Source organism: Salibaculum griseiflavum, from assembly GCF_003129565.1.
GTDB lineage: Bacteria > Pseudomonadota > Alphaproteobacteria > Rhodobacterales > Rhodobacteraceae > Salibaculum > Salibaculum griseiflavum.
In genome coordinates, this window is sequence record NZ_QETF01000010.1 from 1 (window position 1) to 56567 (window position 56567).

Genomic DNA, 56567 nt, shown 5'->3' on the forward strand with positions numbered 1-56567 from the left:
CCCCCCGGCCCCCGTCGGCCCGCCGGGCCGACTCCCCCGCGGTATTTTTGACCCAAAGAAGCCGGGGCCAGGGAAGCTGGGATCAGGCGGATTCGAACCTGGCTTGCAGGGCGTCGGCGTCGTAGTCATTGGTCAGCCAGGTTTCGAAATCCGTCTCGCCAGAGGCGGCGAAATCATCCAGCAACATGTCGAGAACGCCGGTCTTGGTCCATTTGAAGTGGATGTAGCGGGCCGAGAGCATTCGTCGCGCCTGCTCCAGAGGTTCGCCCTCGATGACCATCAGGTAGATTGCGCTGGCAAGCCCGGCCCTGTCGGCGCCGGATTTGCAGTGCAGCAGGAACGGGCGCTCGACGCTTCGAAACAGGGCGATCAGCTCGATCAGGGCGGATTTGCGAGGCGCGGCCCGTGACCGCAGCGATACCCCGTGCAAGGAGATGTCATGCCGTGCGCAGGCCTCCTGTTCGAGCAGGAACCACGGGGTCGGGGCGGTGCCGCGCAAGGTGATGATGCTGCGGATGCCCTTGGCGGCCAGTTGGGCGATACGGGCCTCGTCAGGGTAGTTCGATCGCCAGGCCCCCGGCGCGAATTGCGACTGGTTGTGCCAGAGGTTGCGCAGGAGCCCGTGGTCGATCCAGTGAACGAAGCGGCGGGCGGAGCGGCGGTCGGACTCGGTGTCGAGGGTTTCGGGGCGCAGGCCCTTGCGCCACTGCCGCAATCTTGTTCTGAGCGATGTCATCGGGGCCCTGTCCGTCGTCGCGATCGGGGGTCCATAGCCCGCCGGGGCGGTCACGACAACCGTTTGCGTATGCGGCAGGAGGTTCCGCCGGTGCGGGCTTGGTGCTATTGCGGAGCGCGTAGAGCAGGAGGGCGGCATGACCGACGAGGCGGTCAGCATGGGAGAAAGGCTGGAATACGCGGTGGTGATGGCCGTGCTGGGGGTGTTGCGCCTGCTGCCCTATCGCCTGCGCGTGCGCCTCGCGGGGCGGGTCATGGTGTGGCTTTCGGGTCCGCTCGGGCTGCGCCGGCGGGTGCGGGCCAACCTGGCCCTGGTGCAGCCAGATCTGGCCAGCGACACGGTCGCCGCTCTGGAACGGGCGGTGCCCGACACGATCGGCCGGGTCTTCGCGGAGGTCTTTTCGCCCGAGGGGCTGGCTGCGCAGGCGCGCGGCGCGCCGATCACCGGCGACGGGGCCGAGGCACTGGAGAGAGCGCGGCGGGCCGGGCGACCCGTCATCGTGGTGTCCGGCCATATCGGCAATTACGACGCCTTCCGCACCGCGCTGATCCTTGAGGGGCATCGGGTGGGGGCGCTCTATCGTCCGTTCAACAACCGGCTTTTCGACCGGCGTTACCGTGCCGCGATGGAGGCCAATGGCGGCGTGCTGTTCGCGCGAGGGCAACAGGGCATGGCGGACATGGTCCGGCACCTGCGCGGCGGCGGGGTGTTGGCCATCCTGATCGACCAACACATGGACCAGGGCGCGCCGCTGCGTTTCTTTGGCAAGACCGCCATGACGGCGACTTCGGTGGCCGATCTCGCCCTGAAATACGATGCGGAGCTTCTGCCGGTCTATGGCATCCGACGCCCCGATGGGATCGGCTTCGATCTGATCGCCGAAGCGCCGGTCGCCCATTCCGACCCGCTGACAATGACCCAGGCGCTCAATGACAGCCTCGAACGCCAGGTACGGGCGCATATGGGGCAGTGGATCTGGACGCATCGCCGCTGGAAGGCGCCGCGTAACCGGCTGGGTCGTGGTGCCGCGCGTGGCAACCGTCCGGGTGCGGGCTAGGGAGGCGGCGATGTCATTCTCCATTCTTCACAGGCTCTACATGATTGCCAGCCGGTTCACCGGGCCGGGCTTCGCTCTTTGGCAACGCCGGGCGCTGGCCAACGGCAAGGAGGATCCCGACCGCGCCGACGAACGCTGGGGGCATCCGGGCCGGGAGCGGCCCGAGGGGCGCCTTGTCTGGTTCCATGCCGCCAGTGTCGGCGAGACCCAGTCGATCCTGCCGCTGATCGAGCGGCTTCTGGCCACGGTGCCGGATGTGCAGGTGATGGTGACCTCGACGACGCGCAGTTCTGCCCGGATGCTGGCGCATGACCTGCCGCCGCGGGCCTTTCACCAGGTCGCCCCCTATGACACCAAGCGGGTCTGCCGCCGGTTCCTTCAGCATTGGCAGCCCAATGTGGCGGTCTGGGTGGAAAGCGAGCTTTGGCCGCGGATGCTCTACGAGGTGGCGCGGCGCGACGTGCCGATGCTTTTGCTGAATGCGCGGGTTTCAGCCCGGACCGCAGATCGGTGGCGTCGCTTTGCGGCCACCGCGCGGGTGCTTCTGGCGCCGTTCCGGCAGATCCACGTGCAGGAAGAGACCACCTTGAATGCCATGCGATCCATCGGGGTCGATGGGGACCGGGTGCGCCTGACCGGGGCCCTCAAACAGGATCGGCCTCCGTTGTCCTGCGATCCAGAGGCTCTGGCGCACTTGCGTGCTGTGATCGGGACACGGCCGGTCTGGTGCGCGGCGTCCACCCATGCTGGCGAGGAAGAGGTGGTGTTGGAGGCCCATGCCCGGATCGGCGGGCTTCTTGTCCTGGTGCCGCGTCATGCCGAGCGGGCCGAGGAGGTCGCCGCGATGGTCCAGGGGCGCGGGTTGAACCTGGCGCAGCGCAGCAAGGGCGAAGAGCCGGACGCCAACACGGATGTTTACCTGGCCGACACGATGGGCGAAATGGGGCTCTGGTTCCGGCTGGCACCTGTCTCGTTCATCGGCGGGTCGCTGGAGCGGGTCGGCGGGCACAACCCCTATGAACCGGCGCAGTTGGATTCTGCGATGCTCTTCGGTCCGCATGTCTACAATTTCCAGGAGATCTATGCCGCGCTGGAGGCCGAGGGTGGAGCTATCCCGGTGAGCGGAGCCGAGGATCTGGCCGAGGGCGTGCAACGCTTGCTTGCCGGCGATCATCGGGCCGTGGCGCGGTCCGCGTCGACGGTTGTGCGCCGTTCGCAAGGGGCAACCGAGGCGGCTTTGGCAGCGATCCTGGAGCAGCTGGCCTATTGATCTGTGCGCCCATGCACAGGGACGGTTGGGCGGTGTGGCTTGTGACAGCGGGTGCGCGCGACCTAGATCATGGGCGTCAAGCTACAGGAGGCTTTCATGTCCATCCGTCCCACGATCGAGACCCGCAAGGCCGTCCCCACCATGGAAGGGGCCGGCGTGCACCTGCATCGGGCTTTCGGGTTCCAGGACCCGTCCGAGCTGGACCCGTTCCTGCTCTTCGATGATTTCCGCAACGAGGTGCCCGAGCACTACATGCGCGGTTTTCCCTGGCATCCGCACCGGGGCATCGAAACCATCACCTATGTGCTTAACGGCACGGTCGAGCATGGCGATTCCCTTGGCAATACCGGCACTTTGGGCGCAGGCGATGTGCAATGGATGACCGCCGGATCGGGCATCCTGCATCAGGAAATGCCGAAGGGAAACGCCAAGGGTCAGATGCACGGGTTCCAGCTCTGGGGCAATCTGCCCTCGGCGCAGAAGATGACCGCGCCGCGCTACCAGGACGTGCAGGCCAAGGATATCCCCGAGGTGATCGACGATGACGGCACTGTCGTGCGGGTGATCGTCGGTGAATTCTGGGGCAAGACCGGCCCGGTCGACGGCATCGCCGCCGATCCGCAATACCTCGACATCTCGATCCCACCGGGCGTGAAGAAGACTTTCCGGATCGACACCTACCGCCGTGCCTTTGCCTATGTCTTTGCCGGGCAGGGGGCCTTTGTCGATGCCAGCGCGCCGTCTGGCGTGCTGCTGGAAAAGGAGGTCATGGGCCAGGAGGTGAATATCCGTGACATGTCGGGCGACCGCACGCTGGTCCGCTTCGGCACCGGTGACGAGGTCACGGTGCAGGCTGGCGAAGAGGGCGTGCGTTTTCTTTTGATCTCGGGTGCGCCGATCGAGGAACCCGTGGCCTGGCATGGCCCCATCGTGATGAACACGCAGGCAGAGTTGCAACAGGCGATGCGCGACCTGCGCAACGGCACCTTCATCAAGCCGGCCCACTAGGCAGGATTTTCGCCTTTCATTCGCGCCCCTTTGGCATAGCTTCTTTGCCAGAAGGGGGCGCGCATGTTGCTGTCGGTCGAGAACCTGTCGAAATCCTATCCCGGCCCGGAAGGCCCAGTGCCGGTGTTGCGCGGGGTGGACCTGCAAGTGCAGGCGGGCGCAACCTTGGCGCTGCGCGGCGAATCCGGGTCGGGGAAAAGCACGCTCTTGCATCTTGTCGGTGGGCTGGACCGGGCCGATGGCGGGCGGATCGTCATTGACGGACAAGAGGTGACGGCGCTGGATGACGCGGGCCGCGCGGCGCTGCGGCGCGAAACGATCGGCATCATATTCCAGCAGTTCAACCTGATCCCGTCGCTGACGGTCGCCGCGAATATCGCCTTTCAGGCGCGGCTTGCCGGGCGGCACGATGCGACCCGTGCCGCAGAGCTGGCCGAGGCGCTTGGACTGACGGAGCAGCTGGACAAATACCCGGAACAGCTTTCGGGCGGGCAGCAGCAGCGGGTCGCCATCGCCCGGGCGTTGGCAGCACGGCCCGCGCTGGTTCTGGCCGATGAACCCACCGGCAACCTGGACGAAGACACCGCCGCAGTGGTCATGGACCAGATGTTGTCGCTTGTCACCGAGACCGGCGCGGCGCTGATGATGGTGACGCATTCGCCGGACCTCGCCGGGCGGCTGGGGCGGCAATTGCACCTCAGGCAGGGGCGGCTGGCATGACTGCGGCGGGCCTTGCGGCGCTGTGGTCGCATTGGCGGCGCAATCCGCTGCAATTGTTCACGCTGGTGGCGGGGCTGGCGCTGGCCACGGCGCTGTGGTCGGGGGTGCAGGCGCTGAACGCGCAGGCCCGGTCCAGCTATGACGCGGCGGCGGCGGTTCTGGGAGAAGGACGGTTCGATCAACTGGTGCCCCGCGTGGGCGATACGATACCGCGCGACACCTACCTTGCCCTGCGCGAGTCCGGCTGGCTGGTCTCGCCCGTTCTGGAGGGACCGCTGCGGGCCGATGACGCCCGGATTCGGATTGTGGGGGTCGATATCCCCTCGGTGCCACGCTGGGCGGGGTCGGATGCGCAGGATCAAAGGGCCGACAGCCCGCGGCAAGACCGGGACGCGATTTTCGCGCATCCCGGTATCGTGGACGCCTTGGCCGGGATCACCGAGTATCCGGTGATCGCCAATCCGGACATGGCGCCCGATACCGCCATGACGGACATTTCCGTCGCCGAGACGCTTCTGGACCGCCCGGATGCGCTGACCCGCCTTGTCGTTGCCAGGGTGCAGCCCCTTGGACTTCCCGATATCGCGACCGTCGCCCCCGATCTTGTCAGGCGTGCGGCGCGGCAGAGTTCCGACATTGACCAGTTGACCGACAGTTTCCACCTGAACCTGACTGCCTTCGGACTGCTCAGCTTCGCGGTGGGCATCTTCATCGTGCATGGTGCGATCGGGCTCGCCTTCGAGCAGCGCCGCGCCATGATCCGCACATTGCGCACGCTGGGCCTGTCGTTGCGGCGGATCATGCTGCTGATTGCGCTGGAGCTTCTGGCGCTGGCGGTGATTGCCGGTGCGCTTGGCGTTGCGATGGGCTACGCACTGGCGGCCACGCTGCTGCCGGACGTGGCGGCGACCCTCGAAGGGCTCTACGGCGCACAGGTCGCGGGCGTCTTGCAGCTTGACCCGGCGTGGTGGCTGTCGGGTCTGGGCATCGCGCTTGCGGGGGCGGTTCTGGCCGGCGCGGGCGCGTTCTGGACCATCGCCCGCATGCCGATCCTGGCGACCGGGGCGCGGGCCTGGGCCGTTGCCAGCGGACAGCGACGAGGCTGGCAGGGGATTCTGGCGGTCGTTCTCGTGGGTCTCGCCGGGTTTGGCCCGGTTCTGGGGGGCGGATTGCTGGCGGGTTTCGCGAGCCTGGCGTGCCTGCTTCTGGGTGCTGCGCTGGCGCTGCCGCTGGTGCTGGACGGTCTGCTGGCGCTGGGCGAGCGGCGGGCACAGGGTGTGCGCACGCAGTGGTTCCTGGCCGATACGCGCCAGCAATTGCCGGGATTGCGCCTGGCCCTGATGGCGCTTTTGTTGGCGATGGCAGCCAATATCGGGGTCTCGACCATGGTATCCAGCTTTCGCCTGACCTTTACGGGTTTCCTCGATCAGCGTCTTTTCGCGGACCTCTACGTCGAGACAGATGACACGGCACAGGGCGCCGCGCTGCAACGGATCGTGGCCGACCGGACCCGCGCGGTCTTGCCGATCCAATGGGTCGACACGCAGGTGGCGGGCCAACAGGCAGAAATCTACGGCGCCCGCGTCGCGCCCGCCTATGCCGAGAACTGGCAATTCATAGCTCGGGACGGGTCCGTCTGGGACCGCGTTGCAGCGGGCGAGGCGGCGATCATCAACGAACAATTGGCCCGGCGGGCAGACCTGTGGCCGGGGGATGGCGTGACCCTGTCCCCGGGCCGGACCTTGCCCATTGCCGGGGTGGTCGGCGATTACGGAAACCCGATCGGGCAGGTCGTGATCGGCGAGCCGCTATTCCAGCGCCTGTTTCCTGACGTGGCCCCCGAACGGTTCGGGCTGGTCACCGACGATCCCGACGGCCTGCGCGCGGTTCTGGAAACCGAGCTGGGCCTGTCTCAGGGCCAGATCACCGATCAGGCGGCGCTCAAGGCGTTTTCGCTGGACGTGTTCGAACGCACCTTCACCGTGACGGCCGCGCTCAACGTGCTGACGCTGTCGGTGGCAGGGTTCGCCATCCTCATGAGCTTGCTGACCCTTGCGGCCATGCGGGTCCCGCAACTGGCCCCGGCCTGGGCGCTGGGCATGACCCGGCGCAGCCTGGGGCGGCTGGAAGTTCTGCGCGCCGTTGTCCTGGCCGCATTGACGCTGCTCGTGGCGCTGCCGCTGGGGCTGGCACTGGCCTGGATGCTGCTGACCGTCATCAATGTCGAGGCCTTTGGCTGGCGCCTGCCGATGTACCTGTTTCCCGGCGACTACGCGGTGCTGGGCGGCTTGTCGGTGTTGGCGGCCCTGCTGGCCGCGCTGTGGCCGGCGCGCCGGTTGGCCCGAACCCCGCCGTCGGACCTTCTGAAGGTGTTTGCCAATGAAGGCTAGGGCAACGGACCTCATGCGGCGGGCGCCGACAGCTGCCCCCTAGGGACGGTGCAGCGTCTTCACCTCCTGGTAATCTTCGAGGCCGAACCGGCCGCCTTCGCGGCCATTGCCCGATTGCTTGTAGCCCCCGAAAGGTGAGCCGTAATTGAAGGCGCCGCCGTTGATATGCACGGCGCCTGCCCGCAACCGCGTCGCCACCCGTTCGGCGCGGTCCATGTCGCCACACTGGATATAGGCGGCCAGTCCGTAGGGCGTGTCATTGGCGATCCGGATGGCGTCCTCTTCGTCCTCGAAGGGGATGATCACCAGCACCGGGCCAAAGATTTCTTCCTGCGCGATGGTCATGTCGTTGCGGACATCGGCGAAGATCGTGGGCCGCGCATACCATCCGGTTTCCATCCCCTCGGGCTTGCCCGGCCCGCCGGTGACCAGCCGCGCGCCTTCGGAAATGCCGGTCTCGATCAGCGCCTGCACCCGGTCATATTGCAGCTTGTCGAAGAGCGGGCCGATATGGTCGCCCTCCTCAGCCGGGTCGCCAACGGCGGTGGCGTCGGCGGCCTTGCGAGCGATCTCGACCGCCTCGTCATAGATTGTGCGCTCGACCAGAAGGCGGGTGGGTGCATCGCAGGACTGGCCTGAATTATACATGCATTCCGCGACCGACCCGGTCACGCGCTCTTGCAGGTCACAATCGGCAAAGACGAGATTGGGGGATTTGCCGCCCAGTTCCAGCGTGACACGCTTGATCGTCTCGGCGGCGTTGCGGGTGATGGCCCGACCCGCGCGCGTGGACCCGGTGAACGAGATCATCTGTATATCCGGGTGTCCGGACATGGCATTGCCTGCGCCGGGCCCATCGCCCTGGATCAGGTTGAACACACCGGGCGGCACGCCGGCCGCATCCAGGATCTCGGCATAGATCATGGCCGAGATCGGCGTGTGCTCGGACGGCTTGAGGATGCAGGTGCAGCCGGTGGCCAGCGCCGGAATGACCTTTAGCGCGATCTGGTTGATCGGCCAGTTCCACGGGGTAATCAGCCCGCAGACCCCGATCGGTTCGCGCAGCAGGGTGTCGCCGTTGGCCAGCTCTTCGCGTTCGGGGTGGTCGCGCAGGGCGGCGATGAAGGCCTCAAGATGGCCGATGCCGGATTCGGCCTGTTCGGCGCGGGCCATGGTGATCGGCGCGCCCATCTCCATGCGCATGGCCTGGGCAAGGTCCTCGTGGCGCTTTCGGCTTTCGTCGAGGACCAGCCCGAGCAGGTCCAGCCGGTCCTGCTTGCTGCTGCGCGAAAAGGCCTCGAAGGCCTGCACGGCAGCGGTCACGGCGCGGTCCACGTCCGTTTCATTGGCAAGGATCGTATCGCCGATGCGATCCTCCGTCGCGGGGTTCATCACCGGCATGGCTTGGTCGCTGTCCGGTGTCACCCAGCCGCCGCCGATGTAGAACCGTGCGAGGTTGTCCATATTCAAGTCGGCCATATCGCCCCCTTACTCTGCCGCCGTGGCGGGCTTGCCGGTGGGAATGACTTCGTAGCCCTCTTCCTCGGGCTCGTCATCGACCATTTCCGCTGGGAAACCCGGGGCCAGAACCTGGAGCCCCGTCGCGTCCTCCAGCCGCCGGATGATGTTGGGCGACAGTTCCCGCTCACCATAGCGGGCGATGCCGTCGTCGAGGATCTGCATCATCAGCGGGTTGATTTCCAGCGGCACCCCGGCGCGGTCGGCGACCTCCTGGAACAGGCCGATATCCTTTTTCACCAGATCCATCGTGAAGGAAATGTCGCGGCTGCCGTTCAGGATCACCTGGCTTTCGGTTTCGTGCACGAATGATGTGCCCGAGCTGATCTTGATCGCCTCGTAGGCGGTGTTCATGTCCATGCCAGCGGCCTTGCAGGTCACCAGTGCCTCGGCGCAGGACAGCAGGTTTGCGGTGGCCAGGTAGTTGGTCACGACCTTGAGAACCGAGGCACTGCCGATCTCGCCCGTATGCAGGATGCGACGACCCATCCGGGTCAGCAAGGGAAGAATGCGTTCAAAGGTCGCCCGGTCGCAGCCCGCAAAGATGGCGATATTGCCGGTATCCGCGCGGTGGCAGCCGCCCGAAACCGGACAATCCACCGCCGCACCGCCACGTTCGGTCACAAGCGCGCCGAGGCGTTTGACCTCGGCGGCGTCTGTGGTCGACATCTCCATCCAGATCTTGCCGGCGGTGACCTCGGGCAGCATCTGTTGCATCACCGCGTCGCTGGCGGCGGGACTGGGCAGGCAGGTGATGACCGCTTCGCAGTCGCGCATCAGTTGGGCGGGGCTCTCGCCGCGCGTGGCGCCCCGCGCCACGAACCCGTCGACGAAATCGCCGTTCAGGTCATGCACGGAAACGTCATGGCCGTTGCGCAGCAGGCTGCCGGCAAGTTTGGACCCGACATTTCCGAGCCCGATGAAGCCGATTTTCATGGTCTGTCCTCTCCCTGTTCGTGCCCCGCGTCGGGTGCCCTTTGCGGAACTATTCCCCAATCGGCGAACAGAGGAAAACGAAAAATCCGATACTCGGTATGACATGGGGAAAAGGGCCCTGCAAAACCGGCGCAGGGCCCCCACCATTCCCCAGTTGATCGTCAAAGCACTCGCTACCCGGCCGCGTGTATGCCCGAAACCTGTTAACGGAATGCTAAGGATCAGGCAGGTCGCCGCAGGGCAAGTGCTCGTGCCCGGTTCGGCAGTTGTGCGGCCGCGTCGGAAGACAGCCGGGCGGTGGCCAGTGCCGCTTGCACATCTTCGGGCATAGGCGCGGCATGCGGGCTGGGGTGCCTGGCCACGTGCAATTCGACGAACTCGCCAACCGCGACCAGTTCTTCACCTTCGAACATCTGCCCATGCAGTAGAAACCGCTTGGCATCGTGGTCCAGCACACGCATCTCGACCCGCAACGCGGCACCTTCCTTGACCTCGTGCAGGTAGCTCTTGTGGTCTTCAAGCAGGTAGATCGTGCAGCCGGTGCGGTCTCGATAGGAGGCGTCGACGCCTATCGCGTCCTGTACTGCATCCACCGCATAGCTGAAGATCAGCCCGTAATAGGCGTCCTGCATGTGGCCGTTATAGTCGATCCAATCCGGCCGGACGGTGGTTTGGTATCGGAAGACGCGGCTCATGGCAGGGCGTAGAAACGGGCGGCCGTGTCGTGGAAGATGACCTTGTGATCCGCGGCCGGAATGAGGCCGTCATAAGCCGCGATCAGCCGGGCATAATCGGAATAGAGGCTGTCGACCGGGAAGTTCGAGCCGAACATCGTCCGCGCCGCGCCGAACTGCTCCAGCACGGTTTCAACGATTGGCCGGATGCTGTCCCTCGTCCAGTCATGGTCGAACATGCCCAGCCCAGAGAGTTTGCAGGTCATGCCGGGGCGCTCGGACAGCAGGCGCAACCGATCCGACCAGTCCCGCAGGCCGGCGGCGCTGCGGTCATGGGGGCTGCCGGCATGGCACAGTGCCACGGGGGTATCGGGCGCCAAGTCCAGAACCCGGGCCATGCCCTCGTAAAGCTCGGGGATCAATTGCAGGTCGAAGGACAGGCCGCGGGCGCCGACCGCACGCAGCCCCTCGGCGAAACGCGGATCATCCAGCAGGTCATTGGTGCCGGTAACGGCATCTTCGCCCGGCGCACGGCCGACGATCTGGCGCACCCCGCGCACTGAGGGCAGTGTCTGCAGACGGTCCAGCTGCGCATCCCGGTCCGGGGCGGTCAGGTCGCAGAAGGCCACCTGTGCCAGCGGCCAGTCCGGGGTTGCATCGGCGACCGCCTGTATCCATTGCGCCTCGGCCCAGCCGTCCTCGGCCCCGACCTGGATATGGACCGAGGCGGCAAAGCCATCGGCATCGCGGCGGAATTCGTCGACCAGGTAGTCGCGCTGGATCGGGGCGGGGTCGCCAAAGAATCGTTCGACCCCTTGCGCCATCAGCCATGGGTAATGAACCTTGGACAGATCCCAAAGGTGATGATGCGCGTCGATCCTCATCCACCGATTCCCGTCGTCCGTTCCAGGATATCCACGCCCTGCGTCTTCCAGAAATGCAGCAGGTCGATGAAGATCCAGTTCTCGGCAAGTTTATCGCCTTCGCGGCGATAGATGTCGATGACCCGGAAATCGCCGGCCTGTCCGGTGGCGGGCATGCCCATGAAACCACCTGTGGGGCGCGCGGTGAAATTCGGCCAGCCGAAGAAACCGCCGTAATGCCCCTCGGCCATGCGGCAGACATGGCTGGTCTTGGAGCGGTCGGTGAAAGCCCCGCGGAAGACGCCGGAATGCTGCTTGGCATAGCGCTCGATCGTGTAGGTCGCACCGATCCCGGTCGGCCCCCACCAGATCATGTCATCGTGCCAGTTCCGGGCCAGTTCCTCTTCCAGCGGCAGGCCGGATTGCCATTGCCCGAGATCCGAGATCATGGCGTCGATGGCGGCCAGCGTCTTTTCCCCTTCCTCGGGGGGCTGGGCGTCGAACAAAAGTGCATCATGGGGCAGGGGGCCGGGCTGGATCATCTCTGCCCCGGTCTGCGGCGGGAAAGGATTCTGCCCGGCCTGCACCATCAGGTGCGGAATGTCGAAATACATCGCCGCCTCGGTGATCTTGCCATCCTCGACCCGGTTGAACTCGCAATAGCGCAGCATGGCGATCTTCCCGGTGGGGCGGATGCCCAGCCACGGTGCATCGAACAGCCCCATCAGGTGACCCATGGAGACCACCCAAGTGCTTTCGTGGTTGTCGACCTCGTTGGTTCCGGCCATGAAAACGTCCTGGCGCCGCTGCAACCGGGTCAGCGCTGATTTGAGCGGTGCCCAGAACTGCTCTGCAACGTCTGCTGCACCGTGCAGTTCGCCGAAGGGATAATAGCCACGCCACCGATAGTCGGGGCTGACGAATCCCGCCATGGCCTGCTCGACAGAGTCACCCGCGGCCCCGTCCAACGCTGCATAATACGTCTGAACGACCTCTTTTTGTGCTTGAAAATTCGTCATTTTCCCGTGCCTTACCCTCAATTTTGCATGCGTTTGCAAAAAATAGCTTGCCCAATCGCGCCGGTGGAGTCTAGCCTAATTGCAAACGTATGCAAAATACGTGAACTCAACAGGGGAGGTGGCCAGATGGCCGAAATCCAGTTGCGCGGCGTCTCAAAGCGCTGGGGCTCTTTCGTTGGTGTCGACAATTTCGACCTGACTATCGCGGATCGCGAATTCCTGGTGCTGCTTGGTCCCTCGGGCTGCGGTAAAACCACGACCATGCGGATGATCGCCGGACTGGAGGATCCCACCGATGGTGAGATCACCATCGACGGCAGGGTGATCAACGATCTTGAACCCAAGGACCGCGATGTGGCGATGGTGTTCCAGAGCTACGCGCTTTATCCGAACCTGAACGTATACGAGAACATCCGCTTCCCGCTGCGGGTTCGAGGCACGGATCCTTCTACCCACGATGAAAAGGTGCGCCGGGCCAGTGCGATGGTGGAACTGGACGAATTCCTGCACCGCAAGCCGGCGGAATTGTCTGGCGGCCAGCGCCAGCGCGTGGCGCTCGCGCGCGCCATCGTGCGCGAACCCAACGTGTTCCTGATGGACGAGCCGCTCTCGAACCTCGACGCGAAACTGAGGGTCAGCACCCGTGCGCAGATCAAGAACCTCAGCCATGAGCTGTCCGTCACAACGATTTACGTCACCCATGATCAGATCGAGGCGATGACCTTGGCCGACCGCGTCGTCGTGATGGAAAAGGGCATCGTTCAGCAGGTCGGCAGCCCGACCGAGATTTACGACCGGCCGGCCAATACATTCGTCGCAAGCTTCATCGGTTCGCCTGCCATGAACCTGATCGAGGGCAGCTGCGCGGGTGGAACCTTCAGCACCCAGAACACCGAGATCGCCGGGCTGGATGTGGCCGATGGACCGGTGACGCTGGGCTTCCGCGCCGAAGATGCCGAAGTGCGCGGCGAGGGCGGCCAGATCACCGCGCCGATCTACACGCTGGAATTGCTGGGTGATGCCACCATGGTCAGCGTGCGCATCGGCGGGGCGCTGGTTTCGGCCAAGGCCGACAAGTCGTTCCGTGCTGAAATCGGCGATATGGTCTCGATCCATGTCCCGAAAGAGCATTGCCACCTGTTCGACGCTGAATCGGGTGAGCGTATCGGGGGCTGATGCCCTCTTACCAACCGGGCTGCGACTGCAGGGCAGCCCGCAACCAAGCACAGGGAGAGATATCTCATGAAACTCAAGACCATCCTGATGGCAGGGGCGATGAGCGTCGCGGGCAGCGTGGCCACGGCAGAATGCGCCTTTGAAAACACCACCGAGCTACGCTCGCTGACCGCCGGGTTCGAAGCCTGGAAGGCCGTCACCGACGCCATGGCCGAATGCGGCAATTTCGAAGCCAACCTGGACCAGGAATTCCGCGAGAAGCAGCCCGAGGCCTTTGCCGCTGATCCGTCGCTCTACCATATCGGCGGCGTTGCCAACTCAACCATGATCCCGCTGCTCAATGCGGGCACGATCCGTCCGCTCAACGACCTTGTTGAGCAGTATGGCCAGAACCTGAAGCCGAACCAGCTGATCACCGTCGGCGGTGATATCATGGCCATCGCCATGATGGTGAACAACCAGCACCTGATGTACCGCGAAGATATCCTCGACGATCTGGGGCTCGATGTGCCGACCACCTATGACGAGGTGCTCGCCGCCGCTGCCGTCATCGAAGAGGCCGGCGTGGTGGACTACCCGCTGGGCGGCACCTTCATGACCGGCTGGAACCTGGGCGAGGAATTCGTGAACATGTATCTGGGCGAAGGTGGCCAGTTCGTTGACGACAACAACATGCCCACCATCAACAACGAGAGGGGCATTGCCAGCCTCGAAATGATGAAGGCCCTCACCGAATACATGGACCCGGAATACCTCGTGTCCGATTCCACCTACGTGCAGCAGCAGTTCCAGCAGGGCAAGATCGCGATGGCGAACCTGTGGGCGTCGCGCGCCGGTGCCATGAATGACGAAGCCGAAAGCCAGGTCGTGGGCCTGGTCAAGATGGCTTCGGCGCCCATGGGCTCCGAGGCGCCCGCCTCCTCGATCTGGTGGGATGGTATCGTGATCGCCTCAAACATCACCGACGAAGAGGCCGAGGCCGCCTTCCGCGTGGCCATGGAAGGCATCGACAGCGAAATGGTTCAGGCCAACCAGGAAGCCGCCGTGTGGCTTATCGACGGCTATGAGCCCGGTGATCTGGCTGCCGGTGCGGCCGCCACCGCCGCCAATGGCGCGCGTCCCTACCCGGCCTCGGGGGCCATGGGCATCATGCACACTGCCCTGGGCAATGGCATTGCCGACTACCTGAACGGCAACAAGGACGCCGAGACCACGCTGGCCGATATCGAAGCCGCCTACATGACGGCTGCCGAAGAAGCCGGCCTGATCGAATAATCCTCCCTCTCGGGGGCTGCGCGCGCCGTGGCCCCCGATCCAACCCTTCCGGAGCAACCATGACACAAGAATTCGATCATATCATCGTTGGGGCCGGTTCCGCCGGATGCGCCGTTGCCGCGCGTCTTGCCGAGCTGACCACGGATCGGATCTGCGTGATCGAAGCCGGTCCATCGGATGCGGACCTCCGCGTGAAGATGCCCTTTGGCCTTGTGAACCTTCTGGGCGGGCCACGAGACTGGGCGCGCAAGACCGTGCCGCAGGAAAACCTGGGGGGACGGCAGGTCTCGGTGCCGCGTGGCAAGATGCTGGGCGGGTCCGGGTCGATCAATTCCATGGCCTGGTTCCGGGGCCGGTCGGACGATTTCGACGGCTGGGAAACCCCCGGCTGGGGCTGGTCCGATGTCGCGCCGGCTTTTGAGGCGGTCGAGGGCGCCTTGCAGCCCCGGCGGCTAGCCAATCCTCATCCCCTGGCCGAGGGATTTGGGCGCGCCTTTGGTGGCAATGATCCACAGTCCGCGCCGACCCCTGAACGCCAGAGCGCCGGCGTCTGCCACGCCAACCTGCACGATGGCCGCCGCTGGTCGGCCGCCGATGCCTTTTTGCGCCCGGCGCAGAAAACGGGCCGTGTCGAGGTCATAACCGGAGCCGAGGTCGACAAGGTGGTGATGGACGGCGACCGTGCGGCAGGTGTTCTGTTGCGCGACGGGCGCAAGATCGCGGCCAACGCGGGTGTGATCCTGTCCGCGGGTTCGATCGAAACGCCGATGATCCTGATGCGCTCGGGTCTGGGCCCGGCAGCGCATCTGTCCGAGCGCGGCATCGACCCGGTGCGCGATATCCCCGGCATCGGGGCCAACCTGCACGATCATCCCGGCGTCGGCCTGCATTTTGCGGGGTCCGGTTCGGGCTATGGCCTCACGCTGTCGCAAATGCCGCGCTGGGCGCTGGCGCCTTTTGCCTGGGCCTTTGCCCGGCGTGGCGTCTTCGCATCGCCCACGGTCGAAGCCTGCGCGTTTTTCCGGGCCATGCCCGGCGAGGGACGCCCGGATGCGCAATGCCACTTCATTCCCTTCATGCTGGGCTGGAAGGGCAAGGCGATTACCTGGGGCGCGGGCTATTTCGCCGACGTGGTGGTCAGCCGACCTCGGTCCCGTGGCAGCCTGACACTGGGCGCGGACCGGTTCACACCGGCCATCGACCTCAACCTGCTGAGCGATCCCTACGATCTACAGGTGTTGATGAACGGCATCCCGCGCCTGCGCCAGATCCTGAAAGACGCGCCGCTTGACCCGCATCGCGCCCCCGAGGGCCACCCGGGTGAGTTGGTGACCGGCGATGCGCTGGAAACCTTCATTCGCAAGGGCTGCGGCACCGCCTACCACCCGGTCGGAACCGTGGCGATGGGCGAGAACGGGCCGCTTGCGGCCGACCTGTCGCTCAAGGGTGTCACCGGTCTGACCGTCGCCGACGCCTCGGTCATGCCAAAGGTCACGTCCGCCAACACCAACGCCCCGTCCATGATGATCGGCTGGCGCGCCGGAGGCTTCGTCGCCGACCGCGCCCGTGCCGCAAAGGAGGCCGCATGAAATTCAAGACCTTCGCCGCATTCGTCGGCCCGTCCATCTTCCTGATGCTGCTGTTCATCGCCTTTCCGTTGATCTCGGTCTTCTGGCAAAGCTTCAACGTCACCCAGCCGCTCTACGAACAGATCGAGGTCGAGAACTGCACGCCCGGCTTCCTGACCCAGACCTGCGAGACGGAAATACAGACCCGACCGATGCTGGATGAAAACGGCGACATCATCACCCGGACGGATTTCGTCGGCCTGCAAAGCTACCGCAACGTCCTGGAAATGGAGCGGTTCTGGACCGCCGTGAAGGACTGGTCCTGGTCCGGTATCCAGTCCATCGACTTCTGGAAGGCATTGCGCTTCACGCTGATGTTCACGCTTGTGACCTTGCCGCTTGTGGTGGGGTTCGGGCTGGCCATCGCACTTGTCATCAACAACGCGGCCAAGATGATCCGGGGGCCGGTGATCTTCCTGTCGCTGCTGCCCTTCATCATCACCCCGGTGATCGGCGCGCTGTCGATCAACTGGCTGTTCCGCGGCGACGGCATCCTGACCGCGCTGTTGGAATGGTGGCTGGCGCGCGATCTTGCGCTGTTCGCCCAGGCCTGGACGATCGAACTGATGATGATGTTCTACCGGGTCTGGCACGTGGCGCCCTTTGCCGCGATCATCTTCTATGCCGGGCTTCAGACCGTGAACCAGGATAGCCTGGAAAGCGCCGTGATCGACGGGGCCAACCGGTGGCAACGGCTGCGCCTGATCATCGTGCCGCACCTGATGCCGCTGATCATCTTCGTGGCGATGATCCACCTGATGGATACCTATCGCGTCTTCGAGGAGGTCGTCGGCTTCCGCAGCCAGGGCTATGTCATTTCTCTGCAATGGCTGACCTATGACTTCCTGACACCGAACGAGGCGGGGATCCGTTCGATCAGTCGTGCCTCTGCCTCGGCCATGCTGACCATGATCGGCATCGCCATCCTGCTCGTGCCGTTGCTCAAGCGCACGTGGCGTGACCACAAGGGGACACACTGATGACCGCGAAAGCCCTGCGCCAACCCGCCCCGCTGCGGATCCTGTCGAACACGTTCCTGGCCTTCTGGTGCCTGATTGCCGCCTTCCCGATCTTCTGGATCACGGTGATGAGCTTCAAGTCGCCGGTCGATGCCTTCGACAGCAACCCGCTGAACGTGATCTTCGGCCCCGCGACCCGCGCGGACGGGTCGGGCTGGTCCGTCGTGGATATCGTGCTGGGACTGGCGGTGGTCTATTTCACCGCCCGGCTGAGCGCCCGGCACCTGCCGCGCCTGGTCGAGCGATACAGCCCCAAGGGCTGGACCGTGCTGGGCTGGATCGTCGCAGCCCTGCTGGTCGGGGTGGGTTTCGTGGTGGTGTTCTTCGGGGCGCTGCCGGTGGTGACGGGGGTCCTGAACCCGTTGCTCGGACCGCTGGGGCGTGACGTGATCGGCGCCACGACCGAGCACTACCAGACCGTCTGGGTCGATCGCGGGTTTTCCAACAACTTCAAGAATTCGCTGATCGTGACCGCTGGGGTCGTGACCGTGTCGCTGACGGTCGGAACGCTGGCGGGCTACGGTCTGGCACGCTCGGGATCGACGCTGGCCTTCTGGATCCTGATCATCGCGCTGATCTTCCGGTCGCTGCCGCATTCGGTGCTAGTGGCGGGCTATCTGCCGGTCTTCATCAACTCGGCCGAATGGCTGTCCCCGATCCTGGGCGAGAACGCGCCAACGCTTTATGGCAAGCCCGCGGCGGTGATCGCGGTGCTGGTGGCGATCAACCAGCCCTTCACCATCTGGATGCTGCGCAGCTTCTTTTCCAATATCCCGGCTGATCTGGACGAGGCCGCGCGTGTCGATGGCTGTTCGCATTTCAAGGCTTTCCGGCTGGTCATCATGCCTGTCATGTGGCCGGGCGTGATCACCACGGGCCTGTTCAGCTTCCTTCTGGCCTATAACGACTTCCTGGTGACCTCGCTGCTGCTGGATGCTTCGAACCAGACAATGGTTCCGGCCATTGCCGGCATGTTCAACCGCGAGACAACGACGACCGACCAGGTGGTCGCCGTTGCCGCCGCCGTGTCGATCACCGCGCCGCTGTTCCTGCTTGTCATGGTGTTCCAGCGCCAGATCGTCAGCGGGCTGACCGCGGGGGCCGTCAAGGGATGAGCAGCGCTTTTCGCCATAGCGCGTCCGGCCGCCACCCCGCCCTGAACCGGATGCCGCGGGACTTCCTGTTGAAGAGGGGTGCTGCCTGCCGCGCCCCCTTCAATCCGACATGACAGGAGTGACCCGATGAGAGGTTCCCGACCCGAACAGGCCGTGCTGACGCGCGACACGGACATGAGCAAAACAGACGAGACCCGCGCCGTGATCGAGGCCATGGTCAACGGTCTGAACGACCATCGCATCGACGATATCGGCCAGTTCTTTGCGGACGGATTTCGCTGGATGGGCAATCAGGGCTGTGGCACGAAGACCGGCTTGGCCGAGTTCCAGGACAATTGGCAGCGCCCCTTTCAGGCGGCCTTTTCCGACAAGGTCTGCGTGGACGAGTCGAGGCTGTACATGGGCGAGTGGGCCGCCGCCTTCGGGCGTCAGGAAGCGTCCCATTCGGGCGACTTCATGGGCGTGGCGCCAACCGGCAAACGCGTGGAGATCCGCTACATGGATTTCTGGAAGGTCGAGGACGGCAAGATCACCGACAACTGGGTGATGGTCGATTTCCCGCATGTATTGGCCCAGCTGGGCGTGGACGTGTTCAACGGCCACGGCTGGGAGAGCTTTGACCGGGGAGAGCGCACGCCGCCCCGGCCCGAAAATGAAGGATGAAAGATATGGGCATTGAGTATCTCAAGAAGAGCAAACCCGAGGCTGAAAAGGCGGAAGAAGACGCCAAGGTGCGTGCCGTTGTCGAAGGCACGTTGAAGGATATCGAAACGCGGGGCGATGCCGCCGTGCGCGACCTGAGCCAGAAATTCGACGGCTATGCGCCAGAGAACTTCCGCCTGACGGAGTCCGAGATCGAGGCCGCGATGCAGAAGGTCTCTGCCCGCGACATGGAGGACATCAAGTTCGCCCAGGCGCAGATCCGCCGTTTTGCCGAGGCGCAGCGGGCATCCATGACCGATATCGAGGTCGAGACCCTCCCCGGCGTGATCCTGGGCCACAAGAACATCCCGGTGCAATCGGTGGGCTGCTACGTGCCCGGCGGCAAGTTCCCCATGGTGGCGTCGGCCCATATGTCCGTGCTGACGGCGAACGTGGCGGGCGTGCCGCGCATCGTCGCCTCGGCCCCACCTGTCAATGGGGAGCCGCATCCGGCTATCGTGGCTGCCATGCATATGGGCGGCGCGCATGAGATCTATGTGCTGGGCGGCATTCAGGCCGTGGGCGCCATGGCGATCGGCACTGAAAGCATCGACCCGGTGCATATGCTGGTCGGCCCGGGCAATGCCTTCGTGGCCGAGGCCAAGCGACAGCTTTTCGGTCGCGTCGGCATCGACCTCTTCGCCGGTCCGACCGAGACAATGGTCATCGCCGACGAAACCGTCGATGCAGAGATTTGCGCCACCGACCTGATCGGGCAGGCCGAACATGGCTTCAACTCTCCCGCTTGCCTGATCACCAACAGCCGCAAGCTGGCCGAAGAGACCATGGTCGAGTGTGACCGCCTTCTGGGCATTATCCCCACCGCCGAGACCGCCAGCGCGTCCTGGCGTGATTATGGCGACGTGATCGTTTGCGACAGCTATGACGAGATGCTGCAGGTCGCCAATGACATGGCCTATGAACACGTGCAGGTCATGACTGACCGCGACGATTGGTTCCTTGAGAACATGCACAGCTACGGCGCGCTGTTTCTTGGGCCGCGCACCAATGTCGCCAACGGGGACAAGGTCATCGGCACCAACCATACACTGCCGACGAAAAAAGCCGGGCGCTATACCGGCGGGCTCTGGGTCGGCAAGTTCCTCAAGACCCATTCCTACCAGAAGGTCACGACCGACGAGGCCGCCGCGCTGGTGGGCGAATACGGCTCGCGGCTGTGCATGCTGGAAGGCTTTGTCGGCCATGCCGAGCAATGCAATGTCCGCGTCCGCCGCTACGGTGGCAAGAACGTACCCTACGGCGAGGCCGCGGAATGAGTCATGCAGCGAACAAGGCAGCGCTGGAGCGTCTTCGATCCGCGCAGTACGATTGGGATTCCGGCGAAATCCGCGCTGCGCTGGACGCGATCTGCGCGCCCGATGCGGTGTTCAAGCTGGCCCATCCCTTCGGCAAGATGACGGGCGGGCAGGCCTTTCACGATCAAGCCCTGGCGGTGCTCCGCGCCGCCTGGCCGGATGTGGAACGCCGAGACTGGATCGTCATGGCCGGTACCGATGACCACGGCAATGATTGGGTCGGCTGCGGAGGGCACTTCATGGGCACTTTCGTTGCGCCCTTCCTGGACATCCCGCCCAGCGGCCATCTGGCGCATATGCGATTTCACGAATTCTACCGCCTCAAGGATGGCAAGGTCGTGGAATACCAGGCACTCTGGGACATTCCTGAAGTGATGATGCAGGCCAATGCGTGGCCCATGGCGCCCTCGTTGGGGCGTGAGTTCTGCGTGCCGGGCCCAGCGTCGGGCGATGGGCTGATCCGGGCTGAGCGCGACGACGAGCGCAGCCGTCAGAGCCAGCACATCATCGTGGACATGCTGGAGCATCTGAAGCGTCATCCCAGCGAAGGCGGCCCCGAGGTGATGGAGATGCCGCGCTTCTGGCACGATACGATGAACTGGTATGGCCCCGCCGGTATCGGCACCGGGCGTGGCATCGCCGGTTTTCGCAACTGGCACCAGATCCCGTTTCTTGCCGGCATGCCCGACCGTGGCAAATACGTGGACGATATCGTCTATCACTTCTTTGGCGACAATGATTACGTCGGTGTTACAGGCTGGCCGAACATGATCCAGACCGTCACCCATGATGGTTGGATGGGGATCGCGCCGTCGGGTAAGAAGATCACCATGAAGAGTCTCGATTTCTGGCGGCTGGAAAATGGCCGTATCCGTGAGAACTGGGTGATGGTGGACATCCTCGACGCCTACCTGCAACTGGGCGTCGATGTGTTTGCCCGCCTGCGCGAATTCAACAAGGCCCGTGTGCCTGGATCGGTGCCCTTCCCTGTGGGGGACGCCTGATGGATCTGCCCCGAACTCCCTCTTTCCGGCTGGATGGCAAACGCGCGCTGGTCACCGGCGCATCGTCCGGTATTGGCCTGGGTGCCGCCGTGGCGCTGGCCGAGGTGGGCGCGCATGTGGTCTGTGCCGCCCGTGGCATGGATCGCCTGACAGAGGCAGTTGCCGCCATGACGAAGGCCAGCATGAGTGCCGAGGCGCTGCCGCTTGACGTCGCCAGTTTCGAGGAATGCCGTGCCGCCTGCGCCGGGGCGCCCTTTGATGTGGTGGTCAATGCGGCCGGTCTGGCCCGCCATTCAGCGGCGCTGGAGACCCGGCCCGAGGATTATGATGCCGTCATGGGGGTGAACCTGCGCGGCGCCTATTTCCTGTCGACCGAAGCCGCGCGCGCGATGCTCGCGGCGGGGCAGGGCGGTTCGATCATCCATATCTCATCGCAGATGGCCCATGTGGGCGGCATCGACCGCGCGGTCTACTGTGCCTCCAAGCACGGTTTGGAAGGCATGATCAAATCAATGGCCATCGAGTGGGGCAGCGCCGGAATCCGCATCAACTCGATCTGCCCAACGTTCATCCGGACACCGCTCACGGAACAGACCTTTGACGATCCAGATAAGGTCAAGTGGATCGAGGACAAGATCAAGCTGGGCCGCGTCGGAGAGGTCGAGGACATCATGGGCGCGGTGGTCTATCTGGCCGGTGATGCCTCGGCGATGGTCACGGGCACCTCCCTTCTGGTCGACGGCGGGTGGACGGCAGAGTAATGGAACGTGCCAAGGTCACATCAGCAGACGTCGCCGCCCGCGCTGGGGTCAGCCAGTCGGCCGTCAGCCGCGTTTTTACGCCGGGCGCGTCGGCCTCGCCCAAGACGGTCGAGAAGGTGCGCCGCGCAGCCGATGAGTTGGGCTATCGCCCCAATGTGCTGGCGCGCGCCATGGTGTCCGGCAAAAGCCGCATCATCGGCTTGGTCGTGGCCTATCTTGAAAACCAGTTCTACCCGGTGGCCTTGGAGCGACTGTCCAACGCGCTTCAGGCGCAGGGCTATCACATCCTGATATTCACCGCGACGAACTCGATCGACGGGGCGGATGCGGTGGTGCAGGAATTGATGGACTACCAGGTCGACGGGATCATCACGGCCTCGGTCGCAATCAGCTCCACTCTGGCCGACAGTGCCAATGCGGCTGGAATCCCGGTTGTCCTGTTCAACCGCGGGCAGGATGACAGCGGCTTTTCCTCGGTCACCTCGACCAATTTCGAGGGCGGGCGCAAGGCCGCGGAATTCTTGCTGGCAGGTGGGCATGAACGGATTGCCCATATTGCCGGCTGGCAGGGCAGCTCGACCGGACGCGACCGACAGGCCGGGTTCCTGTCGGTGTTGCAGAGGGCTGGCGTCACGCCCTTTGCCATGGTCGACGGCATGTACAAACACGAGGTCGCCACGGAGTGCGCCCGGCAATTGATCGCTGGCAGCACCCGGCCCGACGCAATTTTCGTCGGCAATGACCACATGGCCTTTGCAGTCATGGATGTGCTGCGTCAGGCCGGGCTGGAACCGGGAAAGGATGTCTCGGTCGTGGGCTATGATGATGTGCCGTTGGCGGGGTGGGCCGCCTATGACCTGACCACGATCCGCCAGCCGGTGAACCGGATGGTCGATGCCGCCGTGGAGACGATCCTTGCGCAGATCGAAACCCCCGGCACCGCACCGCAACAGATCGAAATCGAGGGCAAGCTGATCCTGAGAAGCTCGGCCCGCATTCCCGAAGGATGGACACAATGAAAGGGTTCGACCCGAAATTCACCGATTTCCCCGATTACATCATCGGAATCACTAAGGAGATCTGGGAAGATCGAGGCATTGCCACGCTGCACGACTATTACGCGCCGGAGATCGTCGTGCGCTCACCGGCCTCGGTTGTGGTGGGCAATCAGGGCGTGATCGCCGCCACCATGGCCACGCTGGCCGAATTCCCGGATCGTGAGCTTCTGGGCGAGGACGTGATCTGGTCCGGCACACCGGAACAGGGGATGCTGTCCAGCCATCGGATCATCTCGACGGCGACCCATACCCGCGATGGGGTTTATGGCGCGGCTTCGGGGGCGAAACTGCAATACCGGATTCTTGCCGATTGCCATGCTAAGGACAATGCAATCGACGACGAATGGCTGATCCGCGACCAGACCGCGATCGTGAAGCAGATTGGTTGGGACCCGCAGGACTATGCCCGCGACCTTATCGCGCGCGAAGGCGGGCCAGAGGCTTGCGTCCGGCCACTGACCCCCGAAACCGACAGGCCGGGCCCCTACAAGGGCCACGGAAACGATAATGAATGGGGGCAGCGCCATGCCGAGCTTCTGACCCGGATCATGGGCGCCGATATGCGCGCGATCGAGGCCCAGTATGACCGCGCCGCGAACGTGCATTATCCGGGCGGCGAAATCGGCCATGGCTGGGCTGCGGCAGATGGATTCTGGATGGGGCTGCGGGCGGCCTTCCCCGATGCCGAATTCCGTATCGAGCACCAGATCGGTCGCACAGATCCGAACATGCCGCCCCGCTCGGCGATCCGCTGGTCTTTGCACGGCACCCATTCGGGCTGGGGCGCGTTCGGCGTGCCGACCGGGGCCAAGGTCTACCTGCTGGGCATCAGCCACGCGGAATGGGGGGAACTGATCACCGGTCAGGTCAAACTGCGCCGGGAATGGACCCTGTTCGACGAGACCGCGATCTGGAAACAGATCCTTTTGCAGACAGGTGCCCTTTAATGCACCAACCCGAGGCCATAAGACGGCTGCATATGCTGTTCCAGGCGCGGCGGGCGGAACGTCTGAACCCGCATCCGCCGGGGCGCGATTTCTGAGTTCAACCCATCAGAAATTGCAACTCCCAAGGAGAGACAGACATGACACCGCAAGACATGGAATCCCGCATCGTTCGCTATGGCGACCTTCAACCCTGCAAAACTGCCTTCATCGACGCCCATACGCCGGGATCGGACCAGAAGGAAAATTTCACCATCATCGGCGGCGGCGTTTCGGAATCGCCCGACCAGCACGTGCACATCAGCATCGAGCATGGCTTCAATATCGGCGCCGCCGGGCAGCCGCCCAAGTGCCGCAATTCCCTGCATGACCACCGCACGGCAGAGGCTTTCTTCGTTTTGTCGGGCCGGTGGCGGTTCTTCTGGGGGCGTTGGGGCACCGCCGGAGAGGTGGTGCTGGAAGAGGGCGATATCTTCAACATTCCCACCGGGGTTTTCCGCGGGTTCGAGAATATCGGCACCGATTACGGGATGATCATGGCCATCCTTGGCGGTGACGATGCCGGTGGCGGCGTCATGTGGGCCCCGCAGGTGATCGAAGAAGCCGCCGATCATGGCCTTGTTCTGGCCGAGACCGGCAAGCTCTACGACACCAAAAAGGGCGAGGCCCTGCCTGACGGCGTGAAGCCGATGCCGCTGATGACAGACGAGGAACTGGCCAAGCGCGGTGAGCCGACCACGGCCGAGGTGCTGCCCAACCACGTGGCCCGCTACTGGGACATGGTGGCAATGGCCGACAAGACCCCTTGCAAGGTCATCGGTGAGACCGGTCTCCTGAAGGACAAGCCCGGCTTCGAGGTTGATTTCATCACCCGCGCCAGCGCCACCGACACCAAGCACAGCCACAAACGCCCCAGCGTCCTGATGCCGGTCAAGGGGCATTGGCGGGTCGAGTGGGACGGCGGCAGCGTCACGCTCGCCCCCGGCGACACGATCTCGGTTCCGGAAAACCTGGCGCATTGCGCCGTTCCATCCATGACGGGCGAGGCCGCGATGTATCATATCGTTGGCACGGACGATCCCGCTGGGCTGACCTGGCAGGGCTGACGAGACCCATCGGGCAGTCCGGGTTCCACCGGACTGCCTGACCTATCTAGAAATTCGAGGTCAGAAATGAGCAAGATCAAAACAACCCATGTCGGATCCCTGCCGCGCACGCAGGAGGTCGTCGATTTCATTTTTGCCCGTGAACATGGCAAGGAGTATGATCCCGCGGCCTTCGATGCCTGCATGGCCGATGCGGTGTCGGAAACCGTGCGTCGGCAGGTCGACGCGGGCATCGACATCGTCTCCGACGGTGAGACCTCCAAGATCAGCTATGCGACTTACGTAAAGGACCGCTACACCGGTTTCGATGGTGACAGCCCCCGCAATGCGCCGGCTGATCTGAAGCAGTTTCCCAGTTTCCTCAAGCGGCTGGCGGATGACGGCGGCACGCCGCAATATGCCCGCCCGATGTGCGTGGGTGAGGTCAAGTCCAAGGGGCAGGGCGAGCTTCAAAAGGATATTGCCAACCTCAAGGCGGGGATGGCCGAGCATGGGGTCGAGCGCGGTTTCATGAACGCGGCCAGCCCGGGTGTGATCTCCCTGTTCCTGCAGAACGATTTCTACCCCACGCGTGAGGCCTATCTGGCGGCGCTCGCCGACGCGATGAAGGAAGAATACGAGACCATCGTGGCGTCCGGGCTGGACCTGCAACTGGATTGCCCCGACCTGGCGCTGTCCCGGCACATGCTGTTCAACGACCTGTCCGACGCGGAATTCCTGAAGATCGCGCAGTCCCATGTCGAGGCCCTGAACCACGCACTGGCCGATGTGCCCGCCGACAAGGTGCGCGTGCATATCTGCTGGGGCAATTACGAGGGACCGCATGTCTGCGACATCTCCATGGAAAAGATGTTCGACACGCTGATGGCGACCAAGTCGCGTTACGTCTTGTTCGAGACCTCGAACCCCCGCCATGGCCATGAATGGACCGTCTTCCGTGACCGCAGGGGGGATATCCCCGAAGACAAGGTTCTGGTGCCGGGTGTTGTGGATACGACGACGAATTTCGTCGAACATCCGGAACTGGTGGCCCAGCGGATCGGCCGTTTTGTCGATATCGTCGGGCCGGACAGGGTGATTGCCGGGTCCGATTGCGGCTTTGGCACCTTCGCAGGGTTCGGCGCCGTGGACCCCGAGATCGCCTATGCCAAGCTTGGCGCGCTGGCCGAGGGGGCGGCGCTGGTCAAGTGACGGCCCCGCTGATCCTGTTGCCGGGCATGATGTGCGATGCGCGGCTCTTCGGTCCGCAAGCGGATGCGATTGATTTGACCGTCCTGCCCATTACCGCGGCCGATACCGTTGAGGCGCTGGCCGATGCGGTTCTTTCGCAGGCCCCGGACTGGTTCGCGCTGGGTGGTTTGTCCATGGGCGGCATCGTGGCGATGGAGGTCGTGCGGCAGGCCCCCGAAAGGGTCGCCGGGCTGGCCCTGATGGATACCAACCCGCTGGCCGAGGCCGACGCGGTCAGGGCCCGCCGCCAACCGCAGATGGACAAGGCCGCTGCGGGCCAGCTTGAGGCCGTGATGCGCGACGAGATGAAGCCCAACTACCTGACCGACGGTCCGAACCGGGCCGGCATCCTGGACCTGTGCATGGAGATGGCTTTGGATCTCGGTCCTGAGGTGTTCCTGCGTCAGTCCCGTGCCCTGCGTGACCGGCCCGATCAATGCGAGACCCTGCGCCGGTTCGACCGCCCCGCGCTGGTGTTGTGCGGACGCGAAGACAGCCTGTGTCCGCTATCGCGCCACGAACTGATGCATCAGCTGTTGGCCAAATCGACCCTCAGTGTGATCGAGGGGGCAGGCCACCTGCCGACACTGGAACAACCGGACAAGACGACGGCGGCCCTGCGCCGCTGGCTGGAGGAGATATGACAATGGACCAATCCCTGCTGGACCTGCTGCGGCGGGTCGACACGCCGACCGTTTGCAACGCGCTCGAAGTGGTCGAAGGCAAGCGCGGCTTTGACCGCTTCACCCGGGGCACCGTCCAGTGCAGTGACCCCGCGGGGGGCGCAATGGTGGGCTATGCCCGCACGGCCAGGATCGCCGCCATCGCCCCGCCGGAAGAGCCGCCCGAGGTCATCAGGACCCGGCGCATGGACTATTATCGCCACATGTCCCAAGGCCCGCGCCCGGCGTTGGCCGTGATCGAGGATATGGACGGCGACAACGCCGTCGGCGCCTTCTGGGGTGAGATCAATACGAGTGTTCACAAGGGCTTTGGCCTTTCCGGGGCGCTGACCAACGGGGTGATGCGTGACCTCGGTGATTTGCCCGAGGGCTTTCCGGTGATCGCCGGATCGGTCGGCCCCAGCCATGCCTTTGTCCATGTGCGAGAGATCGGCACAAAGGTCACGGTTTTCGGGCTGGAGGTTGCCGATGGCGACCTTGTCCATGCGGACCGTCACGGGGCGCTGGTGATCCCCGACTCTCATGTGCCGGAGCTGGAGCAGGCGATCCACAAGCTGTTGGAGACCGAACGGCTGGTTCTCGATCCGGCCCGGCAGCCGGATTTCGATTTCGACAAATTCGAAGCCGCCTGGGCCGCCTTTGAACGGGCCCGCACCTAGGCGCCACTTGGCGGAAATCGGCCAGTCCGCAAGCCGCTGAATTGTGAGGGTCATAGCGCTGGCCTAGGCTGGTAGTGTCATGCGTATCAGCCGTCGCCATTTTCTGGTCGCGCTCGGGGCGTGGGGCGTCGCATCCTGCAGCAGCGCCCCGGTCCCCGCGCAAACCACAACGGGCCTTGCCCCCGACCTTTTGCCACAGCCCAATGCACGGTTTGATGCCTGGCTGGCGGCGTTCCGAGGCCGCGCGGCATCCCGGGGTATCTCGGCGGAAACACTTGAGGCGGGGTTGGCCGGGGCTGGCTACCTGCCCGGCGTGGTCCGGCGAGACGGCAGTCAGATTCAGACCCGTCGGACGTTCGAGGAGTATCTCTCGATCGCCACGTCCGACGAAAGGCTGGCCAAGGGACGCGGGGCGCTGTCCCGCCATGGCGGAACGCTCGCGGCGATCGAGGCGCGCTACGGCGTGTCGCAATACATCCTTGCCGCCATCTGGGGCGTCGAAAGCCAATTCGGTGACAAGCGCGGACAGATCCCGGTTGTCTCGGCGACGGCGACGCTGGCCTTTGCCGGGCGCCGCGGGGCCTTCTGGGAGGATCAGCTGCTGGCCGCGCTGCGTATTCTGCAAAGCGGTGACACCACACCGGATCGGTTGCTGGGCAGCTGGGCGGGGGCCATGGGCCATACGCAGTTCATTCCCACATCCTACCTGGCCTTTGCGGTGGATTTTGATGGCGATGGACGGCGAGATATCTGGGCTGAAGATCCCGGGGACGCGCTGGCCTCGGCGGCAAGCTATCTGGCGCGCAATGGATGGAAGACGGGCCTTGCATGGGGTGAAGAGGCTGGAACCGGTCAGATGTCGGGTCGCAGTATCCGGCCTCAGGCGGGCGGCCCGGCCTTCCTCGTCACGCGCAATTTCGACGTGCTGAAAACCTATAACAATTCCGATTTCTATGCCCTCTCCGTGGGCCACCTGGCTGATCGGCTAGCCGGGGCGGGGCCGCTCCGAGGTGGCTTTCCGCCCGATGCCAACGGACTGACCCGCGCCGACCGGATCGCGGTGCAACGCGCCCTTGAGACACGCGGATACGAGGTTGGGACGATCGACGGGGTGATCGGTCCGCTCAGCGAGGCTGCGATCCGCGATTTTCAGGCGTCTCGGGGTCTGGCCGTGACGGGTCGCGCCACGCCGGAGCTGCTTTCTGAATTGCGCTAGGGCGCAACCGGTTTGCCAAAGCGAAAGCCGGGCGCTAGCTTTTCGCGGACCGACCATTTGACCCAACCGGCGCGCCTGCGCCTTCACCTCTGACCACAGGGCTCGAGATGACCAAATTCGACAAATCCAAGCTTCCCAGCCGCCATGTCACCGAGGGCCCGCAACGGGCGCCGCACCGGTCGTATTACTATGCCATGGGCATGACCGAGGACGAGATCCATCGGCCGCTTGTCGGTGTGGCCACCTGCTGGAACGAGGCCGCCCCCTGCAACATCGCGCTGGCGCGGCAGGCCCAGTCGGTCAAGACCGGCGTGAACGAGGCACAGGGAAGCCCGCGCGAATTCACCACGATCACCGTGACCGACGGCATCGCCATGGGGCACGAGGGGATGCGGTCGTCGCTGGCCAGTCGCGAGGCCATCGCCGACACGGTTGAACTGACCATGCGCGGTCATTGCTATGACGCGCTTGTGGGGCTGGCGGGCTGTGACAAGTCGCTGCCGGGGATGATGATGGCCATGGTGCGGCTCAACGTGCCGTCGGTGTTCCTTTATGGCGGGTCGATCCTGCCGGGCAAGGCGCCGCAGGACGATGAAATCCCCGAGGATTTCCGCAGCCGTGACCTGACCGTGCAGGACATGTTCGAGGCCGTGGGTCGCCACCAGAACCAACAGCTGTCCGACAAGGCGCTGGCGCTTCTGGAAAAGGTGGCCTGTCCCAGCTCGGGTGCCTGTGGCGGGCAGTTCACCGCCAACACGATGGCCTGCGTGTCCGAGGCGATCGGGCTGGCGCTGATGAATTCCTCGGGCATGCCCGCCCCTTACGAGTCCCGCGACCAATATGGCGAGGCGTCCGGCAAGGCGGTCATGAACCTGCTGGAAAAGAACATCCGCGCCCGCGATGTCGTGACCCGCAAGAGCATGGAAAATGCCGCCCGCGTCGTGGCTGCCACCGGCGGGTCCACCAATGCCGGTCTGCACCTGCCCGCCATCGCCCACGAGGCCGGGATCGAGTTCTACCTTGAAGATGTGTGCGACATCTTCCGCGAGACGCCCTATTTCGTCGATCTGAAGCCCGGCGGGACCTATGTCGCCAAGGACCTTTACGAGGCCGGCGGTATCCCCGTGGTCATGAAGGAGTTGCGCAAGGCCGGGCTGATCCATACCGATTGCATCACCGCCTCGGGCCGGACCATCGGAGAGGAACTCGACCGGATCGAGCGCGAGGCTGATGGCCGTGTGATCTACCCCATCGAGAAACCGCTGACCGAGACCGGCGGCGTGGTGGGCCTCAAGGGCAATCTCGCCCCGCAGGGTGCCATCGTGAAGGTCGCGGGCATCGCGCCGGAGCACCAGGTTTTCACCGGCCCCGCGCGCGTCTTCGAATGCGAGGAAGACGCCTTTGCCGCCGTGCGCAAGCGCGAATACGAGGCAGGCGAGGTCATCGTGATCCGCAACGAAGGCCCCGCAGGCGGCCCCGGCATGCGAGAGATGCTGGCCACCACCGCCGCCATTTCGGGGCAGGGGATGGGCAAGAAGGTCGCCTTGATCACCGATGGCCGGTTCTCTGGCGCAACGCGCGGCTTTTGTGTCGGCCATGTCGGCCCCGAGGCCGCGCATGGCGGCCCCATCGCCCTGATCGAGACCGGCGACGTGATCACCATCGACGCCATCAAGGGCGAGTTGAGCGTCGACCTGTCGGACGAGGACCTGGCCAAGCGCAAGGAAAGCTGGGCCGGCCCGCGCGAGACGATCTATGCCAGCGGCGCGGTCTGGAAATTCGCCCAGATGGTGGGTGAGACCTATAAGGGCGCCGTAACTCATCCCGGCGCCAAGGCCGAGCAACACGTCTACATGGATCTCTGACCCGAGGGCCCGCGCGGTCCGGGCATCAAGCCCGGCCGCGCATCATCCCTCAGGGCCGCTGCAACCCGCCGGTGTCGATCTCGATACGTTCGGACAGGCTCAGCACGCTGTCATGTAGCAACTGCAACGCATAGCGCGGATTGTGCACCCAGGCCCCGCCATCCTTGGCGACGATCTGGTAATTGTAGGCCGCCATCAGCAGGCGCGGCGTCCAGCTGTCATACTGGTTGGGATAGATCGCCTCGTCCGCGTCGATCGTGCCGTCCCCGTTCCCGTCGATGAAGAAATAGGGATAGCTGTTCTTGTTGTAGCCGATGGGCTGCCCCGTGACCTCGGTCGCGTAGGTGCGGATCGCCGCGTCGAGCCGCGCGTGCAGCCCGTCGATTTCGTCCCGGATGCCGCCGCTGGTCACGCCGTCGCCATCGAAATCCGCGTGCTGGGTGCGAATGGAGGTGATGTCGTCCACACCCTGGTGGCAGGCGGCGCAGGACTCGGTTGCGACCTCGGTCGTATGCGGCTCGTGGCAGGCCACGCAGGAATTGGCGCTGGGCACATGGTTGAAACGCCCGGCATAGCTCTGGCCGCCGTATTCGAAGCCACCGCGCACCTCCGACCCGTGCATCACGGCGGCAGCCACGCCGTAATGGACATTGATGAAGGCCAGGTCCGCCGACACCGTATCCAGATCCATGCCGCCGGTCGCGCCGATCACGTTATCCGTCGAGGCACGGCCCGAATGGCACATGGTGCAGGTGGCATCGGCGCCCAGCCCCGATACCGTCACACCCGAGGGGAAGGGGACCGCGTCCAGCGCCTCGGCCTCGGACACATGGCAGGAGGCACAGCCGATCACGGTATTGATCGTGCCGGGATGGTTGACGACGCCGGGCTCGGTGCCGTCGGCGCCCAGCCAGTCCAGCATCCCGCTTTCCGAATGGCACGCGGCACAGGCCTCGGGCACTGCCCCGTCCTCGTTCCAATGGGTGAAAGAAGGCGAGTCGTAGTCGCCATGCGGCCCCATCAGCCAGGCCTCGGTGATATCGGAGAGGCTCATCTCCTGCGCGGTCACAGGCGCCGCCACGGCCAGCAGAACGGCCGATACGGCCAGGGATTGGAACGAAAAACGCATGATGGACCCTCCGCGATCGGGTATCGTCACCCTGTTGACGTGTAGATCATGTTAGCACGAAACCATGACGAGAGGTTGACTGAAATCAAGGATGCGGGCCGGGTTTGGCTGGACAGATTGGGTCGCAGAGGACACGGGAGGCGAGATGCCGGAGATTGGGAAGGGATCGGATCGGAAAGAGGCGGAGGCCGCCCGTTCCGAGGTAAGACAAGGTTTGCGCCTGCCGGTAGGCCTTGTGGCCATGCTCTATCTTCTCGTTTGCCTGGCGCCGCTGGCGCTGGCGCTCATGCGTTCGGCCGCACCCGCAGTGACCTGGGAAATCGCAGCCGCGGGCCTAGGCCTGATAGGCTTGGCGGCCATGGCGGTGCAGTTCGTGACGTCGGGTCGGTTCGAGGTCATTTCGGGCCGCTTGGGCATTGACCGTGTCATGGCCTTTCACAAGACGGCCGCCTGGTGGGTTCTTCTGGCGCTGCTGGTGCATCCGCTGGCCAATGTGATGCCCACTTATCAGGCCGACCCGGCGCTGGCTCAGGAACGGCTGATCGCCTACCTGACCCTGCCGCAATACCGCACCGGCGTGATCGGGCTGGCGGCCCTGGCGGTGCTTGTTCTGGGGTCGGCCCTGCGCAATCGCCTGCCGCTGCGTTACGAGGCCTGGCGCGGGGCGCATGTCATTCTGGCGATCGTGGCCGTGGGCGGCGGGCTGCACCACGCGGTAACAGTGGGCCGGTTCAGCGCGGAAGGGGTGCTGCATGACTATTGGTGGGCCATCGGCGCGGCAGTGGCTGCGGTCATGCTCACGCTATACGGCTGGCGCTGGGCGCGGCTGCGGACGCGACCCTGGCGGCTGGCCTCGGTCGAACAGCGCGCCGATCGGATGTGGGAGCTTGATATCCAGCCCGCCGAGGGCACGCCGCCTCTGGGCTACCGGGCCGGACAATTCGTCTGGATCACCGCAGGACGCCGCCGCTTTCCACTTTTCGATCACCCGTTTTCCATCGCGGACAGCCCGACGCGGCCCGGCCTGAGCCTGATCATCAAGGAGGCAGGCGATTTCACCAACCATATCGGAGACCTGGCCCCGGGCACGCCGATGGGCATCGATGGACCCTATGGCCATTTCACGCTGGAGGACCATCGCGACGACGCGGTGCTTCTTATCGCCGGCGGTGTGGGGATCGCCCCGATCATGGGGCTGCTGCGTGACCTGCGGGCGCGCGGACACGATCGGCCCGTCCGTCTGGCCCATGCGGTGGGGACGGTTCAGAACCTGGCCTGCCTGGACGAGATTGCCGCCGCCGAGGCCGATCTGGACCTGCGCCCCCTTCTGCTGAGCGAAACCGAGGCGCCCGGCTTTGCCGGAGAGGTCGGGCGACTGGACCGGGCGCGTTTGACCGAAATGATGGAGGGGTTGGACCCGCAGCGCACAACGGCGATGATTTGCGGGCCTGGGCCGATGGTCACGGCGGTGGCTGACCAACTTCTTGCGCTGGGCCTGCCGATGGATCGGGTCATGTATGAACGGTTCGACTATTCCGAGGGCGCCTCGCGCCTCGATATCCGCATGCGCCGCCGCTTCCTGATGTTGGGTAGCGGACTTCTGGTTGGGCTTCTGGGGTTCGTCGCGGCCATGGGCTAGACCAAGCACGCTACCGTATTGTCCGACTTGCTTCGTCAGATCACAGCAGGCAATGATGGACGTACGAGGTGGTGCATGGCGCGGGAATAATGCCGGAATGGATCTTTGAAGCCGCAGGTCTGGCAGGCGTGGTCGTCTACCTGGGCGGATACGCCTTGTTGCAGGCAGGGATCATTCGCGGCACCGGGTATCTCTACGCCTCGCTCAACATCATCGCCGCCTCGCTCGTGCTGGTCAGCCTTTCGGAGAATTTCAACCTGTCCTCCGCGCTGATCCAGTCAAGCTGGATCATTATCTCGATTGTCGGCATCACCCGGTTCTACCTTATCAATCGCGGGGTCAGGTTCTCCGACGAAGAGCTTGAACTTCTGAGCGAGACCCTGCCGCTATCTCCGCGGTCCGATGCGCGTCGGTTCTTTGACGCTGGCCATTGGGAGGACCTGTAGGCGGGCACGGTCCTGATGACCGAGGGCGAGACGCATGGCGTTCTGATCTACCTTGCTCGTGGCGCCGCGACGGTGCGCGCGTCCGGCAAGACCATCGGGCAGTGCGAGGCCGGCACCTATCTGGGAGAGATGACGGTCCTCTAGGATACACCCGCCACGGCGACGGTCGAATTGACCGAACCGTCGCGGGTTTTTCGGATCACCGCGGATGAACTCAAGGCGATCCTTCGGCGGCGACCGGATTTTCGGGTCATTCTCGAAGGCAGCCTGACACGCGACACCGCCCGCAAGCTGGTGGCGGCCAACAGGCGACTGATCGCAGAAGGCTGAGACCTGGGCCCGGACGAGGCGTCGGGCAACTCTCGAATTTCCCCAATGCCCAGGCCTAGCCGCCGTTTCTGGACGCGCCCTAGATCACCATCATTTCCTGTCAAAAAGAGGGTGCCCCTGGGCGGAACGACCACGCGGGCGGCGGAGCATTTTACAGGGCAGGCACCTGCGACTATCATGTCTTCAATGCATGCGGATTTTTCGCGCGTAAACCCGTCGGAGGGGGCGAGCCCCGCGAGGACGGCGGAAACGGGGCCCGTCAGCAGAGGCGGGAAAGATGGGTTGTCGGAATGCGAGAACAAAAAATAAGAACCATGGAGGATTTCGCGGCCGCGAGCGGCATTTCGCGTCCGACGGTGTCGAAATACTTCAACGACCCCGAAAGTGTCCGCCCATCCACGCGTCAGAAGATCGAAGAGGCGCTGGAGAGGTTCGCGTATCGTCCGAACATCTACGCGATGAACCAGAACCGACGGGCGACCAAGAACATCGGGATCGTGGTGCCCTACCTGGCCGACCCTTTCTTTGCCGAGATCGTGCGCGTGATCGAGCGGCGCTGTATCGATGCCGGGTTCTCGCCGTCACTGTTCAGTTCGCATGGTGAGCAGCAGCGCGAGATTGATATTCTAGACAACCTGCGCTCGATCAAGCCGGCGGGTGTGCTTCTGGCCCCATTAGGGCGGCGATCGGACAAAGCCGCGATCGAGGATTTCTGCCGCGCGGTGCCCACGGTGCTGTTCGACAGCAGTATCGAAGGCATGGGTGAGGCGTTTGTCGGGTCTGACAATTACAGCTTCGTGTCGCAAACGGTGGAATATCTCAGCCGCACCGGGGAACCGCCCTGCTTCTTCGAGATGCAGCACCCTGCCAACCCGAATGCCAACAAACGTCGGGACGCCTACCTGAGCATGATGCAGCGCCTGCAGCTGGAACCGCACGTGTTGCGCATAGCGGGCGAAGGTTGGGCCTTCGAAGAGATCGGTCGTCAGGGGGGGCTGAAACTGATCGCAGAGGATGCCTTTCCGACCAATACCGTTCTGTGCTCGAACGACCGGCTGGCGATCGGCTTTCTTGCGGCGTGCTATGAAAAAGGGGTGCGGGTCGGCCGAACAAAAGGCTGCGACCTGCGTGTCGCCTCGCATGATGGACACCCGTTTTCGCAATTTACTTGCCCCGCCCTGACCACGTCGGCGCATGACTACGCCATGGTGTCGGAACACGTGGTCGAGACCCTGTTCCGACTCATCGAAAGCGGCGGGCGATTCGAAAAGCGGGAGGAAACCCTGTTCCCGGCGCGGCTCATTATGCGCGACTCGGCCTGATTTCCTTAAAATTTACGCGCGTAAAAAAATAATTGACGCCGCGACAATTTACGTTCTAGCCTCTCGGCCACGTCATCCAAACTGAGGGAGGATAGGATGAAACTTAAGAACGCACTGCGTGCGGCGACTGCACTGACTCTGGTTGCTGGCGCGGCACAGGCCGAAACCATCACCATCGCGACCGTGAACAACGGCGACATGATCCGGATGCAGGGCTACACCGACGATTTCACCGCCAAGACCGGCCACGAGGTCGAATGGGTCACGCTGGAGGAAAACGTTCTGCGTCAGCGTGTGACCACCGACATTTCCACCAATGGTGGCCAGTTCGACATCATGACCATCGGCATGTACGAAACCCCGATCTGGGGCGCCAATGGCTGGCTGGTTCCGCTGGATGACCTGTCCGAAGAATACGATGTCGACGACATTCTGCCGGCCATGCGCGGCGGCCTGTCCCATGACGGCACCCTCTATGCCGCGCCGTTCTATGGCGAAAGCTCCATGGTCATGTATCGCACGGACCTGATGGAAGCGGCCGGTCTGGAAATGCCCGAAGCGCCGACCTGGCAGTTCATCCGCGAAGCGGCGGCCGCCATGGACGATCCTGAAAACGACATCAACGGCATCTGCCTGCGCGGCAAGGCCGGTTGGGGTGAGGGCGGGGCCTTCATCACCGTCACTGGCAACAGCTTCGGTGCGCGCTGGTTCGACGAAGACTGGAACGCCCAGTTCGACCAGCCAGAATGGAAGAACGCGCTGGAGTTCTACGTCAACCTGATGAACGACTACGGCCCCGAGGGCTATGCCACCAACGGCTTCAACGAGAACCTGTCGCTGTTCCAGCAGGGCAAGTGCGGCATGTGGATCGACGCCACCGTGGCCGCGTCCTTCGTGACCAACCCAGAAGACTCCACCGTTGCTGACAGCGTCGGCTTCGCGCTCGCCCCGAATTCCGAGGGCGTCGAGAAGCGCGCCAACTGGCTGTGGGCCTGGGCCCTGGCGATCCCCGCCGGCACCCAGAAGGAAGAGGCTGCGAAAGAGTTCATCGAATGGGCCACCTCGAAGGAATACATCGAGCTGGTCGCCGAAAACGAAGGCTGGGCAAACGTGCCCCCGGGTGCCCGGACCTCGCTCTATGAGACCCCGGAATACCAGGAGGTGCCCTTCGCACAGATGACGCTGGACTCGATCAACGCGGCTGATCCGACCGATCCGACCGTCGATCCGGTGCCCTATGTCGGCATCCAGTTCGTCGCCATCCCGGAATTCGCCGGTATCGCCACCGAGGTGAGCCAGGAATTCTCGGCCGTGTATGCCGGCCAGCAGACGATTGACGAGGCCCTGGAAAAAGCCCAGGCCCTGACCAACGACGCTATGGAAGCCGCCGGCTACCGCTAAGGTTCTCGGACCTCTCAAGTCCGGGGGCGGCCTCAAGGCTGCCCCCGGCTTTCAAAACCCGCTCATTCCGCGCATTCTTCGTCTATCCCGGCCCCGCTCGGTCCGAAGGAGGAGGTCATCCCATGGCGACCAAAGCTTCCCGATCCGCTGCACGCATCATGATGGCGCCCGCAGTTGTCCTGCTTCTGGGCTGGATGCTGATCCCGCTTTCGCTGACCGTGATCTTCTCGTTCAAGAAATTCCTGCCCCTGCGCGGCGACCGGATCACCGATCGCGGCGAGGGCTTTGGCGATTTCATGTGGGAATATGTGCGTGGGTTTCCCACGCTCGATTGGGTCGGTTTCGAGAACTTTTCCCGTTTCGTGGGGTCCAGCAGTTTCTGGCCTTCGGTCTGGACCACGCTTGTGATCGTAGGCGGCGTGCTGGCCATCACCGTGGTTCTCGGCATCCTGTTGTCGCTGTTGCTGGATCAGCCGATGTGGGGGCAGGGGGTCGTGCGCATCCTTGTCATTGCGCCGTTCTTCGTCATGCCCACCGTCTCGGCGCTGGTCTGGAAGAACATGTTCATGGACCCGGTGAACGGCCTGTTCGCGCATCTGTGGCGCTTTTTCGGGGCGGAACCCGTGGCCTGGCTGTCCGAGGCGTCGATGGGGTCCATCGTGATGATCGTGTCCTGGCAATGGCTGCCCTTTGCCACGTTGATCCTGCTGACCGCGATCCAGTCGCTGGACAGCGAACAGCTGGAAGCCGCCGAGATGGACGGTGCCGGACCTCTGCAGCGCTTTGGCCATATCATCTTGCCGCATCTGGGCCGGGCGATCACCATCGTGATCCTGATCCAGACGATTTTCCTGCTGTCGATCTTCGCAGAGATCTTCGTGACCACCGGCGGCGCCTTCGGCACCCGGACGCTCACCTACCTGATCTTCCAGCGCGTTCTGGAAAGCCAGAATGTCGGGCTGGGATCGGCAGGCGGTGTCTACGCAATCATTCTCGCCAATATCGTTGCCATCTTCCTGATGCGCATCGTCGGCAAGAACCTGGACGCGTGAGGAGGACCTGATCACATGGCACGCGCCGTCACCACAAAACGCAAGACACTGACCACCGCCTTGGCCTGGGCTATCGGTCTGCTGATCTTCTTTCCGATCCTCTGGACGATCCTGACCAGCTTCAAGACCGAGGCGCAGGCCATCGCCAACCCGCCCATCTTCCTGAACTTCGACTGGACGCTGGAAAACTATGCCATCGTGCAGGAACGCTCGGATTACATGCGTTTCCTGTGGAACTCGGTGATCCTTGCCGGAGGCTCCACCCTTTTGGGGATCATCATCGCTGTGCCAGCGGCCTGGTCCATGGCGTTCGTGCCGTCCAAGCGGACCAAGGACATCCTGCTGTGGATGCTGTCCACCAAGATGTTGCCCGCGGTCGGGGTGCTTTACCCGATCTACCTGCTGTTCATCGAATTGGGGCTTCTGGATAGCCGCGCCGGCCTCGTCATCGTGCTGATGCTGATCAACCTGCCGATCATCGTCTGGATGCTCTACACCTATTTCCGTGAAATTCCGGGCGAGATCCTGGAAGCGGCGCGCATGGACGGGGCCACGCTGAAAGAGGAACTGCTCTACATCCTCACGCCGATGGCCATTCCGGGCATTGCATCAACCGTGCTGCTCAACTTCATCCTGGCCTGGAACGAGGCGTTCTGGACCCTGAACCTGACCGCCGTCGACGCCGCCCCGCTCACCGCCTTCATCGCCAGCTATTCCAGCCCCGAAGGCCTGTTCTTTGCCAAGCTCAGCGCGGCCTCGACCATGGCCATCGCGCCGATCCTGATCCTTGGCTGGTTCAGCCAGAAACAACTTGTCCGTGGCCTGACCTTCGGCGCGGTAAAATAAGGAAGATCCGCAATGGGACGTATTCAACTGAAAGACGTGACCAAGAGCTTTGGCGACGTGCAGGTCATTCCGCCTTTGAACCTGACGATCGAGGATGGGGAATTCACGGTCTTCGTTGGCCCCTCTGGCTGCGGGAAGTCCACGCTTCTGCGGCTGATCGCGGGGCTGGAGGACATCACCTCCGGCGTGATCGAAATCAATGGCGAGGACGCCACCGATGTCGTTCCTGCCCGGCGCGGTCTGGCCATGGTGTTCCAGTCCTACGCGCTTTACCCGCATATGAGCGTGCGCAAGAATATCGCCTTTCCGTTGCGCATGGCCAAGATGGGCCAGGACGAGATCGACAAGCGGGTGACTGCGGCGGCCGAGGTGCTCAACCTGACCGACTACCTTGATCGCCGCCCCGGGCAGCTGTCCGGCGGCCAGCGCCAGCGTGTCGCGATTGGCCGTGCCATTGTCCGCGAACCGGCGGCCTTCCTGTTCGACGAACCCCTGTCGAACCTTGATGCCGCGCTGCGCGTCGGCATGCGGATGGAGATTTCCGAGCTGCACAAGAAGCTCGATACCACCATGATCTACGTCACCCATGACCAGGTCGAAGCCATGACCATGGCCGACAAGATCGTGGTGCTGCAGGCCGGCAATATCGAGCAGGTCGGCAGCCCGCTGGAGCTGTATCAGCGGCCCCGCAACACCTTTGTCGCGGGCTTCATCGGCTCGCCCAAGATGAACCTGATCTCCGGGGCGGAAGCGGCCAAGTATGACGCCGCAACAATCGGCATCCGGCCTGAACATATCGACCTTTCGGAAACGGAGGGACCGTGGAAAGGTGTTGTCGGCGTGTCCGAACACCTCGGCTCGGACACGTTCTTCCATATCCAGTGCGATTTCTCGGACGAGCCCCTTACGGTGCGGGCCTCTGGTGAGCTGACCCTTGAATACGGGGCGACGGTTCACCTGACCCCGCGGGCCGAGTACCTGCACCGGTTCGACGCAGAAGGACTTCGGATCGAATGACTCGACTGGCTGGCAAGACCGCTCTGATCACCGGGGCTGCACGCGGTATCGGCCTGGCCTTTGCCAAGGCCTATGTGGCCGAGGGCGCACGGGTGGCGATCGCTGACATCGACATCGCACGAGCGCGCACGGCGGCGCAGGAGATAGGGGATGCGGCCATCGCCGTCGAACTGGATGCCACCCGGCAGGACAGTATCGACGCGGCGGTGGATGCAACCGTCGAAGCCTTCGGCGGGATCGACATCCTTATCAACAACGCCGCGCTGTTCACTGCGGCCCCCATCACCGAGATCACGCGCGAGGATTACACCCGCATCTTCGATCTCAATGTCGCGGGCACGCTGTTCACCCTGCAGGCCGTCGCGAAGCACATGATCGAACGCGGCAAGGGCGGCAAGATCATCAACATGGCCAGCCAGGCCGGCCGCCGGGGCGAGGCGCTGGTCGCGGTCTACTGTGCCTCCAAGGCGGCGGTCATCAGCCTGACGCAATCGGCGGGCCTGAACCTGATCGAGCATGGCATCAACGTGAATGCCATCGCGCCGGGTGTCGTCGATGGTGAGCATTGGGACGGCGTCGATGCCTTCTTCGCCAAATATGAAGGCAAGGCGCCGGGCCAGAAAAAGAAGGAGGTCGGTGAGTCCGTTCCCTATGGCCGCATGGGTCGGGCCGAGGACCTGACCGGGATGGCGGTGTTCCTCGCCTCGGACGCGGCCGACTACATCGTGGCCCAGACCTATAACGTCGATGGCGGGAACTGGATGAGCTGATGACGTCTGCTGCGCCCATCTCTGCCCCTGTGCCGCTGTCGGACGCGACGCTGGATGCCTTGCCTGACGCGGTGGCGTGTCCGACCTATGATCGCGATGCGCTGACCCCCGGCATTGTTCATATCGGTGTTGGCAATTTCCACCGTGCCCACCAGGCTTGGTATCTGCACCGGCTGATGCAGCAGGGCCTGGCGCAGGATTGGGCGATCATCGGCGCGGGGGTCCGGCCCTATGACGCGGCGATGCGCGACAGGCTGCGGGCGCAGGATTGCCTGACCACCCTGATCGAACTCGACCCCCGCGGCAGTTCTGCCGAGGTCGTTGGCTCCATGATCGACTACCTGCCCATCGAAGAGGGCAACGGCCCCCTGATCGCGCAGATGGCGGACCCCGCCATTCGCATCGTGGCTTTGACCGTGACCGAGGGCGGCTATTACATCGACCCGGTCACCGGCGGATTCGACGCCGATCATCCGGACATCCAGCATGACGCGCGGACACCGGATCGCCCGCGCACGGCCTTCGGCGCCATGATCGCGGCGCTCAGGATTCGCCGGGCGGCGGGCCATGGGCCGTTTGCGGCGCAAAGCTGCGACAACCTGTTGGGCAACGGCCGCATTCTCAAGCAGACCGTTGTCTCGCTCGCCCGTCTGAGTGACCCTGACCTGGCCGACTGGATCGAAGCGGAGTGCAGCTTTCCCAATTCCATGGTTGATTGCATTGTCCCCGCCACTGGCGAGGCAGAACGCGCGCTTGCGCAGGGCTTCGGAATTGCGGATGCCGCGCCCGTCACACACGAGAATTTCCGACAATGGGTGATCGAGGACGATTTCTGTGCCGGACGCCCGGATTGGGATCGTGTCGGGGCGACCCTCGCGGACGATGTCCATGGCTTCGAGATGATGAAGCTGCGCATTCTCAATGCGGGCCATCAGATTCTGGCCAATGCCGGGGAAATCCTGGGAATCGAGACGATCGCGGGATGCATGGAGCATCCCGGTATCAACGCTTTCTTTCACAAGGTGCAACGGGACGAGATCGTGCCCCATGTCGCCCCGGTGCCGGGGATGAATGCGTGCGATTACGTGGACCTCGTCGCCCGCCGCTTTGCCAATCCGTCCATCGTCGACACGACGCGCCGGGTCGCATTCGACGGATCTTCGCGCCATACCGGCTTTCTTCTGCCGGTCGTGCGGGAAGCGCTTGCCGAGGGCTCGCCCGTCGAGGGGCTGGCGCTGGTCGAGGCGCTTTGGGCGCGGATGTGCGCCGGGACCCGCGAGGATGGCACGATCATCGAACCCAATGACCCCCATTGGGACAGGCTTTGCCAGGTGGCCGGGCAGGCGCGGGCAGAGCCGCAGGCCTGGATCGCGCAGGACCAGATTTATGGCGACCTTGCCCGCAACGACCGCTTCTCCGAAGCGTTCGCCAGATGGCTGACCCTGATCTGGCACGACGGCACCGAGGCCGCCTTGGACGCCTATAGGCAGTCCTGATCCCATGAGTCGCACCATGCCCGAGCTGACACATGAAACGGTCATGCAGGCCATTCTTCGACGCCTGTCCGACAAGGGCGGCGAGGGCCATCGCCTCCTCGTGGGGATCGCTGGACCGCCCGCAAGCGGCAAGTCGACCCTATCCGATGTCCTGCAGGCGCGGCTGACGGAACGCGGGGTGCCGACGGTGGTTGTTCCGATGGACGGGTTCCATCTCGACAACCGGCTGCTGGATGAAATGGGACTTCGGGACAGGAAAGGCGCGCCGGAAACCTTCGATGTCGGCGGGTTGGTCACCTTGCTGGGCAAGTTGCGCGAGACGGTCGGCTCCGTCTACCTGCCTGTTTTCGATCGGGAAATGGATCTCTCAATTGCGGCCGCGCGGGTCGTGTCGCCAGAAACCGAAGTCGTGATCGTCGAGGGCAATTACCTGCTCTTCGATGAGCCCGCCTGGCGGGGTTTGGCGGACCTCTGGGATGTCACCATCTGGATCGACACGCCGCTCGACGTGGTGCGGCAGCGCTGCATCCAGAGATGGCTGGACCATGGTCATTCCCCGGAGGCGGCCAAGGCAAGGGCAGAAGGGAATGACCTGCGCAATGCCGAACGCGTTTCGGCCGCCCGGCTGCCGGCGGATTTCGTGGTTTCGGACGAAGATGACGGCTCTTAGCCATTGCGTCAGCGACGGTATTCGGGGCGGGTGGCCAGGGCTGTTCGGCGTTCGGAACATCTGCGCTTTCAAAGTGATTGGATAAGGACGGACGGGGTGCCAGGGGCACCTAAGCCATCCCATCAGAGGGTCGCATTTTGCAGGCTGGGATTGATCTTCTCGAACCTCGAAGCACACCGCCGCGCTCCCCATGCTAGAGAGCCGCAACCCCGATGACGGTTGCATGAACATGGAGCAGAAAGACGAAAAGCCCCAGTCCAATCAGAAGCCGAGAGACCAGCGCGGGCCAAGACCGCGGGCTATGGACCCTCGGGGCGGCCTTGCGCGCGGTGTCGAGGGCAGACCAGCGCCCTGCACCGAGCGCCTGTCGCTTGCGGTGGTCGATGAGGCGTCGGCCCGCGAGGGCAAAGCTCCCCAGAACTCCGAATAACAAGACATGGGCAAGGTCGCCGTTGGGCAAGAGGTGCACGCCCGCCCAGATCGCGAGTGCCAGCAGGATCGGATGCCGCGTCCATCGCACGATGCCGGGGCGCGTCGGATCGAAACACTCGTCATGCGCCCCGCCGAAAGAAAACGGGTTCGGACGCCCGATGCTCAAGGCAAGGATCAGGCACACCGCCAGCATGCCCATATGTGCGGCATGACGATGCCATCCCAGCTGCGGCCAAAGCTGAACATGGGGCGCCTCACCGGCCGACCAGATCAACAGTGTCAGCATGGCAAGCGATAGGGCCGAATAGCCGATGCCAAAGCCGCGTGCCCCGATCCAGGCCGTGAACCATGACTTGATACCAGGGCGCACCGGAATGGAATGCGACACGAAAAAGAGCGTGAAGACGGCGGCGAAGCCTGCCCATGTCATCTGGAGCCCCCCTCTTTCGGTCGCAGGAGGAAGGGTCCATAGAACAGTGCAAATCCGCCAAAGGCCAGAAGCCAGAACAGCCCGGACAGATAGCTGAGGTCCAGCCAAATCGGCGACACGGATCGCGCGAGGGCCGCAAGGATGATGCAGATATATATCCCGACCGTGGCAGCCCCTGCTTTCAAATCCTGTCCGGTATGGCCCAGCGTGGCCCGTGTCATGACCGCAAGCGTCATCGCCCCGATCGCGCCCGCCATCCAAAGATGCTGCGCGCCGGCGCTGCCCGGATGTCCAAGCAGCGGGTCAAGGCCAAGGGCAATCGCCCCCATCGGAACGAACAGATAGGCCCCGTGCAGGACAACAACCAGCGGCTCCGCGAGCGTGCGATGCCCCTGCCACCGACCCAACCGGATCAGGTGCAGCGCACCGAACAGAAGCAGCAGCAGCCCGGTGATGGTCTCGAAAGGTCTTATCGTCCAGATGCCAAGGATCGGCAGGCTTGCCAGAAGAACGATCTTGTCCAGTTTCTGCATGGGTGGCGCGGGGCGCACCGGGTCTTGCCGCTTTACCAGCCAATTGCGGGTGAAGGAGGGTATGATCCGACCGCCGATCACCGCGATCATCATGACCGATGTCGCAAGGCCCAGGCGCAAGCCCGTCCCCTGCGCCGGGTTGCCACCGGTCAGCGCCTCGAAATGGAACAGCGCATTGGCAAAGGTGAATGCCGCCAGCAGCGCCAGCACGATCAGGTTGCGCCAGTTCTTGCCGGCGACGATCTCGCGCAGGATCAAAAGGCCCAGTCCGATCGGAAAGGCCAGGTCGATGGTGATGGCCGCAAAGGGCGGAAGCGTGGCAGAGACCAGAACCGCGATCCGCCCCGCGACCCATAGCGCGAAAAGCCCCGCAAGACGCCAGCCGACGATGGGAAAGCGTCCTGTCCAGTTGGGCACGGCTGTCAGAAGGAAGCCGGCCAGCACCGCCCCCAGATAACCGAACAGGAATTCATGGGCGTGCCATGACACCGGGTCGAACCGTGTCGGCAGCCAGACCGCACCGGCCAGCATCGCCAGCCAAAGCACCATGGCCACCAGCACCCAGACCGCCCCGAACAGGAAGAACGGGCGGAACCCGAAACTGAAGAGCGCCGGGCCTGTCCAAGCGCGCATTTGCTCTGCAGATGTATGCGCCATTGTCAGCCTCCTGCGCGGTCCGACCCCGCGTCTGCCTTGTCCATGAGGGCGCGGATGTGCCGGGCGAAATACCATGTCGCCGGGGCCCCGATCAGGCCGCCCAGCGCGATCGACCAGCCGGTCGAGGCGACGGGCCCTCCGACCCAGCTTAAGATCAGCGAGGCGAAGAAGACGTTCACGGCAGCTGCCCCGGCCCCGAACGGATAAAGCGCCAGCGCGATCTTGTAGGTGGGCCAGCCCCGCCGGGTCATCGCCGCGCGACCAGTCTGTGCACCGCGATCATGGCGGCGACCAGCGCAAGGCAGGCCAGGGCATACCAGAATTCCGCGGTCGCGGATTGGGCCTGCGGGATGGGTCGGTCGAATCCTTCGGCCAGGACCGGCGATGCCAACAGCGTGGTCAGCGGGATCATGAGATGTCGCATGTCAGGTCTCCTGTGTCAGGGTGCGGTAGATGTCGGGCAGGGCGCGCAAGAGGCGTTCGGGGTTGGGCAACAGTGTAAAGCCGCCACGCCCGAAAATGCGCGCGAACCAGTCCTGCCCGTCCTCGTCGATGATGATGCCGTGCAGGCTCTGGTTGGCGGCCCGGGCTTCGCGGACGGCCATGTGGCTGTCTTCGATCCCGTGCTGGCCTTCGTAGTGGTCAAGATCGTTGGGCTTGCCATCGGTCAGCACGATCAGCAATTTGCGGGCGCTCGGCTCTTCGGCCAATTGCGCGCTGACATGGCGGATCGCGGCGCCAAGGCGGGTGTAGTGGCCGGGTTTGAGCGCGCCGATATTGGCGGTGATCGCGGGTGACATCGCCTCGTCGAACCCCTTGCAGCGGGTCAGGAAGACGCGGTCGCGGCGCAAGGACGAAAACCCCCAGATACCGCAGCGGTCGCCGGCCTCGTCGATGCCCCCGGCCAGTGCGGCCATCGCGTCGCGGGCCACTTCGATCACGCTGGTGTCGCCGATGGCCGCCTCGGTGGAACGCGAGGTGTCAATCAGGAAGGCAACCGACACGTCGCGGTCCATTTGCCGCGCCGCCTGCCAGATGCGGTCCGAGCCGCGCCCGGTCGCCACCATGTCGGCCCGGGCGGTGAGCAGGGCGTCGAGGTCCAGCTCCTGCCCGTCGATCTGGCGCGGCTGCAGGACGCGCCGGGGGCGCAGCGCCTCGAACTGGCGGCGCACCTCGCGGATATGGCGCGCGTTCGGCTCGAAGGGCATGCCATCTGGTGCCGCAGGGGCATCCAGCACCCGGCAATGCCCCGCCATGTAGCTGCGCGACCGGTGGTTCCATTCCGGATAGGCATGTTTCCCGGCGAGTGCCTCGTGATCGGCGTCGGCAGGCGACAGGTCAAGATGCAGACGCAGGCGGGTGGCGGCCTTGCGGTTCTGCTTGGACAAGGTGATCCGGTCCTGATCGTCGGCGGCCTTCTGGGCGTTTTCATCGTCATCATCATCGACGCTGCGATTGATGTTCATCGACTCGACCCAGGACAGGATCGATTCAAACCGGTGGATGATGAAGCTGTCCTTGCGATTTTGCTGGTCCTGATCCTTGCGTTCGCCCAGCTTGCGCGTGCTCTGTGCGGCCTCGGGCGGCGGTGTGGCGGCATCGGCGTCATCGAGATCCTGTGCCGCATCGCCGGATCCGGGCGCGGCAAAGCGCAACCAGATCGGCACCGGCGCGAACGGCATGAAGCCGCGGGCGGGCGCGACGCTTCCCATTTCGGGCGGGTTGCCGCCCAACTGGTCGCGGATCGCCTGTTCGAGGGCGGCCTCGGGTTCGGGTCGTCTCACCTGAGGGCGCGCGGACAGGCAGAAGGTGGCCATGGCGCCATAGACGTCGCGCAGGCCCGGACAGGCCAGGTAGGCGGCATCGGCGGCCGCCGCGTTGGCGCGGATCTGGACGCAATCCATGACCGGGCCCGTCGCCGAAAAATCGAAACTCGACAGGTCGCTTTTCGCGGCCAGCGCCGTCAGCCAGAAATAGGCCGCGCGATTGAGCCGGGCCTCGGGGAATGCCGCGATCAACGGGGGGAGCGCCAGGCGCTCGCCATCGAAACGGGCCAGCCATTCCCGATCGCGTTCCGCCCCAAGTTTGCGCCGCAACGGGCGGCGATGCGCCGCCAGTGTGGCGGGGGCTTCGCCCAGTTCGACACCTGCCGGCCCGCCCAGCGCGCGGAACAACAGCGCGAGACTTGGGCGCACCGAGGCCAGGGTTACCCCGGCCTCGGGATAGGTCACGGCCTCGGCGATCCCGCTGGCCAAATCGTGCCAAAGGTTGCCGACCGTTTCCTCGGGTTCCATCAGATCGAGCAGGTGCATGGCCCTTATCCGTAGATGGTGGCGACAAGATCGCGCAGCGCCGTCTGCACGTCGGGTTCGTCGCTGAGCGGTTCGATGACCGCCGCCTCCAGCGCCTGATTGACCCCCATACCGCCGGCCATGAGCGTGGCGGCATAGATCAGGAGGCGGGTCGAGACCCCCTCTTCGAGGTCCATGCCGCTGAGGTTGCGGATATGGCCGGCCAGCCGCACCAGTGGCGCGACGCGGCCCGGCTCCAGCCGGCTTTCGCTGGCGACCACGGCGATCTCCGTCTCGGCCTCCGGGAAGTCGAACGAGATCGACAGGAAACGCTGCCGCGTCGAGGGTTTCAGCCGCTTGAGGACATTCTGGTAGCCGGGGTTGTAGCTGGCCACCAGCATGAAGCCCCTGGGCGCGACCAGCTCTTCGCCGGTGCGGTCGATCATCAGGGTGCGCCGCGTATCGGTCAACGGGTGCAAGACCACGGTGACGTCCTTGCGCGCCTCGACCACCTCGTCGAGATAGCAGATGCCGCCCTCTCGCACGGCGCGTGTCAGGGGGCCGTCGACCCAAACGGTTTCACCCCCTTTGAGCAGGTAGCGCCCGATCAGGTCCGCCGCCGACAGGTCGTCATGGCAGGCCACGGTATAAAGCGGCTTGTCCATCTTCGCGGCCATGTGTTCCACGAAGCGGGTCTTGCCGCAGCCGGTCGGCCCCTTCAGAAGAAGGGGCAAACCGTTGTCATGTGCCGTCTCGAACAGGTCGCATTCCTGGCTCGTCGGTTTGTAGAATGGCAGGGTCGGTGTGTTCTGCATGTTCATGGCTCACTCTCCCGGGGCCGGGTTTGCAGGACCGGGCGCGATGACCTCGGATTTGCGCACCACGACCGTCGAATAGATGAACAGCAGCGCCCCGATCACCACCGCGGCCCCGGCGCCAAAGCGCATCAGGTAGAAGACAGACAGGCTGTCCTGCACGCTCATGTAGTAGTCGCCGATGACCCGCTGCATATGCGTCTGGATCGTGCCGGCGAAGGTCAGCACGAAGGTCATGAAGGCCATGCCACCGGTCATCAGCCAGAACGACGCCATGTTGAGCACCTGGTTGTAGGGTGCCCTTTGACGCAGCATGGGCATCGCATAGGTGAAGACCGCGAGGTTCAGGGCCACGTAGGCGCCGTAGAAGGCCAGGTGCCCATGGGCGGCGGTGATCTGCGTGCCGTGGCTGTAGAAGTTCACGCCATGCAGCGTATGCAGGAACCCCCAGACGCCCGCGCCGAAAAAAGCGACGGTGGAGGAGCCCAGCGACCACAGCAAGGCGGCCTTGTTGGCGTGGTTCTTGCGGCCCTTCCAGACCATGACGAAGGCAAAGGACATCATCAGGAAGAAGGGGATCACCTCGAAGGTCGAGAAGATCGAGCCGACCCATTGCCAGTAGCCGGGCAGACCGATCCAGTAGAAGTGGTGGCCGGTGCCGAGGATGCCCGAGAAAAGCGCGGTGGCGACGATGACATAGAGCCATTTCTCCACCACTTCGCGGTCAACGCCGGTCAGCTTGAGCAGCAGGAAGGCAAGGATCGCGGCCATCACGAGTTCCCAGGTCGCCTCGACCCAGAGGTGCACCACGAACCACCAGTACATCTTGTCGAGGCTCAGGTTGTCGGGGTTGATGAAGGCGAACACCCAGAGCAGCGACAACAGCCAAAGCCCCATCAGCAAGACATTGGTGATCGCGGTTCGCTTTCCGGAGAGAACGGTCATGGACACGTTCAGCAGGAAGATCAGCGCGGCGACGAGGATGCCGAACTTGACCCAAAGCGGCTGTTCAAGGAATTCCCGCCCGCCATGGATGCCGACCAGGTAGGACCCCACCGCGCCCAGCGTGCCCACCAGCAGGATGATCAACTGGATATAGGCCAGTTTGGGAGACCAGATTTCCCGCTCCGATTCCTCGGGGATCAGGAAATAGGCGGCGCCGAAGAAGCCCAGCAGAAGCCAGACAATCAGCGCGTTGGTGTGGATCATCCGGATCACGTTGAAGGGCAGGAGTTCGGACAGGAAGTTGGGGGAGACATAGACCCACCCCGCGAGCAGTCCGCCCAGCACCTGGATGCCGAACAGGGCAAGCGCGGACAGGATGTACCAGTACGCGACTTTCTGAGATTCGTATTTCATCGGTTTCGCCTCCTTTATCCGGCGTCGTTGGGCGGCCAGCCCTGGGTGTCTGTCTGATCGGCCCAGCGCAGGAACTCGGCGAGGCCGCGCAGGTCTTCGTCGGTCATGTCATAGGCGGGCATCTGGCGGCGTCCTTCGATGCCGCTGGGCTGGCTTTCGATCCATGCCTTGAGGATTTCGAACGCCCCCTCGGGATCGTCCTGAACGCCCCATCGGGTCATGACGTTGCCGACCTCGGGGGCGAAATAGGCCCCTTCGCCATGCAGCGAGTGACAGTTGATGCAGGAGTTTTCCTCCCAGACATGTTTGCCGTGAACGACCTCGTCGCTCAGCTCCATGCCGGCGGTCGACGTTTCGACCACGTATCTGTGCGAGTGCACCGTCATCCCCACGAAGATCACGACAAAGAAGATCGAGCCCCCGTAGAAGATGTTGCGCGCCCGCGATTTCGTTAAGATTTCAGCCATGACAGGGCCTCCTTGAATTCGGGATGACCATGTCTAGGCAGATGAGCGGGGCCCGAGTTTGCGCAAGCGCAACGTTTGAGGAGATTGCGGCCTTACGGTCCGTGAGGGAAAGGAGCCCGAAATGCGCGCGCCACGTCTCAACGATCCCGACCTGCCCCTTGCGGACATCATGACCCACTGGCCAAAGACGATACCGGTGTTCATACGGCGCCGCATGCTGTGCGTGGGCTGCCTTGTCAGCCCGATCCACACGGTGGCCGATGCCTGTGCCGAGTATCAGCTTGACGAGGACATGTTCCTGGAGGAGCTCAGGCAGGCGGCGGGGCTGAGTTGAGGGCTATTTCTCGCTCAGCAAGACCAGGGCGTGCGGGTCCCGCACAACGATGCGCTTGCGCCGGCTTTCGACAAGCCCCTGTTTCTCCCAGCCGCTCATGAGCCGGCTCACGGTGTGCAATGTCGTCGCCGTCAGTTCCGAAAGGTCCTGCCGCGTGATCGGGAAATCGATCTCGATTCCGTTGTCCACCTTCCGGCCGGTCTGGTTGACCAGCCGCAACAGGGCGGTGGCCACCCGCTGTTCGACATGCAGGGTCGCCATCTCGACCACCTTGTTCTGCACCTCGTTCAGACGCTTGCCCAGTGTCTTGTAGGACTCCGTGGCGAAGCCGTCATATTCAGTCACGAACGTATCCCATAGATGCATCGGCCAGCTCAGTGCCAGCGACTCCGTGGCGGTCATCGCCGTGGCAGGGTAGGTGTCGCGCCCGATCGCTGTCGCCATGCCCAGGATCTGACCGGCGGGGATGTGCAGGGCTGTCACCTGCTCGCCGGACGGGGTGATGCGAACCACCCGCACATAGCCGTCCAGCAGCATATAGAACCGGACAGCGGGATGGCCTTCCTCGAAGATCGCGACGCCTTCATCGTAGCGCCGCGCCGAGGCCTGATCGAGAATCCTGCGGATTTGCCGTTTCTCGAGTCGCGAGAAGGGCGGCAGATGCGACAGCAGGCTCTCGTCGAGTCGCGGCAAGGTCTTTCGGGGCGTTCCGGCGTCCATTCGGGCAAACTCTCATAGTTCTTCGGCAAGACCAACACCCCCTTCGTCCCGACAAACGCGCAGAAGTTTGTGCCAGCACAAATTCCGCGCCGCGCAGTCCGATAATCTTGCCTCAATCGACACAGTGATCTGAAAGGAAAAGATCGATGATCCGCAAACTTGCAACCAGTATCGCAGTCGCGGCGCTCATGGGCGGCGCTGCATTCGCCGAAACCTTCGAAGTCCAGATGCTCAACATGGGTTCGGACGGTGAGCGCATGGTGTTCGAGCCGGCCTTCGTCCAGGCCCAACCCGGTGACACGATCAAGTTCGTCGCCACCAACCCCGGCCACAATGCCGAGACCAATGACGGCATGGTCCCCGAGGGCGCCGAAGGCTTTGCCGGTCGCATCAACGAAGAGATCGAGATCACCCTGACCGAAGAGGGCGTCTACGGTGTCATCTGCAAGCCGCATTTCGCCATGGGCATGGTGATGACCATTGCCGTGGGCGACGTGGATGCCCCCGAGGATTTCTTTGCCGGCCGTGTGCCGCCGAAAGCCAAGCAGCGGTTCGAAGCCCAGCTTGAAAACCTCTGATCCAATTCCAGCGCGGGCCGCCAGGCCCGCCGACACATCCAACCCCGTGGAGGGAACCATGACCAAATTCATCAACCCAGGCCTTTCCAAGACCAGCCGTCGCAACGTGTTGCGCGGGTCCGTCCTTGCCGGTGCCGCCGCCATGACAGGCGCGAGCGCCATGGCCGGTCGCCGCGCCCCGCGCCTCGACATCGCCAACCAGACCTCGGCGCAGCTCTACAAGGCGGCCGGGGAACAGACTGCCGACAGCACCGCGAAACCTGCCGACCTGTCCGGGTATACCCGCGTCAAACAGGAGCTGGTCGCACCACCTTTTGCGCCTGAGCATGAACAAGTCGCCACCGGCGGACCCAAGATCATCGAGATCACGATGGAAACCGAAGAGCGCCTGATGGTCGTCGACGAGGACACCGGCGCCAGCGTCTGGGCGTTGACCTACAACGGCTCGGTCCCCGGCCCGCTGATCATCTGCCACGAGGGTGACATGGTCGAACTGACCCTGCGCAACCCCGTTGACAGCATGATGGAGCACAACATCGACTTCCACGCCTCTACCGGCGCGCTGGGCGGCGGTGGCCTGACCCATGTCTATCCCGGCGAAGAGTGCGTGCTGCGCTGGAAGGCGACCAAGCCAGGCTGCTTCACCTATCACTGCGCCCCCGGCGGTGCGATGATCCCCTATCACGTCACGCACGGGATGAACGGTGCCATCATGGTGCTGCCGCGTGACGGCCTGAAAGATGCGGCGGGCAACCCCCTGCGCTATGACAGCATCGCCTATTTCGGAGAGCAGGACTATTACCTGCCGATGGACGAGAACGGCGACTACAAGACCTATGATGCCGCCGGTGACGACTATGCCGACAGCCTTGAGGCGATGCGCACGCTTGTGCCGACGCACCAGGTCTTCAACGGTGCGGTCGGGGCCCTGACGGGCGAGAACGCGCTCAAGGCCAAGGTCGGTGAAACGGTGCTGATGGTGCACAATTCGTGCAACGTCGACAGCCGCCCGCACCTGATCGGTGGGCATGGCGACTATGTCTGGGAAAGCTCCTTCACCGACCCGCCGCTGACCGGCATGGAGACATGGTTCGTCCGTGGCGGCAGCGCGGCGGCGGCGATGTACACCTTCGAGCAGCCGGGCGTCTATGCCTATGTGAACCACAACCTGATCATCGGTGCGATGCTCGGCGGGACGGCTCACTTCGTCGTCGACGGCGACTGGGACAACGCGCTCATGGAGCAGGTTGTCGCCCCGAGAAGTTTCGAGACCTGATACAGGAGGTTTGAAAATGCGTGCCGCCGCGACCACTCCGAACCCCAGCAAATCATCCCTTCGTTTTGTTGCTTTGGCGATCGCGGCGGCAAGCCTTGTCGGGGTCGCGCTGTTCCAGCGCGGTCCCGATCCTGCGTTTCTGCCGGAAATGGCGCCGCACCCTGTTGTCATGCAGGATGGCCGGATGCTGTTTTCGCAGCGCTACGAGGTCACCGTGGCCGAGTGGAACCGCTGCGCCCTTGACGGAGAGTGCGACCTGACGCTGCGGACCCGACCTGACCAGGATCCGGCAACAACCCCGGCCACGGGGCTAAGCTATGTCGACGTGAAGCAATACGTTGAATGGATCAACACAAAGAGCCGCCATGACTTTCGGCTTCCGACCGCCGAAGAATGGGATGCCATGGCCGCCGCGGTGCTTCCCCACGCGCCGGCCCCCGTCTTTTCCGACCCGGCCCTTTCGTGGGCGTCAACTTACCTGGTCGAAGGCATCGCCCCGAGGGCCCTCAAGCCCCAGGGCAGCTTTTCGACCTCCCCTGAGGGGATCGTGGATCTGGACGGCAGCGTCTGGGAATGGACGATGGAGTGCTACGACGGCCAGTCGAATGGAACGCCGGCCGAAAGCTGTCCGGCCTTCTTCGTCGGCGGCGAGCATATCGCCGCGATGTCCTTTCTCATCCGAGACCCGGCCCGCGGTGGCTGCGCCGTCGGCACCCCGCCCGCGCATCTCGGCATGCGTCTGGTGAGCGACAAGCCAATCGGGTAAGAGGACGGCTTTGGCCGGACCCGAAGGTCTGACCGACCGGGCGGCCTATCGCGCGCGTCTGTGACCAGGCGGGCAAGTTGGTGGTGCCTTCCGGCTTCTCGCACCTCGCTGCTGTCCTGCGTCAGACCCGCTTCGCAAATGTCTTTGCCATTCCATTGCCTCGGTTCATAATCGACCGGCGGGGGTTTGTTCCTTGTTCCCTGAGCGGTCTTCGTCTGATCGTGACGTATGAGTGCCGCCTGTGAGGCAATATCTGGCAAGCTGCCCATAATTTGGGCAGCGCCTCACGTTCTGACGGCGGCATGCCTCTGGGACTCTGGTCAAACTCGCGGAAACCGCGCCCTATTTTTGGGGCATCCGGAAAGGTCAAAGATGGAGAACGGGCCGAATTTCGATGAGATGTGGGGAAGCGACCAGTAGCTTCGGCAGCCCTACGAGCTGTTCCAAAGCTGGTTCGAGGGCGAAGACCCCAAACGGCTTCGCCAAAAGCAGCGAGAGGCCGAAGACCTTTTCCGCCTGACGGGCATTACCTTCAACGTCTACGGGCGTGCCGAGGCCGAAGAAAGGCTGATCCCCTTCGATATCATTCCCCGCATCATTTCCGACCGGGAATGGTCCCGCGTGACACGGGGCATCGAACAGCGGGTCCGGGCGATCAATGCCTTCCTGCACGACATTTATCACCGGCAAGAAATCATCAAGGCGGGGCGGATTCCAAAGGAAATGATCGCCCGGAACGAGGCGTTCGAGCCGCGCATGATCGGGGTTTCTCCTCCGGGCGGGATCTATACGCATATCGTGGGCATCGATCTCGTGCGGACCGGACCGGATGACTTCTTCGTGCTCGAAGACAACGCCCGCACCCCCAGCGGCGTCAGCTACATGCTGGAAAACCGCGAAACCATGTTGCAGATGTTCCCCGAGCTTTTCTCGCAGAACCGGGTGAAGGGGGTTCAGAACTACCCGACGGATCTGCGCCGCTCTTTGTCGGCCTGTGCGCCCGATGCGACCGGCGGCCGGCCCGTCGTGGCCGTGCTGACCCCGGGCATCTACAACTCGGCCTATTACGAACATGCATTCCTCGCCGACCAGATGGGTGTGGAGCTGGTCGAGGGTCATGATCTGCGGATCGTGGACGGGCGCGTGGCGATGCGGACGACGCGCGGCTATACCCCGATCGACGTGCTCTACCGGCGGGTCGATGACGCGTTTCTCGATCCGCTGAACTTCAATCCCGAAAGCCAGCTTGGCGTGCCGGGTATCATGGATGTCTATCGCGCCGGAGGCATCACCATCGCCAATGCACCCGGCACCGGGATTGCCGATGACAAGGCGATCTACAGCTACATGCCCGAGATCGTCGAGTTCTACACCGGCGAACGCCCGCTTCTGCGCAACGTGCCGACCTGGCGGTGTTCCGAACCCGATCAGCTGGCCTATGTGCTCGACAACCTCGAAGAGCTGGTCGTCAAGGAAGTCCACGGCTCGGGCGGCTACGGCATGCTGATCGGCCCGACCGCGACGAAGAAGGACATCGCCGCCTTCCGGCGCAAGCTGAAGGCGCGGCCCGCCAACTACATCGCGCAGCCGACGCTGAGCCTGTCCACGGTTCCGATTTTTGCCCGGCAGGGCCTGACGCCACGGCATGTGGATCTGCGCCCCTTCGTGCTGGTCAGCCCGGGTTCGATCAACGTGACGGCCGGGGGGCTGACCCGCGTGGCGCTCAAGAAAGGCTCGCTTGTCGTCAATTCCAGTCAGGGCGGCGGCACCAAGGACACCTGGGTGGTAGAGGACTGACGACATGCTCGGCAAAACCGCGAATGGTCTGTTCTGGATGTATCGCTCGCTGGAGCGGGCCGAGAACACCGCGCGCCTGATCGAAACCGGGCAGCGCATCGCCCTGACCCGGCTTGAGCTGGGGGACAGCGAGTGGCGTTCGGTTCTGGAATCGGCCGGTAGCCTTGGCCATTTCGAGGCGGTCCATGACGAACTGACCAAGGGCGCCGCCATCGACTGGCTGTTGCGTGACCGGGACAATCCGTCTTCGGTCCTGTCCTCGATCGAGACCGCCCGGCAGAATGCCCGGCTGGTGCGCACCGCCCTGACCCATGAGGTCTGGGAGGCCACCAACGCGGCCTATATGAGCGCGCGGGAGCTGCTGGCGCGCAAGGTGGTCGAACGCGACCTGCCCGGCGTTCTGGGCGCGATGCGCCAGAGCGCGTCGCTTGTCCGCGGGATGACGCATGGCACGATGCTGCGCAACGATATCTACAATTTCGCGCGGCTTGGCACCTTCATCGAACGGGCGGATAACACGGCCCGTATTCTCGACGTGAAATATTACGTGCTCTTGCCCTCGGCCAGTGCGGTGGGGACTTCACTGGACAACGTGCAGTGGGAAACGATCCTGCGGTCGGTTTCGGCGCGCGGCGGGTTTCGCATGGAATACGGCGCCGGGGCCGGCTCACGCGAGATCGCGCATTTCCTGATCCTCGACAAGCGGATGCCGCGCTCCCTGGCCTTCTGCCTGCGCAAGATCCGCGACAATCTGGGCTACCTGAACAACGGGCAGATGCGGCCCGGCCCGGCGCAGAACAAGGCGCTTCATATCGAGCGGACCTACCTGAGCCACGACATCGACGCCGTGTTCGACTACGGCCTGCACGAATATATCCAGACCGTTCTGGGCCTGCTGGCCGGGCTGTCCGGGCAGATTGAAACCGATTTCCGGTTCTATGAGTAAGCCATGCGCCTGACCATCCGCCACGAAACGCGCTACCAGTTCGAAACCCCGGTGAAATACGGATTGCAGCAGTTGCGCAAGACGCCGAAATCCAGCCACC

General features: G+C 64.0%; 57 protein-coding genes (1 of these 57 running past the window's edge). 41 read left to right on the forward strand and 16 right to left on the reverse strand.

Annotated features, from left to right (window positions below; all coding sequences use genetic code 11):
* Positions 1-82 precede the first annotated feature (82 nt).
* Positions 83-736: a phosphatase domain-containing protein gene (locus DFK10_RS10060; protein ID WP_235866818.1), complete on the reverse strand. Its 654-nt coding sequence runs from the start codon at positions 734-736 to the stop codon at positions 83-85.
* Positions 737-872: 136 nt separating this feature from the next.
* On the opposite strand from DFK10_RS10060, the gene DFK10_RS10065 reads away from it, so the two are divergent.
* The 5 genes from DFK10_RS10065 (at position 873) to DFK10_RS10085 (ending at position 7181) form a co-directional block, all read left to right on the forward strand.
* Positions 873-1793, forward strand: coding sequence for a lysophospholipid acyltransferase family protein (locus DFK10_RS10065; RefSeq protein ID WP_235866819.1), 921 nt, complete (start codon positions 873-875; stop codon positions 1791-1793).
* A 10-nt stretch (positions 1794-1803) separates the two neighbouring features.
* Positions 1804-3063, forward strand: coding sequence for a 3-deoxy-D-manno-octulosonic acid transferase (locus DFK10_RS10070; protein ID WP_109388906.1), 1260 nt, complete (start codon positions 1804-1806; stop codon positions 3061-3063).
* Positions 3064-3159: 96 nt separating this feature from the next.
* A complete protein-coding gene (locus DFK10_RS10075) occupies positions 3160-4071 on the forward strand; it encodes a pirin family protein (protein ID WP_109388907.1) in 912 nt (303 codons plus the stop codon).
* A 63-nt stretch (positions 4072-4134) separates the two neighbouring features.
* Positions 4135-4791: an ABC transporter ATP-binding protein gene (locus DFK10_RS10080; RefSeq protein ID WP_109388908.1), complete on the forward strand. Its 657-nt coding sequence runs from the start codon at positions 4135-4137 to the stop codon at positions 4789-4791.
* Entirely contained in the window at positions 4788-7181 is a 2394-nt protein-coding gene (locus tag DFK10_RS10085; RefSeq protein WP_109388909.1) for an ABC transporter permease, read from the forward strand. The genes DFK10_RS10080 and DFK10_RS10085 overlap by 4 nt, the downstream gene beginning before the upstream one ends.
* 39 nt (positions 7182-7220) lie before the next feature.
* Here the strand turns inward: DFK10_RS10085 and DFK10_RS10090 are convergent, their stop codons facing one another.
* The 5 genes from DFK10_RS10090 to DFK10_RS10110 all read right to left on the reverse strand — a co-directional run bounded on the left by DFK10_RS10090 (position 7221) and on the right by DFK10_RS10110 (position 12191).
* On the reverse strand, positions 7221-8645 hold the full coding sequence (locus DFK10_RS10090) for an aldehyde dehydrogenase family protein (RefSeq protein WP_109388987.1): 1425 nt from the start codon (positions 8643-8645) through the stop codon (positions 7221-7223).
* 24 nt (positions 8646-8669) lie between these two features.
* Positions 8670-9635: an NAD(P)-dependent oxidoreductase gene (locus tag DFK10_RS10095; protein ID WP_109388910.1), complete on the reverse strand. Its 966-nt coding sequence runs from the start codon at positions 9633-9635 to the stop codon at positions 8670-8672.
* 221 nt (positions 9636-9856) lie between these two features.
* Positions 9857-10330, reverse strand: a complete 474-nt coding sequence (locus DFK10_RS10100; RefSeq protein ID WP_109388911.1) for a thioesterase family protein — start codon at positions 10328-10330, stop codon at positions 9857-9859.
* On the reverse strand, positions 10327-11193 hold the full coding sequence (locus DFK10_RS10105) for an amidohydrolase family protein (RefSeq protein WP_109388912.1): 867 nt from the start codon (positions 11191-11193) through the stop codon (positions 10327-10329). Before DFK10_RS10105 ends, DFK10_RS10100 begins: the two co-directional genes overlap by 4 nt.
* Positions 11190-12191, reverse strand: coding sequence for a nuclear transport factor 2 family protein (locus tag DFK10_RS10110; protein ID WP_109388913.1), 1002 nt, complete (start codon positions 12189-12191; stop codon positions 11190-11192). Before DFK10_RS10110 ends, DFK10_RS10105 begins: the two co-directional genes overlap by 4 nt.
* Positions 12192-12317: 126 nt before the next feature.
* Here DFK10_RS10110 and DFK10_RS10115 point away from each other — a divergent pair, with 126 nt between their 5' ends.
* From DFK10_RS10115 to ilvD, 17 genes are all read left to right on the forward strand, one after another.
* Complete coding sequence (locus DFK10_RS10115; protein WP_109388914.1) at positions 12318-13367, forward strand: ABC transporter ATP-binding protein; 1050 nt, start codon at positions 12318-12320, stop codon at positions 13365-13367.
* 66 nt (positions 13368-13433) lie between these two features.
* Positions 13434-14642: an ABC transporter substrate-binding protein gene (locus tag DFK10_RS10120; RefSeq protein WP_109388915.1), complete on the forward strand. Its 1209-nt coding sequence runs from the start codon at positions 13434-13436 to the stop codon at positions 14640-14642.
* A gap of 59 nt (positions 14643-14701) precedes the next feature.
* Positions 14702-16231 carry a GMC family oxidoreductase gene (locus tag DFK10_RS10125; protein WP_109388916.1) on the forward strand — a complete coding sequence of 510 codons (1530 nt, stop codon included), beginning with the start codon at positions 14702-14704 and terminating at the stop codon, positions 16229-16231.
* Positions 16228-17250 (forward strand): carbohydrate ABC transporter permease, encoded by a 1023-nt coding sequence (locus tag DFK10_RS10130; protein ID WP_109388917.1) that lies wholly within the window; start codon positions 16228-16230, stop codon positions 17248-17250. The genes DFK10_RS10125 and DFK10_RS10130 overlap by 4 nt, the downstream gene beginning before the upstream one ends.
* On the forward strand, positions 17250-18404 hold the full coding sequence (locus DFK10_RS10135; RefSeq protein WP_217810124.1) for a carbohydrate ABC transporter permease: 1155 nt from the start codon (positions 17250-17252) through the stop codon (positions 18402-18404). Before DFK10_RS10130 ends, DFK10_RS10135 begins: the two co-directional genes overlap by 1 nt.
* Before the next feature lie 126 nt (positions 18405-18530).
* Positions 18531-19067, forward strand: a complete 537-nt coding sequence (locus DFK10_RS10140) for an ester cyclase (protein WP_109388919.1) — start codon at positions 18531-18533, stop codon at positions 19065-19067.
* A 5-nt stretch (positions 19068-19072) separates the two neighbouring features.
* Entirely contained in the window at positions 19073-20383 is a 1311-nt protein-coding gene (hisD, locus tag DFK10_RS10145) for a histidinol dehydrogenase (protein WP_109388988.1), read from the forward strand.
* A complete protein-coding gene (locus DFK10_RS10150) occupies positions 20380-21426 on the forward strand; it encodes an ester cyclase (RefSeq protein ID WP_109388920.1) in 1047 nt (348 codons plus the stop codon). The genes hisD and DFK10_RS10150 overlap by 4 nt, the downstream gene beginning before the upstream one ends.
* Positions 21426-22187, forward strand: a complete 762-nt coding sequence (locus tag DFK10_RS10155; RefSeq protein WP_109388921.1) for an SDR family NAD(P)-dependent oxidoreductase — start codon at positions 21426-21428, stop codon at positions 22185-22187. The genes DFK10_RS10150 and DFK10_RS10155 overlap by 1 nt, the downstream gene beginning before the upstream one ends.
* Entirely contained in the window at positions 22187-23206 is a 1020-nt protein-coding gene (locus DFK10_RS10160; RefSeq protein WP_109388922.1) for a LacI family DNA-binding transcriptional regulator, read from the forward strand. Before DFK10_RS10155 ends, DFK10_RS10160 begins: the two co-directional genes overlap by 1 nt.
* Positions 23203-24192 carry a nuclear transport factor 2 family protein gene (locus DFK10_RS10165; protein ID WP_109388923.1) on the forward strand — a complete coding sequence of 330 codons (990 nt, stop codon included), beginning with the start codon at positions 23203-23205 and terminating at the stop codon, positions 24190-24192. The genes DFK10_RS10160 and DFK10_RS10165 overlap by 4 nt, the downstream gene beginning before the upstream one ends.
* Positions 24193-24329: 137 nt before the next feature.
* Positions 24330-25295 carry a cupin domain-containing protein gene (locus tag DFK10_RS10170; RefSeq protein WP_109388924.1) on the forward strand — a complete coding sequence of 322 codons (966 nt, stop codon included), beginning with the start codon at positions 24330-24332 and terminating at the stop codon, positions 25293-25295.
* Positions 25296-25361: 66 nt separating this feature from the next.
* Positions 25362-26486, forward strand: coding sequence for a cobalamin-independent methionine synthase II family protein (locus DFK10_RS10175; RefSeq protein WP_109388925.1), 1125 nt, complete (start codon positions 25362-25364; stop codon positions 26484-26486).
* 29 nt (positions 26487-26515) lie between these two features.
* Positions 26516-27169 (forward strand): alpha/beta fold hydrolase, encoded by a 654-nt coding sequence (locus DFK10_RS10180; protein ID WP_109388989.1) that lies wholly within the window; start codon positions 26516-26518, stop codon positions 27167-27169.
* A 2-nt stretch (positions 27170-27171) separates the two neighbouring features.
* Positions 27172-27867, forward strand: coding sequence for an RraA family protein (locus DFK10_RS10185; protein ID WP_109388926.1), 696 nt, complete (start codon positions 27172-27174; stop codon positions 27865-27867).
* 79 nt (positions 27868-27946) lie between these two features.
* On the forward strand, positions 27947-29083 hold the full coding sequence (locus DFK10_RS10190) for a lytic murein transglycosylase (RefSeq protein ID WP_109388927.1): 1137 nt from the start codon (positions 27947-27949) through the stop codon (positions 29081-29083).
* A gap of 107 nt (positions 29084-29190) precedes the next feature.
* Positions 29191-30948 (forward strand): dihydroxy-acid dehydratase, encoded by a 1758-nt coding sequence (ilvD, locus tag DFK10_RS10195; RefSeq protein ID WP_109388928.1) that lies wholly within the window; start codon positions 29191-29193, stop codon positions 30946-30948.
* Positions 30949-30997: 49 nt separating this feature from the next.
* Here the strand turns inward: ilvD and DFK10_RS10200 are convergent, their stop codons facing one another.
* The gene (locus DFK10_RS10200; protein WP_109388929.1) at positions 30998-32077 is read right to left on the reverse strand and encodes a polyheme membrane-associated cytochrome C; all 1080 of its coding nucleotides are present in this window, start codon (positions 32075-32077) and stop codon (positions 30998-31000) included.
* Between the two features lie 145 nt (positions 32078-32222).
* Between DFK10_RS10200 and DFK10_RS10205 the strand changes: the two genes are divergently transcribed.
* From DFK10_RS10205 to DFK10_RS10250, 12 genes are all read left to right on the forward strand, one after another.
* Positions 32223-33716 carry a ferredoxin reductase family protein gene (locus DFK10_RS10205; protein ID WP_109388990.1) on the forward strand — a complete coding sequence of 498 codons (1494 nt, stop codon included), beginning with the start codon at positions 32223-32225 and terminating at the stop codon, positions 33714-33716.
* 89 nt (positions 33717-33805) lie between these two features.
* Positions 33806-34162: a CBU_0592 family membrane protein gene (locus tag DFK10_RS10210; protein WP_109388930.1), complete on the forward strand. Its 357-nt coding sequence runs from the start codon at positions 33806-33808 to the stop codon at positions 34160-34162.
* Positions 34163-34177: 15 nt separating this feature from the next.
* Entirely contained in the window at positions 34178-34306 is a 129-nt protein-coding gene (locus DFK10_RS16690; protein WP_268952239.1) for a hypothetical protein, read from the forward strand.
* Between the two features lie 27 nt (positions 34307-34333).
* Positions 34334-34492 carry a hypothetical protein gene (locus tag DFK10_RS16480; RefSeq protein ID WP_217810125.1) on the forward strand — a complete coding sequence of 53 codons (159 nt, stop codon included), beginning with the start codon at positions 34334-34336 and terminating at the stop codon, positions 34490-34492.
* A gap of 290 nt (positions 34493-34782) precedes the next feature.
* Entirely contained in the window at positions 34783-35814 is a 1032-nt protein-coding gene (locus DFK10_RS10215; RefSeq protein ID WP_109388931.1) for a LacI family DNA-binding transcriptional regulator, read from the forward strand.
* A 96-nt stretch (positions 35815-35910) separates the two neighbouring features.
* On the forward strand, positions 35911-37215 hold the full coding sequence (locus DFK10_RS10220) for an ABC transporter substrate-binding protein (protein WP_109388932.1): 1305 nt from the start codon (positions 35911-35913) through the stop codon (positions 37213-37215).
* A 122-nt stretch (positions 37216-37337) separates the two neighbouring features.
* Entirely contained in the window at positions 37338-38267 is a 930-nt protein-coding gene (locus tag DFK10_RS10225; protein WP_109388933.1) for a carbohydrate ABC transporter permease, read from the forward strand.
* A gap of 15 nt (positions 38268-38282) precedes the next feature.
* A complete protein-coding gene (locus DFK10_RS10230; protein ID WP_109388934.1) occupies positions 38283-39113 on the forward strand; it encodes a carbohydrate ABC transporter permease in 831 nt (276 codons plus the stop codon).
* Between the two features lie 12 nt (positions 39114-39125).
* Entirely contained in the window at positions 39126-40130 is a 1005-nt protein-coding gene (locus DFK10_RS10235; protein WP_109388935.1) for an ABC transporter ATP-binding protein, read from the forward strand.
* Positions 40127-40900 carry an L-iditol 2-dehydrogenase gene (locus tag DFK10_RS10240; protein ID WP_109388936.1) on the forward strand — a complete coding sequence of 258 codons (774 nt, stop codon included), beginning with the start codon at positions 40127-40129 and terminating at the stop codon, positions 40898-40900. The genes DFK10_RS10235 and DFK10_RS10240 overlap by 4 nt, the downstream gene beginning before the upstream one ends.
* Positions 40900-42396 (forward strand): mannitol dehydrogenase family protein, encoded by a 1497-nt coding sequence (locus tag DFK10_RS10245; RefSeq protein WP_109388937.1) that lies wholly within the window; start codon positions 40900-40902, stop codon positions 42394-42396. The genes DFK10_RS10240 and DFK10_RS10245 overlap by 1 nt, the downstream gene beginning before the upstream one ends.
* A gap of 16 nt (positions 42397-42412) precedes the next feature.
* A complete protein-coding gene (locus tag DFK10_RS10250; protein ID WP_217810126.1) occupies positions 42413-43066 on the forward strand; it encodes a nucleoside triphosphate hydrolase in 654 nt (217 codons plus the stop codon).
* Positions 43067-43259: 193 nt separating this feature from the next.
* Here DFK10_RS10250 and DFK10_RS10255 read toward each other — a convergent pair whose 3' ends face one another.
* The 8 genes from DFK10_RS10255 to DFK10_RS10290 are packed head-to-tail and all read right to left on the reverse strand — an operon-like array spanning position 43260 to position 50050.
* The gene (locus DFK10_RS10255) at positions 43260-43928 is read right to left on the reverse strand and encodes an NnrU family protein (protein WP_109388938.1); all 669 of its coding nucleotides are present in this window, start codon (positions 43926-43928) and stop codon (positions 43260-43262) included.
* On the reverse strand, positions 43925-45118 hold the full coding sequence (locus DFK10_RS10260; RefSeq protein WP_109388939.1) for an NnrS family protein: 1194 nt from the start codon (positions 45116-45118) through the stop codon (positions 43925-43927). The genes DFK10_RS10255 and DFK10_RS10260 overlap by 4 nt, the downstream gene beginning before the upstream one ends.
* A gap of 2 nt (positions 45119-45120) precedes the next feature.
* The gene (locus tag DFK10_RS10265) at positions 45121-45369 is read right to left on the reverse strand and encodes an NnrT protein (protein ID WP_109388940.1); all 249 of its coding nucleotides are present in this window, start codon (positions 45367-45369) and stop codon (positions 45121-45123) included.
* Positions 45366-45542 (reverse strand): protein NnrT, encoded by a 177-nt coding sequence (locus DFK10_RS10270; RefSeq protein ID WP_109388941.1) that lies wholly within the window; start codon positions 45540-45542, stop codon positions 45366-45368. Before DFK10_RS10270 ends, DFK10_RS10265 begins: the two co-directional genes overlap by 4 nt.
* A 1-nt stretch (position 45543) precedes the next feature.
* On the reverse strand, positions 45544-47430 hold the full coding sequence (locus DFK10_RS10275) for a nitric oxide reductase activation protein NorD (protein WP_109388942.1): 1887 nt from the start codon (positions 47428-47430) through the stop codon (positions 45544-45546).
* Between the two features lie 5 nt (positions 47431-47435).
* Entirely contained in the window at positions 47436-48230 is a 795-nt protein-coding gene (locus DFK10_RS10280) for a CbbQ/NirQ/NorQ/GpvN family protein (RefSeq protein WP_109388943.1), read from the reverse strand.
* A 3-nt stretch (positions 48231-48233) separates the two neighbouring features.
* Complete coding sequence (locus DFK10_RS10285; protein ID WP_109388944.1) at positions 48234-49583, reverse strand: cbb3-type cytochrome c oxidase subunit I; 1350 nt, start codon at positions 49581-49583, stop codon at positions 48234-48236.
* 14 nt (positions 49584-49597) lie between these two features.
* Positions 49598-50050 carry a c-type cytochrome gene (locus DFK10_RS10290; RefSeq protein WP_109388945.1) on the reverse strand — a complete coding sequence of 151 codons (453 nt, stop codon included), beginning with the start codon at positions 50048-50050 and terminating at the stop codon, positions 49598-49600.
* 121 nt (positions 50051-50171) lie between these two features.
* Between DFK10_RS10290 and DFK10_RS10295 the strand changes: the two genes are divergently transcribed.
* The gene (locus DFK10_RS10295; RefSeq protein ID WP_109388946.1) at positions 50172-50384 is read left to right on the forward strand and encodes a DUF1858 domain-containing protein; all 213 of its coding nucleotides are present in this window, start codon (positions 50172-50174) and stop codon (positions 50382-50384) included.
* A 3-nt stretch (positions 50385-50387) separates the two neighbouring features.
* On the opposite strand, the gene DFK10_RS10300 is transcribed toward DFK10_RS10295, so the two are convergent.
* A complete protein-coding gene (locus tag DFK10_RS10300; RefSeq protein ID WP_109388992.1) occupies positions 50388-51077 on the reverse strand; it encodes a Crp/Fnr family transcriptional regulator in 690 nt (229 codons plus the stop codon).
* 173 nt (positions 51078-51250) lie between these two features.
* Here DFK10_RS10300 and DFK10_RS10305 point away from each other — a divergent pair, with 173 nt between their 5' ends.
* From DFK10_RS10305 to DFK10_RS10330, 6 genes are all read left to right on the forward strand, one after another.
* Complete coding sequence (locus DFK10_RS10305) at positions 51251-51682, forward strand: pseudoazurin (RefSeq protein ID WP_109388947.1); 432 nt, start codon at positions 51251-51253, stop codon at positions 51680-51682.
* A gap of 58 nt (positions 51683-51740) precedes the next feature.
* A complete protein-coding gene (gene nirK / locus DFK10_RS10310) occupies positions 51741-52958 on the forward strand; it encodes a copper-containing nitrite reductase (RefSeq protein ID WP_109388948.1) in 1218 nt (405 codons plus the stop codon).
* Between the two features lie 16 nt (positions 52959-52974).
* Complete coding sequence (locus DFK10_RS10315) at positions 52975-53724, forward strand: formylglycine-generating enzyme family protein (RefSeq protein ID WP_109388949.1); 750 nt, start codon at positions 52975-52977, stop codon at positions 53722-53724.
* A 438-nt stretch (positions 53725-54162) separates the two neighbouring features.
* The gene (locus DFK10_RS10320; RefSeq protein WP_235866822.1) at positions 54163-55521 is read left to right on the forward strand and encodes a circularly permuted type 2 ATP-grasp protein; all 1359 of its coding nucleotides are present in this window, start codon (positions 54163-54165) and stop codon (positions 55519-55521) included.
* A gap of 4 nt (positions 55522-55525) precedes the next feature.
* Positions 55526-56467, forward strand: a complete 942-nt coding sequence (locus DFK10_RS10325; protein WP_109388950.1) for an alpha-E domain-containing protein — start codon at positions 55526-55528, stop codon at positions 56465-56467.
* Between the two features lie 3 nt (positions 56468-56470).
* Positions 56471-56567: the beginning of a transglutaminase family protein gene (locus DFK10_RS10330; protein WP_109388951.1), read on the forward strand. It continues 701 nt past the right edge of the window; 97 of the gene's 798 nt are visible here — the first part of the coding sequence; its start codon is at positions 56471-56473; the stop codon falls past the right edge of the window.

Bases quoted from the DNA above. Each gene is read 5' to 3' on its own strand.
- DFK10_RS10270 (WP_109388941.1), bottom strand. From the start codon at position 45,542: ATGCGACATCTCATGATCCCGCTGACCACGCTGTTGGCATCGCCGGTC.
- DFK10_RS10130 (WP_109388917.1), top strand. From the start codon at position 16,228: ATGAAATTCAAGACCTTCGCCGCATTCGTCGGCCCGTCCATCTTCCTG.
- DFK10_RS10210 (WP_109388930.1), top strand. From the start codon at position 33,806: ATGCCGGAATGGATCTTTGAAGCCGCAGGTCTGGCAGGCGTGGTCGTC.
- DFK10_RS16690 (WP_268952239.1), top strand. From the start codon at position 34,178: ATGACCGAGGGCGAGACGCATGGCGTTCTGATCTACCTTGCTCGTGGC.
- hisD (WP_109388988.1), top strand. From the start codon at position 19,073: ATGGGCATTGAGTATCTCAAGAAGAGCAAACCCGAGGCTGAAAAGGCG.
- DFK10_RS10110 (WP_109388913.1), bottom strand. From the start codon at position 12,191: ATGACGAATTTTCAAGCACAAAAAGAGGTCGTTCAGACGTATTATGCA.
- DFK10_RS10075 (WP_109388907.1), top strand. From the start codon at position 3,160: ATGTCCATCCGTCCCACGATCGAGACCCGCAAGGCCGTCCCCACCATG.
- DFK10_RS10215 (WP_109388931.1), top strand. From the start codon at position 34,783: ATGCGAGAACAAAAAATAAGAACCATGGAGGATTTCGCGGCCGCGAGC.
- DFK10_RS10250 (WP_217810126.1), top strand. From the start codon at position 42,413: ATGCCCGAGCTGACACATGAAACGGTCATGCAGGCCATTCTTCGACGC.
- DFK10_RS10230 (WP_109388934.1), top strand. From the start codon at position 38,283: ATGGCACGCGCCGTCACCACAAAACGCAAGACACTGACCACCGCCTTG.
- DFK10_RS10115 (WP_109388914.1), top strand. From the start codon at position 12,318: ATGGCCGAAATCCAGTTGCGCGGCGTCTCAAAGCGCTGGGGCTCTTTC.
- DFK10_RS10095 (WP_109388910.1), bottom strand. From the start codon at position 9,635: ATGAAAATCGGCTTCATCGGGCTCGGAAATGTCGGGTCCAAACTTGCC.
- DFK10_RS10120 (WP_109388915.1), top strand. From the start codon at position 13,434: ATGAAACTCAAGACCATCCTGATGGCAGGGGCGATGAGCGTCGCGGGC.
- DFK10_RS10080 (WP_109388908.1), top strand. From the start codon at position 4,135: ATGTTGCTGTCGGTCGAGAACCTGTCGAAATCCTATCCCGGCCCGGAA.
- DFK10_RS10225 (WP_109388933.1), top strand. From the start codon at position 37,338: ATGGCGACCAAAGCTTCCCGATCCGCTGCACGCATCATGATGGCGCCC.
- DFK10_RS10085 (WP_109388909.1), top strand. From the start codon at position 4,788: ATGACTGCGGCGGGCCTTGCGGCGCTGTGGTCGCATTGGCGGCGCAAT.
- DFK10_RS10170 (WP_109388924.1), top strand. From the start codon at position 24,330: ATGACACCGCAAGACATGGAATCCCGCATCGTTCGCTATGGCGACCTT.
- DFK10_RS10175 (WP_109388925.1), top strand. From the start codon at position 25,362: ATGAGCAAGATCAAAACAACCCATGTCGGATCCCTGCCGCGCACGCAG.
- DFK10_RS10295 (WP_109388946.1), top strand. From the start codon at position 50,172: ATGCGCGCGCCACGTCTCAACGATCCCGACCTGCCCCTTGCGGACATC.
- DFK10_RS10265 (WP_109388940.1), bottom strand. From the start codon at position 45,369: ATGACCCGGCGGGGCTGGCCCACCTACAAGATCGCGCTGGCGCTTTAT.
- DFK10_RS10140 (WP_109388919.1), top strand. From the start codon at position 18,531: ATGAGAGGTTCCCGACCCGAACAGGCCGTGCTGACGCGCGACACGGAC.
- DFK10_RS10070 (WP_109388906.1), top strand. From the start codon at position 1,804: ATGTCATTCTCCATTCTTCACAGGCTCTACATGATTGCCAGCCGGTTC.
- DFK10_RS10290 (WP_109388945.1), bottom strand. From the start codon at position 50,050: ATGGCTGAAATCTTAACGAAATCGCGGGCGCGCAACATCTTCTACGGG.
- DFK10_RS10160 (WP_109388922.1), top strand. From the start codon at position 22,187: ATGGAACGTGCCAAGGTCACATCAGCAGACGTCGCCGCCCGCGCTGGG.
- DFK10_RS10245 (WP_109388937.1), top strand. From the start codon at position 40,900: ATGACGTCTGCTGCGCCCATCTCTGCCCCTGTGCCGCTGTCGGACGCG.
- DFK10_RS10125 (WP_109388916.1), top strand. From the start codon at position 14,702: ATGACACAAGAATTCGATCATATCATCGTTGGGGCCGGTTCCGCCGGA.
- DFK10_RS10180 (WP_109388989.1), top strand. From the start codon at position 26,516: ATGTGCGATGCGCGGCTCTTCGGTCCGCAAGCGGATGCGATTGATTTG.
- DFK10_RS10305 (WP_109388947.1), top strand. From the start codon at position 51,251: ATGATCCGCAAACTTGCAACCAGTATCGCAGTCGCGGCGCTCATGGGC.
- DFK10_RS10090 (WP_109388987.1), bottom strand. From the start codon at position 8,645: ATGGACAACCTCGCACGGTTCTACATCGGCGGCGGCTGGGTGACACCG.
- DFK10_RS10205 (WP_109388990.1), top strand. From the start codon at position 32,223: ATGCCGGAGATTGGGAAGGGATCGGATCGGAAAGAGGCGGAGGCCGCC.
- DFK10_RS10275 (WP_109388942.1), bottom strand. From the start codon at position 47,430: ATGCACCTGCTCGATCTGATGGAACCCGAGGAAACGGTCGGCAACCTT.
- DFK10_RS10200 (WP_109388929.1), bottom strand. From the start codon at position 32,077: ATGCGTTTTTCGTTCCAATCCCTGGCCGTATCGGCCGTTCTGCTGGCC.
- DFK10_RS10280 (WP_109388943.1), bottom strand. From the start codon at position 48,230: ATGAACATGCAGAACACACCGACCCTGCCATTCTACAAACCGACGAGC.
- DFK10_RS10240 (WP_109388936.1), top strand. From the start codon at position 40,127: ATGACTCGACTGGCTGGCAAGACCGCTCTGATCACCGGGGCTGCACGC.
- DFK10_RS10220 (WP_109388932.1), top strand. From the start codon at position 35,911: ATGAAACTTAAGAACGCACTGCGTGCGGCGACTGCACTGACTCTGGTT.
- DFK10_RS10260 (WP_109388939.1), bottom strand. From the start codon at position 45,118: ATGGCGCATACATCTGCAGAGCAAATGCGCGCTTGGACAGGCCCGGCG.
- DFK10_RS10150 (WP_109388920.1), top strand. From the start codon at position 20,380: ATGAGTCATGCAGCGAACAAGGCAGCGCTGGAGCGTCTTCGATCCGCG.
- DFK10_RS10155 (WP_109388921.1), top strand. From the start codon at position 21,426: ATGGATCTGCCCCGAACTCCCTCTTTCCGGCTGGATGGCAAACGCGCG.
- DFK10_RS10135 (WP_217810124.1), top strand. From the start codon at position 17,250: ATGACCGCGAAAGCCCTGCGCCAACCCGCCCCGCTGCGGATCCTGTCG.
- DFK10_RS10165 (WP_109388923.1), top strand. From the start codon at position 23,203: ATGAAAGGGTTCGACCCGAAATTCACCGATTTCCCCGATTACATCATC.
- DFK10_RS10060 (WP_235866818.1), bottom strand. From the start codon at position 736: ATGACATCGCTCAGAACAAGATTGCGGCAGTGGCGCAAGGGCCTGCGC.
- nirK (WP_109388948.1), top strand. From the start codon at position 51,741: ATGACCAAATTCATCAACCCAGGCCTTTCCAAGACCAGCCGTCGCAAC.
- ilvD (WP_109388928.1), top strand. From the start codon at position 29,191: ATGACCAAATTCGACAAATCCAAGCTTCCCAGCCGCCATGTCACCGAG.
- DFK10_RS10065 (WP_235866819.1), top strand. From the start codon at position 873: ATGACCGACGAGGCGGTCAGCATGGGAGAAAGGCTGGAATACGCGGTG.
- DFK10_RS10235 (WP_109388935.1), top strand. From the start codon at position 39,126: ATGGGACGTATTCAACTGAAAGACGTGACCAAGAGCTTTGGCGACGTG.
- DFK10_RS10100 (WP_109388911.1), bottom strand. From the start codon at position 10,330: ATGAGCCGCGTCTTCCGATACCAAACCACCGTCCGGCCGGATTGGATC.
- DFK10_RS10285 (WP_109388944.1), bottom strand. From the start codon at position 49,583: ATGAAATACGAATCTCAGAAAGTCGCGTACTGGTACATCCTGTCCGCG.
- DFK10_RS10325 (WP_109388950.1), top strand. From the start codon at position 55,526: ATGCTCGGCAAAACCGCGAATGGTCTGTTCTGGATGTATCGCTCGCTG.
- DFK10_RS10255 (WP_109388938.1), bottom strand. From the start codon at position 43,928: ATGACATGGGCAGGCTTCGCCGCCGTCTTCACGCTCTTTTTCGTGTCG.
- DFK10_RS10190 (WP_109388927.1), top strand. From the start codon at position 27,947: ATGCGTATCAGCCGTCGCCATTTTCTGGTCGCGCTCGGGGCGTGGGGC.
- DFK10_RS10185 (WP_109388926.1), top strand. From the start codon at position 27,172: ATGGACCAATCCCTGCTGGACCTGCTGCGGCGGGTCGACACGCCGACC.
- DFK10_RS10315 (WP_109388949.1), top strand. From the start codon at position 52,975: ATGCGTGCCGCCGCGACCACTCCGAACCCCAGCAAATCATCCCTTCGT.
- DFK10_RS10105 (WP_109388912.1), bottom strand. From the start codon at position 11,193: ATGAGGATCGACGCGCATCATCACCTTTGGGATCTGTCCAAGGTTCAT.